This window comes from Acinetobacter sp. TTH0-4, assembly GCF_015602665.1.
Lineage (GTDB): Bacteria > Pseudomonadota > Gammaproteobacteria > Pseudomonadales > Moraxellaceae > Acinetobacter > Acinetobacter albensis.
In genome coordinates, this window is the sequence record NZ_CP059079.1 from 2708986 (window position 1) to 2766656 (window position 57671).

Annotated in this window: 62 protein-coding genes, 2 tRNA genes and 3 pseudogenes (2 of these 67 only partly in view); 27 read left to right on the plus strand and 40 right to left on the minus strand. The window is 38.9% G+C overall.

The features are described 5' to 3' along the window. A protein-coding gene (locus H0S58_RS12620) for an oxygenase MpaB family protein (protein ID WP_195727622.1) crosses the window boundary here: on the plus strand, window positions 1–540 show its end. The gene continues 669 nt to the left of window position 1, outside the view; 540 of the gene's 1209 nt are visible here — the last part of the coding sequence; its start codon lies beyond the left edge, outside the window; it ends in the stop codon at window positions 538–540. 49 nt (window positions 541–589) lie between these two features. Here the strand turns inward: H0S58_RS12620 and H0S58_RS12625 are convergent, their stop codons facing one another. From H0S58_RS12625 to def, 3 genes are all read right to left on the minus strand, one after another. Next, window positions 590–2653: a TonB-dependent copper receptor gene (locus H0S58_RS12625; RefSeq protein ID WP_195726678.1), complete on the minus strand. Its 2064-nt coding sequence runs from the start codon at window positions 2651–2653 to the stop codon at window positions 590–592. Window positions 2654–2742: 89 nt separating this feature from the next. Beyond that, window positions 2743–3168, minus strand: a complete 426-nt coding sequence (locus tag H0S58_RS12630; protein ID WP_195726679.1) for a DUF2946 family protein — start codon at window positions 3166–3168, stop codon at window positions 2743–2745. An 89-nt stretch (window positions 3169–3257) separates the two neighbouring features. Beyond that, the gene (gene def, locus H0S58_RS12635) at window positions 3258–3788 is read right to left on the minus strand and encodes a peptide deformylase (protein WP_053579005.1); all 531 of its coding nucleotides are present in this window, start codon (window positions 3786–3788) and stop codon (window positions 3258–3260) included. Window positions 3789–3907: 119 nt separating this feature from the next. Here def and H0S58_RS12640 point away from each other — a divergent pair, with 119 nt between their 5' ends. From H0S58_RS12640 to H0S58_RS12650, 3 genes are read left to right on the plus strand one after another with little or no spacing between them, the layout of a single operon-like run. After that, window positions 3908–5062, plus strand: a complete 1155-nt coding sequence (locus H0S58_RS12640) for a LysM peptidoglycan-binding domain-containing protein (RefSeq protein WP_195726680.1) — start codon at window positions 3908–3910, stop codon at window positions 5060–5062. A 20-nt stretch (window positions 5063–5082) separates the two neighbouring features. Next, window positions 5083–6294, plus strand: a complete 1212-nt coding sequence (dprA, locus tag H0S58_RS12645) for a DNA-processing protein DprA (protein ID WP_195726681.1) — start codon at window positions 5083–5085, stop codon at window positions 6292–6294. A gap of 42 nt (window positions 6295–6336) precedes the next feature. Next, a complete protein-coding gene (locus H0S58_RS12650; RefSeq protein WP_195726682.1) occupies window positions 6337–6906 on the plus strand; it encodes an L-threonylcarbamoyladenylate synthase in 570 nt (189 codons plus the stop codon). Window positions 6907–7274: 368 nt separating this feature from the next. Here the strand turns inward: H0S58_RS12650 and H0S58_RS12655 are convergent, their stop codons facing one another. After that, window positions 7275–8183, minus strand: coding sequence for a DMT family transporter (locus H0S58_RS12655; RefSeq protein WP_195726683.1), 909 nt, complete (start codon window positions 8181–8183; stop codon window positions 7275–7277). A gap of 149 nt (window positions 8184–8332) precedes the next feature. Between H0S58_RS12655 and H0S58_RS12660 the strand changes: the two are divergent. The 4 genes and pseudogenes from H0S58_RS12660 to H0S58_RS12675 all read left to right on the plus strand — a co-directional run bounded on the left by H0S58_RS12660 (window position 8333) and on the right by H0S58_RS12675 (window position 11303). Next, window positions 8333–9105: pseudogene (locus tag H0S58_RS12660) on the plus strand (AraC family transcriptional regulator). Between the two features lie 171 nt (window positions 9106–9276). Further along, complete coding sequence (locus H0S58_RS12665) at window positions 9277–9810, plus strand: hypothetical protein (RefSeq protein WP_092720210.1); 534 nt, start codon at window positions 9277–9279, stop codon at window positions 9808–9810. Between the two features lie 156 nt (window positions 9811–9966). Beyond that, window positions 9967–10512, plus strand: a complete 546-nt coding sequence (locus H0S58_RS12670; RefSeq protein WP_195726684.1) for a glutathione peroxidase — start codon at window positions 9967–9969, stop codon at window positions 10510–10512. A 191-nt stretch (window positions 10513–10703) separates the two neighbouring features. Beyond that, complete coding sequence (locus tag H0S58_RS12675; protein WP_005401887.1) at window positions 10704–11303, plus strand: hypothetical protein; 600 nt, start codon at window positions 10704–10706, stop codon at window positions 11301–11303. A gap of 114 nt (window positions 11304–11417) precedes the next feature. Here H0S58_RS12675 and adhP read toward each other — a convergent pair whose 3' ends face one another. Both adhP and H0S58_RS12685 read right to left on the minus strand, forming a co-directional pair. After that, complete coding sequence (adhP, locus tag H0S58_RS12680) at window positions 11418–12449, minus strand: alcohol dehydrogenase AdhP (protein ID WP_005401888.1); 1032 nt, start codon at window positions 12447–12449, stop codon at window positions 11418–11420. Window positions 12450–12704: 255 nt separating this feature from the next. Then, entirely contained in the window at window positions 12705–13163 is a 459-nt protein-coding gene (locus H0S58_RS12685) for a hypothetical protein (RefSeq protein ID WP_320108996.1), read from the minus strand. A 116-nt stretch (window positions 13164–13279) separates the two neighbouring features. On the opposite strand from H0S58_RS12685, the gene H0S58_RS12690 reads away from it, so the two are divergent. After that, window positions 13280–13726, plus strand: coding sequence for an AAA family ATPase (locus tag H0S58_RS12690; protein WP_005401889.1), 447 nt, complete (start codon window positions 13280–13282; stop codon window positions 13724–13726). 505 nt (window positions 13727–14231) lie between these two features. On the opposite strand, the gene H0S58_RS12695 is transcribed toward H0S58_RS12690, so the two are convergent. The 10 genes from H0S58_RS12695 to H0S58_RS12740 form a co-directional block, all read right to left on the minus strand. Then, on the minus strand, window positions 14232–14651 hold the full coding sequence (locus H0S58_RS12695; protein WP_195726685.1) for a F0F1 ATP synthase subunit epsilon: 420 nt from the start codon (window positions 14649–14651) through the stop codon (window positions 14232–14234). A gap of 27 nt (window positions 14652–14678) precedes the next feature. Then, complete coding sequence (gene atpD / locus H0S58_RS12700; protein ID WP_053579014.1) at window positions 14679–16073, minus strand: F0F1 ATP synthase subunit beta; 1395 nt, start codon at window positions 16071–16073, stop codon at window positions 14679–14681. A gap of 26 nt (window positions 16074–16099) precedes the next feature. Continuing rightward, window positions 16100–16969 carry a F0F1 ATP synthase subunit gamma gene (gene atpG / locus H0S58_RS12705; RefSeq protein ID WP_053579015.1) on the minus strand — a complete coding sequence of 290 codons (870 nt, stop codon included), beginning with the start codon at window positions 16967–16969 and terminating at the stop codon, window positions 16100–16102. Between the two features lie 88 nt (window positions 16970–17057). Beyond that, on the minus strand, window positions 17058–18602 hold the full coding sequence (gene atpA, locus H0S58_RS12710; protein WP_053579016.1) for a F0F1 ATP synthase subunit alpha: 1545 nt from the start codon (window positions 18600–18602) through the stop codon (window positions 17058–17060). A gap of 48 nt (window positions 18603–18650) precedes the next feature. After that, a complete protein-coding gene (locus H0S58_RS12715) occupies window positions 18651–19187 on the minus strand; it encodes a F0F1 ATP synthase subunit delta (protein ID WP_053579017.1) in 537 nt (178 codons plus the stop codon). A gap of 11 nt (window positions 19188–19198) precedes the next feature. Continuing rightward, entirely contained in the window at window positions 19199–19669 is a 471-nt protein-coding gene (locus H0S58_RS12720; protein WP_053579018.1) for a F0F1 ATP synthase subunit B, read from the minus strand. Between the two features lie 38 nt (window positions 19670–19707). After that, complete coding sequence (atpE, locus tag H0S58_RS12725; protein WP_000424060.1) at window positions 19708–19953, minus strand: F0F1 ATP synthase subunit C; 246 nt, start codon at window positions 19951–19953, stop codon at window positions 19708–19710. A gap of 82 nt (window positions 19954–20035) precedes the next feature. Beyond that, window positions 20036–20911, minus strand: a complete 876-nt coding sequence (gene atpB / locus H0S58_RS12730; protein ID WP_053579019.1) for a F0F1 ATP synthase subunit A — start codon at window positions 20909–20911, stop codon at window positions 20036–20038. 103 nt (window positions 20912–21014) lie between these two features. Next, complete coding sequence (locus H0S58_RS12735) at window positions 21015–21413, minus strand: ATP synthase subunit I (RefSeq protein ID WP_195726686.1); 399 nt, start codon at window positions 21411–21413, stop codon at window positions 21015–21017. 170 nt (window positions 21414–21583) lie between these two features. Further along, entirely contained in the window at window positions 21584–22423 is an 840-nt protein-coding gene (locus tag H0S58_RS12740; protein ID WP_195726687.1) for a metal ABC transporter solute-binding protein, Zn/Mn family, read from the minus strand. Between the two features lie 142 nt (window positions 22424–22565). On the opposite strand from H0S58_RS12740, the gene H0S58_RS12745 reads away from it, so the two are divergent. The 3 genes from H0S58_RS12745 to znuB are packed head-to-tail and all read left to right on the plus strand — an operon-like array spanning window position 22566 to window position 24631. Beyond that, window positions 22566–23060, plus strand: a complete 495-nt coding sequence (locus H0S58_RS12745; protein WP_053579022.1) for a transcriptional repressor — start codon at window positions 22566–22568, stop codon at window positions 23058–23060. Then, the gene (gene znuC, locus H0S58_RS12750) at window positions 23036–23827 is read left to right on the plus strand and encodes a zinc ABC transporter ATP-binding protein ZnuC (protein WP_053579023.1); all 792 of its coding nucleotides are present in this window, start codon (window positions 23036–23038) and stop codon (window positions 23825–23827) included. The genes H0S58_RS12745 and znuC overlap by 25 nt, the downstream gene beginning before the upstream one ends. 3 nt (window positions 23828–23830) lie before the next feature. Next, a complete protein-coding gene (gene znuB, locus H0S58_RS12755; RefSeq protein ID WP_195726688.1) occupies window positions 23831–24631 on the plus strand; it encodes a zinc ABC transporter permease subunit ZnuB in 801 nt (266 codons plus the stop codon). Between the two features lie 124 nt (window positions 24632–24755). Here znuB and H0S58_RS12760 read toward each other — a convergent pair whose 3' ends face one another. After that, the gene (locus H0S58_RS12760; protein WP_195726689.1) at window positions 24756–25364 is read right to left on the minus strand and encodes a LysE family transporter; all 609 of its coding nucleotides are present in this window, start codon (window positions 25362–25364) and stop codon (window positions 24756–24758) included. A gap of 153 nt (window positions 25365–25517) precedes the next feature. On the opposite strand from H0S58_RS12760, the gene H0S58_RS12765 reads away from it, so the two are divergent. The 3 genes from H0S58_RS12765 to H0S58_RS12775 all read left to right on the plus strand — a co-directional run bounded on the left by H0S58_RS12765 (window position 25518) and on the right by H0S58_RS12775 (window position 29271). Continuing rightward, a complete protein-coding gene (locus H0S58_RS12765) occupies window positions 25518–26438 on the plus strand; it encodes a Dyp-type peroxidase (protein WP_195726690.1) in 921 nt (306 codons plus the stop codon). A 187-nt stretch (window positions 26439–26625) separates the two neighbouring features. Next, window positions 26626–27780: a methionine aminotransferase gene (locus H0S58_RS12770; RefSeq protein ID WP_195726691.1), complete on the plus strand. Its 1155-nt coding sequence runs from the start codon at window positions 26626–26628 to the stop codon at window positions 27778–27780. Between the two features lie 123 nt (window positions 27781–27903). After that, window positions 27904–29271 carry an MATE family efflux transporter gene (locus H0S58_RS12775; RefSeq protein ID WP_195726692.1) on the plus strand — a complete coding sequence of 456 codons (1368 nt, stop codon included), beginning with the start codon at window positions 27904–27906 and terminating at the stop codon, window positions 29269–29271. 98 nt (window positions 29272–29369) lie between these two features. Here the strand turns inward: H0S58_RS12775 and H0S58_RS12780 are convergent, their stop codons facing one another. From H0S58_RS12780 to H0S58_RS12820, 9 genes are all read right to left on the minus strand, one after another. Then, a complete protein-coding gene (locus H0S58_RS12780) occupies window positions 29370–30182 on the minus strand; it encodes an ABC transporter ATP-binding protein (protein ID WP_195726693.1) in 813 nt (270 codons plus the stop codon). A 9-nt stretch (window positions 30183–30191) separates the two neighbouring features. Next, window positions 30192–30959, minus strand: coding sequence for an ABC transporter permease (locus H0S58_RS12785; protein ID WP_195726694.1), 768 nt, complete (start codon window positions 30957–30959; stop codon window positions 30192–30194). Window positions 30960–30971: 12 nt separating this feature from the next. Further along, window positions 30972–31817, minus strand: a complete 846-nt coding sequence (locus H0S58_RS12790; RefSeq protein WP_195726695.1) for an ABC transporter permease — start codon at window positions 31815–31817, stop codon at window positions 30972–30974. Window positions 31818–31846: 29 nt separating this feature from the next. Then, complete coding sequence (locus H0S58_RS12795) at window positions 31847–32914, minus strand: ABC transporter substrate-binding protein (RefSeq protein ID WP_092720235.1); 1068 nt, start codon at window positions 32912–32914, stop codon at window positions 31847–31849. Window positions 32915–32948: 34 nt separating this feature from the next. Then, window positions 32949–34427, minus strand: a complete 1479-nt coding sequence (locus H0S58_RS12800; RefSeq protein WP_195726696.1) for a hypothetical protein — start codon at window positions 34425–34427, stop codon at window positions 32949–32951. A gap of 13 nt (window positions 34428–34440) precedes the next feature. After that, window positions 34441–34656 carry a TOBE domain-containing protein gene (locus H0S58_RS12805; RefSeq protein ID WP_092720242.1) on the minus strand — a complete coding sequence of 72 codons (216 nt, stop codon included), beginning with the start codon at window positions 34654–34656 and terminating at the stop codon, window positions 34441–34443. A 110-nt stretch (window positions 34657–34766) separates the two neighbouring features. Beyond that, window positions 34767–35534 carry a Crp/Fnr family transcriptional regulator gene (locus tag H0S58_RS12810; protein WP_227592243.1) on the minus strand — a complete coding sequence of 256 codons (768 nt, stop codon included), beginning with the start codon at window positions 35532–35534 and terminating at the stop codon, window positions 34767–34769. 56 nt (window positions 35535–35590) lie between these two features. Next, window positions 35591–36532 (minus strand): TauD/TfdA dioxygenase family protein, encoded by a 942-nt coding sequence (locus H0S58_RS12815; RefSeq protein ID WP_195726697.1) that lies wholly within the window; start codon window positions 36530–36532, stop codon window positions 35591–35593. A gap of 278 nt (window positions 36533–36810) precedes the next feature. Continuing rightward, entirely contained in the window at window positions 36811–37653 is an 843-nt protein-coding gene (locus H0S58_RS12820) for an SDR family NAD(P)-dependent oxidoreductase (RefSeq protein WP_053579029.1), read from the minus strand. A 224-nt stretch (window positions 37654–37877) separates the two neighbouring features. On the opposite strand from H0S58_RS12820, the gene H0S58_RS12825 reads away from it, so the two are divergent. The 3 genes from H0S58_RS12825 (at window position 37878) to phoR (ending at window position 40912) form a co-directional block, all read left to right on the plus strand. Beyond that, on the plus strand, window positions 37878–38579 hold the full coding sequence (locus H0S58_RS12825) for a TetR/AcrR family transcriptional regulator (RefSeq protein WP_193893101.1): 702 nt from the start codon (window positions 37878–37880) through the stop codon (window positions 38577–38579). A gap of 237 nt (window positions 38580–38816) precedes the next feature. Beyond that, window positions 38817–39527 carry a phosphate regulon transcriptional regulator PhoB gene (gene phoB / locus H0S58_RS12830; RefSeq protein WP_053579031.1) on the plus strand — a complete coding sequence of 237 codons (711 nt, stop codon included), beginning with the start codon at window positions 38817–38819 and terminating at the stop codon, window positions 39525–39527. Window positions 39528–39550: 23 nt separating this feature from the next. Next, the gene (phoR, locus tag H0S58_RS12835) at window positions 39551–40912 is read left to right on the plus strand and encodes a phosphate regulon sensor histidine kinase PhoR (RefSeq protein WP_193893104.1); all 1362 of its coding nucleotides are present in this window, start codon (window positions 39551–39553) and stop codon (window positions 40910–40912) included. 48 nt (window positions 40913–40960) lie between these two features. On the opposite strand, the gene H0S58_RS12840 is transcribed toward phoR, so the two are convergent. Next, window positions 40961–41608, minus strand: a complete 648-nt coding sequence (locus H0S58_RS12840) for a glutathione S-transferase family protein (protein ID WP_092720249.1) — start codon at window positions 41606–41608, stop codon at window positions 40961–40963. A 499-nt stretch (window positions 41609–42107) separates the two neighbouring features. Beyond that, complete coding sequence (locus H0S58_RS12845) at window positions 42108–43055, minus strand: pirin family protein (protein WP_195726698.1); 948 nt, start codon at window positions 43053–43055, stop codon at window positions 42108–42110. A 313-nt stretch (window positions 43056–43368) separates the two neighbouring features. On the opposite strand from H0S58_RS12845, the gene H0S58_RS12850 reads away from it, so the two are divergent. Continuing rightward, complete coding sequence (locus H0S58_RS12850; RefSeq protein ID WP_195726699.1) at window positions 43369–44628, plus strand: GGDEF domain-containing protein; 1260 nt, start codon at window positions 43369–43371, stop codon at window positions 44626–44628. On the opposite strand, the pseudogene H0S58_RS12855 reads toward H0S58_RS12850, so the two are convergent. The 4 genes and pseudogenes from H0S58_RS12855 to H0S58_RS12870 form a co-directional block, all read right to left on the minus strand. Continuing rightward, window positions 44629–45565 (minus strand): annotated as a pseudogene (locus H0S58_RS12855) (restriction endonuclease). A gap of 93 nt (window positions 45566–45658) precedes the next feature. Continuing rightward, entirely contained in the window at window positions 45659–47227 is a 1569-nt protein-coding gene (gene guaA, locus H0S58_RS12860) for a glutamine-hydrolyzing GMP synthase (protein ID WP_053579037.1), read from the minus strand. 143 nt (window positions 47228–47370) lie between these two features. Further along, window positions 47371–47739 (minus strand): NirD/YgiW/YdeI family stress tolerance protein, encoded by a 369-nt coding sequence (locus tag H0S58_RS12865; RefSeq protein WP_053579038.1) that lies wholly within the window; start codon window positions 47737–47739, stop codon window positions 47371–47373. Window positions 47740–47880: 141 nt separating this feature from the next. Continuing rightward, a pseudogene (locus H0S58_RS12870) lies at window positions 47881–48299 on the minus strand (DoxX family protein). 191 nt (window positions 48300–48490) lie between these two features. Here H0S58_RS12870 and H0S58_RS12875 point away from each other — a divergent pair. Continuing rightward, entirely contained in the window at window positions 48491–49123 is a 633-nt protein-coding gene (locus H0S58_RS12875; RefSeq protein WP_195726700.1) for a DedA family protein, read from the plus strand. Between the two features lie 36 nt (window positions 49124–49159). Here H0S58_RS12875 and H0S58_RS12880 read toward each other — a convergent pair whose 3' ends face one another. The 5 genes from H0S58_RS12880 to H0S58_RS12900 all read right to left on the minus strand — a co-directional run bounded on the left by H0S58_RS12880 (window position 49160) and on the right by H0S58_RS12900 (window position 52011). Beyond that, window positions 49160–49750, minus strand: coding sequence for a LysE family translocator (locus tag H0S58_RS12880; RefSeq protein ID WP_053579040.1), 591 nt, complete (start codon window positions 49748–49750; stop codon window positions 49160–49162). A gap of 219 nt (window positions 49751–49969) precedes the next feature. Beyond that, window positions 49970–50356, minus strand: coding sequence for a hypothetical protein (locus H0S58_RS12885; RefSeq protein WP_193893117.1), 387 nt, complete (start codon window positions 50354–50356; stop codon window positions 49970–49972). Window positions 50357–50371: 15 nt separating this feature from the next. After that, window positions 50372–51208 carry a ParA family protein gene (locus H0S58_RS12890; RefSeq protein ID WP_195726701.1) on the minus strand — a complete coding sequence of 279 codons (837 nt, stop codon included), beginning with the start codon at window positions 51206–51208 and terminating at the stop codon, window positions 50372–50374. Window positions 51209–51293: 85 nt separating this feature from the next. Continuing rightward, window positions 51294–51686, minus strand: a complete 393-nt coding sequence (locus tag H0S58_RS12895; RefSeq protein WP_195726702.1) for a SirB2 family protein — start codon at window positions 51684–51686, stop codon at window positions 51294–51296. 13 nt (window positions 51687–51699) lie between these two features. Next, entirely contained in the window at window positions 51700–52011 is a 312-nt protein-coding gene (locus H0S58_RS12900; protein ID WP_195726703.1) for a BolA family protein, read from the minus strand. Window positions 52012–52216: 205 nt separating this feature from the next. Here H0S58_RS12900 and H0S58_RS12905 point away from each other — a divergent pair. Both H0S58_RS12905 and H0S58_RS12910 read left to right on the plus strand, forming a co-directional pair. Then, a tRNA-Gly gene (locus H0S58_RS12905) sits at window positions 52217–52292 on the plus strand. Window positions 52293–52331: 39 nt separating this feature from the next. Further along, window positions 52332–52407, plus strand: a tRNA-Gly gene (locus H0S58_RS12910). A gap of 393 nt (window positions 52408–52800) precedes the next feature. Here H0S58_RS12910 and H0S58_RS12915 read toward each other — a convergent pair. After that, window positions 52801–53019 carry a helix-turn-helix domain-containing protein gene (locus tag H0S58_RS12915; protein ID WP_004668076.1) on the minus strand — a complete coding sequence of 73 codons (219 nt, stop codon included), beginning with the start codon at window positions 53017–53019 and terminating at the stop codon, window positions 52801–52803. 110 nt (window positions 53020–53129) lie between these two features. On the opposite strand from H0S58_RS12915, the gene H0S58_RS12920 reads away from it, so the two are divergent. From H0S58_RS12920 to H0S58_RS12940, 5 genes are all read left to right on the plus strand, one after another. After that, a complete protein-coding gene (locus H0S58_RS12920) occupies window positions 53130–53345 on the plus strand; it encodes a hypothetical protein (RefSeq protein ID WP_001054887.1) in 216 nt (71 codons plus the stop codon). 13 nt (window positions 53346–53358) lie between these two features. Continuing rightward, window positions 53359–54543, plus strand: a complete 1185-nt coding sequence (locus tag H0S58_RS12925; RefSeq protein WP_195726704.1) for a site-specific integrase — start codon at window positions 53359–53361, stop codon at window positions 54541–54543. Then, window positions 54533–54781 carry a hypothetical protein gene (locus H0S58_RS12930; protein WP_195726705.1) on the plus strand — a complete coding sequence of 83 codons (249 nt, stop codon included), beginning with the start codon at window positions 54533–54535 and terminating at the stop codon, window positions 54779–54781. The genes H0S58_RS12925 and H0S58_RS12930 overlap by 11 nt, the downstream gene beginning before the upstream one ends. 68 nt (window positions 54782–54849) lie before the next feature. Then, window positions 54850–55392 carry a DUF1376 domain-containing protein gene (locus H0S58_RS12935; RefSeq protein WP_195726706.1) on the plus strand — a complete coding sequence of 181 codons (543 nt, stop codon included), beginning with the start codon at window positions 54850–54852 and terminating at the stop codon, window positions 55390–55392. A gap of 10 nt (window positions 55393–55402) precedes the next feature. Then, window positions 55403–56146: an ATP-binding protein gene (locus tag H0S58_RS12940; protein WP_195726707.1), complete on the plus strand. Its 744-nt coding sequence runs from the start codon at window positions 55403–55405 to the stop codon at window positions 56144–56146. 253 nt (window positions 56147–56399) lie between these two features. On the opposite strand, the gene H0S58_RS12945 is transcribed toward H0S58_RS12940, so the two are convergent. Both H0S58_RS12945 and H0S58_RS12950 read right to left on the minus strand, forming a co-directional pair. Then, complete coding sequence (locus H0S58_RS12945; protein ID WP_195726708.1) at window positions 56400–57635, minus strand: capsule biosynthesis protein; 1236 nt, start codon at window positions 57633–57635, stop codon at window positions 56400–56402. Between the two features lie 9 nt (window positions 57636–57644). Beyond that, window positions 57645–57671, minus strand: partial view of a capsular polysaccharide biosynthesis protein gene (locus tag H0S58_RS12950; protein WP_195726709.1) — the final stretch only. It continues 1956 nt past the right edge of the window; only the last 27 of its 1983 coding nucleotides appear in the window; the start codon falls outside the window, past its right edge; the stop codon is at window positions 57645–57647.

The following is a 57671-nucleotide window of genomic DNA, read 5'->3' on the forward strand; positions in this document are numbered from 1 at the left end:
AATTTAGCCTTTAGCAGTGTAGTTCTGCTTGGTATTCGAGCTTTAGGCATTTTTCCAAACAAAACTGAGATTGAAAATTTTCTACATTTTTGGCGCTATATTGGTTGGCTTATGGGTGTTGAAGAAAAATGGTTAATCAATCAAGAGTCTGAAGGCTGGAAACTTCTATACTGGATGCAATTCGCTCATCCACAAACGGATGCAAGCAGTACAGCACTCGGCTCAAGTCTTTCAAAAGAGCCTTTCGAGCGTCAATATCGTTATTTTCGTCCTTTGCAGCAGAAACTTGCTTATCAGCAACATTTGCAAGTAACACAGTTCTTTATTGGCAAAAAAAGAATGTCCAACTTAGGGCTAAAACCTCGTTCCGCCGCATGGTTTGCCTATTATTTAATTGCAAGAAACTTAGCGCTTTATACAGGTGCTAAACATTTACCTACACTCGATGAGCGCTTAATTAAACAAGGTCGAAAAATTCAAAAGCTTGGCTTAGCTCTTTATCAGAGTAAAGCCAAACAATTGGCGAGTATGCATCAATAGCCATCTCGCTCTACAAAAAAGCAGAGTGCTTACTCTGCTTTTTTAATGCTTAAAACTTCACACTGACGCGCGCCCAATAATTGCGGCCTGTGTTATTAAATTGCTCAGTAGCAACTAATCCTATACCTACATCGCCCATTTTATTTAAGTGTTCGCTATAGGTTTTATCCAATACGTTATCAATTCCCATCGACACATCAACACCTTTCAAGACATGGTAAGTTCCATTTAAAGATAATGTAGCAAAGCCACTACTCTCCTTCACGTCATAGCCTACGATATTGCCTTGATTCAAACTTACACGGTTCTGACCATTAACCACTCGCCACAGTGCACCTAATGTGTATTTATCTTGCACATAACGCAGATTAACACGTGCCTCTAAAGGTGAAATTTGTGGTAAAGGTTTGTCATCGGTGGTGTTTTTGCCCCATGCATACATGGCACTGACATCTGCCTGAATGGCATCTGTAAACTGATAACCTATGCCCGCTTCCGCACCAGCAATGGTGGCATCCACATTTTTTGCCCCTGCACTAAATGAAGAACCATGTTTATGTCCACCCATACCTGAACTTGGATGGTTATGATAGCTCATCAAAATATAGTCATTAATTAATCCTGCGTAAGCAGAAGTCCATGAATTAAAGGGACCATGTTGATGTTGATAACCCATGTCGAGCTGTAACGTTTTTTCAGTGTTTAAATCATTAAACGTTGGAACAGGGGTACCAGTATTCCCGTGCGCTGTACTAAACAATTCCCAATAATCAGGCACACGCTCCACATAACCAAGACCAATATAGCTTTTAGCCTGATGCTCGGGATGTTGATTTTCTAAACGAATAAATGCGCTAGGTAAAGTTTCAGAACGATCATCATTCAGTTTAAGCGCATCAATTTTGACTTGATCTACACGCCCCCCCGTCACCAACTTATTTTGATCGCTCAATGTATAACTGAGTTCCCCAAAAGCCCCATATGAATTAAATTTCATATCGGTGGTCATGGGCATATTCATGCTATGAGCAATCATATTTCCAGCACGATGATTTTGCTGTAGATCGACGCCGCTAATCAGATTAAATTTATCCCATGCTGATGTAACTGCAATACGACTATTTAAACTACGGCGTGTCACTTGCATGGAAGATTTATTCAAATACATTTTGCCAGTTGCATGATCATGCTTCATTTCTGGCGTACGCAAGCTAAAGTTATCCATAATATGATCATTAAAGCTGTAATTAACTTGAGCTTCAATTTTTTGAATCACTTCACTAATATTTTTCTTTTCAACACGTAGACCCAAACTTTCACGTGCAAATTGCGAACCATCCATTGAACGCCCTGCATAAACCGCTTCACCATCGGCTTTACCACCTGTCAATTCTAGCCATGTATTTTGATCTGGCGTCCAACTCAAAGCGATATCTGCATTCCAACGTTCCCAATCTGAAGGTACTTTATTTCCATCGCCATCTTTATAACTATCCGATACAGAACGATTGGCATTTAAACGTATATATTTACTTTCATCTCCTACAGTTGCCTCGACGTTATGATCTAAACGACCAAATGATCCCATCAATACACTGGCTTGACCCAAATATGGTTTTTCTGTCGTAATTTCAGGTTTTTGTCGCTCAAAAATGACTGTAGCAGCTGAACCTGTATTGGCATACTGAACGGTTTGCGGGCCTTTAATCACCGTAATTTGATCATAACTTTCAGGTGAAATATAAGAAGTGGGTGCATCCATACGAGCCGGACAAGCCCCTAAATTTTCTGCACCGTCAGTCAATATTTTAATTCGGGAACCAAACATTCCACGGAAAGTGACATCACTATTGGTTCCACCACTCTGTATGGCATTAAATCCAACAATACTTTGTAAGTAATCTGCGCCATCTGTTGCAGGAATAGGTTGAATCGGCTGTTTAGGATCGGCATGTACAATTAAACCATTGGCATCGTTGCCTTGGTAAGCTGTTGCAACAATAGGCGCTAAAGTTTGAATGACACTTTGCTGTGCAGCAGAAGCTGAACCTGAATAACATGCAACACAAATCGCAGCCGCAAGTGGCTGTAAAAAGAATTTAGGCTGAGCCATTTTCATCTCTCTGAAATCATAAATAGGAGCTGTGACTAAAACAGCGCAAGCGCTGAAGTCATTAAAGACCTAACAAATTAGGTTTTGATTTATGCAAAGATCGGAGGGGCTCGCCCTTGTGGCAGTAAATATAGTCGTTGTAATACAAACCAAACATGACTAAAGGTTTTTTGGAATGCCAATAAACGAATTTGAATACGAACTAAAACTTCTTTTATATTCAGTTCAGGAGGTAAAACCAAATTGCCATAAACCGTACAGTACTGACATTGATGGTTGGCATCATGATGATGTCCTGCATCTTGGCTATGCAGTTGACTGTCCTGATCAACATTATGATGAGAAGATTGATGATAGGACTGATGAGAAATCGTTGGTTGAAGCAATAATCCACGCGTGATGGTTTCACAGACCGGAGCAACTTGATATTGCTTCGGTAACAAAGGCTGTAAAAAAACAGCAATCTGTAAAAAAACTGCTAGACAAGAAAGCAGCAAACCACCACGTAACAACAAAACGCTAATCCTGCATTTTTTCGCGATCCAATTATAACAAAGCCCAATCAAATTGGGCTAAGTCATTCATCTCTTTTTAAAAACTTTCATTATCGTTTAACAGCCACTTTTTCTTTTTGGCGTTGACGCGATACTTTTTCCAATTTATCCCGTATCCGCTGACGTTTTAATGGTGATAAGTAATCGACGAATAATTTGCCATTTAAGTGATCCATTTCATGTTGAATACACACAGCGAGAAGTTCATCTGCTTCTATCTGAAATGATTGTCCTTCAAGGTTCAGCGCTTCAATTTTTACACGTGACGGACGCTCGACTTTGTCGTATATTTGAGGCACTGATAGACAGCCCTCTTCGTAAGGCATCGTTTCTGCAGTCAATGGGGTAATTTTGGGGTTAATAAAAACCATGGGTTGATCTTTATTTTCAGATAAATCCATGACAATCAGCTGAATATGTTGATCGACCTGTGTGGCAGCCAAACCGATACCTGGGGCTTCATACATCGTTTCAAACATATCTGCTGCAAGCTGACGAATTTCATCAGTGACTTCTTCGACTGGTTTAGCAATGGTACGAAGACGGGGATCCGGGAAACTTAAAATAGGTAATAAGGCCATACGGTGTCCTCACTTATGCCATTGATCAAAAAACAAAATGAAGCAATGCTTCATCAAAAAATTGTGTGTAATATCGTTATTATAACGCAACTACATACATAATTTTAGGAATTATGATAATGAAAAAGGTTTTGAAGGCCGTACCAACTTTTAGTGCCTTGGGGTTTAAAAAACAATTATTGGCACTTGCCGTGTGTGTAAGTGTTGGAGTGGGTATGGTGAGTATGGCTGAAGCAGCGCCTGCTCGAAATATTAATCCTCCCGCATTAAAAGCCGGAGCGCCACAAGTTTATGTGGTAAAAAAAGGCGATACCTTATGGGATATTTCCAAACGATTTTTGAAAAATCCTGTGCGTTGGCCTGAAATTTGGGCCAGCAATAAACATGTTAAAAATCCGCACTGGATTTTTCCTGGTGACCGTTTATTGATGTGTACTTATAATGGTCGTCCCATTATCGGTAAAGATGAAGGTGATGGCTGCGAAGGGATTATCCGTCGCTATACTGGCGGCACCAAGCTCCAACCACAGGTTCGGATTGAATCTTTAAACAATGCTATTCCTGTGATTCCACTCGAATATATTAAACATTGGTTAGAACGCAGCACCATTATTGCGCCTGAATCAATTACCGATACGCCTTATATTTTAGGCACTGCTGATCAGCGCGTTTTAGCGGCTAAAGGTCAAACCGTTTATGCACGTGGCAATGGTTTAGAAGTAGGTCAACGCTATGCCGTATATCGTGAAGCTGAACCGTATATGTTTACCGATGCAAATGGCAAAAAATATAATGCAGGACTTGAGTTGATTCAAGTGGCAGCTGGAACCTCTATTCGCGGTGAAAATGACATTACTACGTTAGAACTTACAGATACCTACAATGGCGAGGTTCGTCGTGGTGACCGTGTCCTACCTGAATACGATCCAATGTTACCGACTCTATTTTATCCTACCCATGCCGAAGATGTTCTTGCAGGTGGAAAAATTGTGCGGGTGATGGGGTCTATTGGCACAGCAGCTAAACACAGTGTAGTCACTATTGACCGCGGTCGTTTGCAAGGGGTTCAGGTTGGACACGTATTTGCTGTCAATCAAACTGGTGAAACAGTGACTGATCCAAAAACCAAAGAAAGAATTCAATTACCAGGTCAACGTATTGGCAATATTATGGTGTTCAAAAGCTTTGACCACCTAAGTTATGCGTATGTATTGGATAGCGAATTACCGATTAAAGTCGGTGCAGCGATTCAACCGCCATTATTGGATGATTAATCAAGTTAAGGTCTTTTTTTATGTTGAACCCTTTATCCGAGACGCAAGTTGCCACAATTACGTTATGGTATTTGGTTCAGCATTCTCTTTCGAGTTTTTATAAATTAGAAAAATATTTTGGTACAGTGTCACAAGCAGTTGATCCAAAAAACTTTTCACAATGGTCGACTCTTGCGCTGCATAAAAATCACTTACAGCGTCTCAGTGAATTTCAAACTGAAGCTGGCCAACAAAATTTTAAACACTTAATTCAAGATATTCAAAAGCATACTGATTTCATTTTAACCTTGAATCAGCCCGACTATCCGACCCAACTGTTGCCCTATACAAACAAACCACCGATTCTTTTTGGTCAAGGCAATGCACAAGCTTTACTACAGCCTCAAATCGCGATTGTCGGCAGTCGTAAACCCAGTACACATGGACGGCAAGTGGCTTATGATTTTGCTTACTACTTAAGTGATCAAGGTTTTTATGTGACGAGTGGTTTAGCCGAAGGTATTGATGAAGCCGCACATCAAGGGGCTTTACGGCATAATCGTACTATTGCTGTAATGGGCACAGGACTGGATCAAACCTACCCAAGTCTACATCAGCAGCTCAGACAGCATATTATTGCCCAATCAGGGACAATTATTACTGAATTTTTACCCGGTACACCTCCATTACAACAACATTTTCCACGGCGCAACAGGATTGTCAGTGCTTTAAGTCTCGGAGTCATTGTTGCAGAAGCCGCACTCAAAAGTGGTTCACTCATCACAGCAAAATGGGCTGCTGAACAAGGTAAATTAATTTTTGCGATTCCGGGTCATATTTATAGCGAACACCACCAAGGCTGCCATCAACTGATTCGTGAAGGTGCTATTTTAGTTGACCATCCTGAACAGGTGGTTGAAGATCTGGCGCTTCCAACCCAATGGCAATGTCAGCAAAGAAATGATCAAACACAAATTGTAAATCAGATTTCACCCAAAGAAAGTCAAGCCGTACAGCAACTCTCAGCGTTACCAAGCGCTGTCCAGCCCTCTCCACTAAACCAAATACACATTCCTCAAAATTTGCTCTCGCTCTATAACCAGCTCGACTGGATTGGACAATCGATTGATGATCTGATTATTAAACTAAATTTAGATATCAGTACGTTAACCAGTCAATTAATGGAGCTAGAATTACTCGGTTTGTGTATGCAACAAGGTGGTTTGTATCTACGTTGTCGTGCAAGCAAATAAGGTTCACAATATCGTTTTTAAAATTTGTACGGATAAAACCTGATGATTAGCACCTGTGTAACCGAAGCGGCTGAATGTTTAAAACAAGGACACGTTTTAGCATACCCCACTGAGGCGGTCTGGGGCTTAGGCTGTGATCCATTCAATGAAACTGCTTTCTCAGCAATTTTAGCATTAAAACAACGTCCGATTGAAAAAGGGGTCATTTTACTGGCATCGCAACTCTCTCAAGTTGAACATTTATTAATCTCTCTACATCCAGACATGCAACAAAAAGTGCTTGATTCATGGCTGTATCAAAAATCAAATGCTAGAGCAACGACTTGGTTATTGCCTGCTGGTGAAGATATTCCCGCTTGGATTAAAGGCAATCATAGTAAAGTTGCAGTTCGCGTCACCACACATCCGCTCTGTGTCGCGTTGTGTAATGCTTTTAACGGTTTTATTGTATCTACCAGCGCCAATCCAGCTGGTGCTCAGCCTGCTCACTCTCTTCAAGAGGCAAGCCAATATTTTTCTCAGCAGGTTGATTATTTAAATGGAGACTTGGGACTAAGCCAAGAACCTAGCCGTATTATTGATGCAGTTACTGGTGAGATAATCCGAGCCTAGTTTACTCATTTTTATAAAAATGAAAGATAAAAAAAAGCTCAACCCTATGAAAAGGGTTGAGCATAAAAAAGGATGTGTAAACCACATCCAGAGGGTCTGAATTAGGTACTAAAAAGCTGAAAAACAACGACAACATTTAGTGTGCGCATATTATCTATCAATTTTTCTTACAACACAAATAGATTATTTATATCAAGATGAACTTAAAAATACTTAATCTAAACCACTTAATTCGAGTGTTTAAATTATCTTGTTCTTTTAGGAAGACATTTGATAAAACTGAGATTTTTTTCAAATGTCTAGCTTTTAGAGTATGGCATTGAAAATTAAATATAATTAAAAAAATTCATTTCGAGTTTTAACTCTCTTTAACTTGAAGCCTTAATGTGGGTTTGAGGTTTTTTCTGTGCCAGTAAAATTCCTAATAAAATAATGGCTCCTCCGATACTGTGATAGACAGTCCAAGCTTCATTTAGCCATATATAAGCAATAATTGCGGTAAAAACAGGCATCAAATTCATAAAAATACTGGTTCGATTCGGCCCAATCATTTGTACCGCCAACATCCAAACCAAAGGTGCAATTAAAGATGGAAATATACCCGCATATAAAACACTGCTAATATTTTGTGGGTTAATTGCTTCTAGGCCCAACCATAGTACAAATGGAAGGTGATAAAGCAAAGCAAAAATAATTTGGATATATAAGCTGATCATCAGTGGAATGTTGAGTTGCCATTTTTTCAAAAAAACGCCGTAAAAGGCATAAAAAAACACAGCTATGACCATCATGACATCACCCAGATGCCCACCAGATTGAATCAAGCCTGCCAAATTTCCTTGCGCCATGACATAGAGTAAGCCCAAAAAAGATAAAATACTGCCGACTATTGCAAAACGATTTGGAATTTCTTTGAGCAAAAACATTGAAACAAAGATGGTAAAAATCGGAATAAAGGCATTAATGATCCCCATATTGGTGGCAGAAGTATAATGCGCGGCGGTATAACCCAAGCCTTGATAAAGCACCATGCCAAAAGCCGCAAGGACTGCCAACTTTTTCCAGTACTGTTGAATTAGCACCCGTTCTCGCCATACTCGTGTCGCCATAAAAGGGGTTAAAACCAAAAATGCGACTAACCAACGATAAAAACTAATACTGACAGGAGAAATATAATCCACGACATAGCGAGTAACGGCAATATTCATCGACCAAATTAAAACTGCGAGCAACGGTAAGGCCAACGCCCACCAGACTGTTTTACTTTGCGTTACCATTTTTTATCCTGTCTTTGAATATTTGATATTCATTTTGACCAAAGTCTGAAATAATTAAAATATCGAATTTCAGACATTTGTATTGCCCTTTGGACATCATCGATGATTTCAGGTTTATTTCAAACGCTGAATCATGAGTTTATAAAGAGATGAAAATGAATGATCCAGATCTCTCCCATTTAGAACAGATTCAATACCGATTAGAAGTAAATGATTTTTTTTATCAAAAAGATGAGGTTGTGGCACCACACAGTTCACTTTGGGGTGACTTCAATTTTAGCTTAAATGGTATTTTAGAGTATAAAATTGTGGAGAAAATCTATTTATCTCCGCCCAATTATGGTTTATGGCTCCCTCCTCAAACAGCTCATACCTCTATCGCGTTAGATGAAAAAGAGACACATTATGTCTGTATTCGAGTAAACCGTCTTTATGCCAACATTTTGCTGCTTGTACTAAAATTTTAAGTATTGGTCCTTTTCTGCGCAATTTAGTCCATGAAATTCTAGCGCACCAGAACAAATACAGTTTGGAATATCAACATTTATTGCTGGTACTTTTGGATCAATTGAAAAATGCCCCTGCGTACGACAATTATTTACCCCAAACCAATCACGTATTACTTAAACCCTTATTGCAACATCTGTCTAATCCTGAATTATTCCACCAAAATTTGCAGCAACTTTTGCATCCTATCCCCTTTAGTGAACGTCACTTACTGCGCTTAAGCCAACAAGAATTACAACTCAGTTTATTAGAATGGCGTAATCGTGCCAAAATTATCTATGCCATTACTCAACTTCGACAAGGCAAGACCATCAAAAAACTGGCTTATGAACTGGGCTATCAACATAGCTCAAGTTTCATCGAATTTTTTAAGCGCTATACGGATCAAACCCCTGCCCAATTTCGGGATATTTAAATTTTTATTACGCTTCTTTGCAAAATGCAGCAGCTTGACAACAAAAACGCTGTATCCAAGGCCAAGATAAATATGCAATTTTAATAACAGCATTTCATTTAGCTTGCGTATTATTTTTAATTTTAAATAAATTTGGGTTTAGTGCTCATACTAAATCGAAGAGGATGAATTATGAAAAAACGATTACTTGCATCACTTTGTGTTGCTGCTGCAGCACTCACTGCGTGTAACCAAAAGCCAAATGAAGCAACCCCTTCGTCAGAAAAAACTGTCGCAACTGCTCAAACTGCAGCTCCAAGCATGAGTACCAACAACAATACTGATATTAAAAATGATTTGAATCAGGTTCAAACTTTGTCAAATAGTCGTGCTCAAGAAGCCATCGACTTTCAAAATAAGGCCACTCAGGCTGCACAAAAGGGAGATAAAGCAACCTTAAACTCCATCGTGACCGAAATGAAAACCTATATTGATAAATTGAATACAGACCTTGATGCCTTAGCACTGAAAAGTACTGAAGTTGCAGCTATACGTGACAAAATGAAAGAGTCGAATAACCTAGGAATTGAATTGTCTGAAGCAAGCATTGTAGATAATCCAGATATGAAAAAAATTACAGAATTACAAAACCGAGCAACGGCATTACAAAAGGAACTGGTTGCTGAAATGCAAACTTTACAAACCAAAGCTAATGCAGCAGCATAATCTATAATATATATTTAAAAACAGGTCATTAGACCTGTTTTTTAAATCTTGTGTTTATCCTAAAATTTAATCCTATTTCAAAATAAATACTTGCCGTCTTGATGAATAAACGTTACAACAAAGCAGTAATCATCTTCAATATTTAAGGACAATTTCATGGGCCATTCCGTATATGACATTCCTGTCAAAACCATTCAAGGCAATGACACCACCTTGAACTCGTATCAAGGCAAAGTTTTACTGATTGTCAATACCGCTTCAAAATGTGGCCTAACGCCTCAGTACGAAGGTTTAGAGAAACTATATACTGAAAAAAAAGAGCAAGGTCTTGAAATTTTAGGCTTTCCTGCGAAAAATTTCCTAGCGCAGGAACCTGGTTCCGATGATGAAATTCAAGCATTTTGCTCGCTTAATTACCAAATCAATTTTCCGCTATTTTCTAAAATTTCCGTTGCGGGTGAAGACAAACATCCACTGTATCAAGCTTTAACCCAAGCCATTCCAGTTCGTACTGGCGAAGGTCCATGGTGGAAAGATTTAGTCGATTATGGCTTAACCCCTAACGAGCCACCCGAAGTATTGTGGAATTTCGAAAAATTTTTAGTCAATAAAAATGGTGAAGTGGTTGCTCGTTTTGCACCAGATATTACTGCAGATGATGCACGAATTGTAGATGCAATTAATGCAGAGCTCCTAAAATAAAATTGCGAGGGATGTAAGTCTATAGCATTTTCTGTAACACAAAATGATAGGCTTACATTCGCTTCGTTGAAAAAACAGACCAAAATCCATGTTTCATTTCATTTTTTTGTTATGACTTTGAAATCATCTATTTTAACTCCACATTTAAGCCCCATATTCTTCATATTGCTGATACAAAGTTAGAAAATGTCATGAAAAAGTTCGTCCAAGGTGCTGTCCTTCCTTTCACCCTTTTTGCTTCTTCCTTATTGATCTTGGGCTGTGATTCCACTGCTCAAAATTCAGCGGAAAAGGACATAAATGAATCTCAAACTGTTAGTGTTTCAAATGATGATTCTGCTTCAGAACAACAAACGGCTAAACCCGAGATTGAATTAAAATCTGGGAATGTTTTCTACATTGCACGTGATGTTGCCGATGTTCAACTCAAAGCAGGTGATTACATTGCACAACTACAGCAATCTCAGGAAAATTTACAACAAGCCCTAGAAGCCAAGGATATTCAACAGCTTGAAACTACAGTTACAGCGCTGAAATCTCAATTAACAGGCTTTAACCAAGCACTTGAGCAACTCAATTTAAAAAGTAGTGAAATCGATGACATTCGTCAAAACATTCAAACTGCAAATGAACAAGCACTTAAATCACCACTAATGAATGGAGAGGTTGATTTCAGTCAGGTTAATTTGCAAAAGATTGAACAACAACTTGGTTCTGTACAAAGTGAAATGTTAAAACTTGCAGCAATGTTGATTCCAACATCAAATAGCGAATCAGACAGTAAAAGTTAATTTTATTGAGCTAAAAAGTGAGCCCCACTCAATCGATGGGGCTAACACTGCCTTTATGAATAGACACTTTATAAATAATCACTGTACGAATATAGTGATAAATAATGAGTCTAATTAAAGTCGCATATCAACCACAATACGCCCATCGATTTTGCCATGCTCCATCCGACTAAAAATATCATTAATATTTTCAATTGGTTCAACACTGATATGTGCTTTAACTTTTCCTTTCGCAGCAATATCTAGGGCTTCTTTTAAGTCTAAACGTGTCCCTACAATCGAACCGCGAACAGTAATGCCATCGAGCACCATATCAAAAATTGACAGATCAAATTTACCTGGTGGTAAACCATTCAGGACCATCGTTCCACCACGTCTAACAATCGCCACAGCTTGCTCAAATGCTTTTGGAGACACTGCTGTAACAAGCACGCCATGACAGCCTTCACCTGTAGCAGCAAGTACAGCTTCTTTTACATCCACTTTTAAGGCATTGATACCAACATCAGCACCCAAACTCTTTGCAAGTTCTAACTTAGAATCATCTACATCAATGGCAACGACATTAAAACCCATAGTTTTCGCATATTGAACTGCAACATGGCCTAAACCACCAATGCCTGAAATAGCAACCCAATTGCCTGTTTTCGCTTCAGTCATCTTCAAGCCTTTGTAAACAGTGACACCTGCACAAAGGATTGGCGCAATTGCCAATAAATCTACGCCTTCTGGAATCACACCAACGTATTCACCATCGGCTAAACAATATTCAGCAAAGCTACCATTCACAGAATAGCCTGAATTTTGTTGCAATTTACACAGTGTTTCCCAGCCTGCATAACAATGATCACAATGTCCACAAGCAGAATATAACCAAGGAATACCAACCACATCACCTACTTTTAAGTGATCAATTCCAGCACCTATTTCTACTACTTCGCCCACGCCTTCATGCCCAGGAATAAAAGGAAGTGTCGGTTTGATTGGCCAATCACCTTGCATTGCATGTAAATCAGTATGACAAATACCTGTTGCAATAATTTTGACCAATACCTTCCCCGCAGTCACTTCTGGGATAGGCATTTCTTTAATTTCTAATGGCTTATTAAATGCTGTGACAACTGCCGCTTTCATCATTTTTGGCATTAAACTAACTCCTTATAGTGTTGGCTGAGCTTTTTTAAGAATCATTCTCAGTAAATTACACAATAAAAGTTATAAGGTTGGTTTTAGGTAGGTTTAAGCCAATCATAATGACAAAAAAGCTTATATTCTTAAAAATACTATTTATAAAACAATGGATTATATTAAAAATATATTTTAAATTTTATTTTTATCATTCTTCCTTTGTAGTATCAGTACTACAAATTGACGATTTTCATTATTATTTTATATTCTAAATTAAGAATGAGCCTGAAGATTACATTGCTTATCATTACCTAGAACTCTTTTTATATCTTGCTTAAAACGCATCTTTGCAAATTTATAATCTTTAGGTAAATATAAGGTAAATCGTGTTTGATTATCACCTATGCTTTCTAGTGTCGCTTTATATAAATACACACCTCCTTTTGAACGAGCAAAAAGCGTTGCCATCGCTAAATTCGGTTCAAACTTGTTATCTGTGTAAACAAAATTCTTTTCACTGGTAAAAGCCATACAGCGACCATAGGCTATTCTCAAATTTTTATATGCATGTTCATAGTGTATGGCTAATTCTGTACTTAATCCATTTTCATAGGAATTAGCAACCAAAGCAGCTTCTGTCGGTTGTACAGGACCAATAACGAATTGTTGCTGGCAAGCAGATAACATAAGGGATGGAACAATAAGAACTATAAATTTCTGCAATAAATTCAAGAGCGCGACCTTTTATTTTTATGATTAAATTTTTCATCTGCCATCTACGATAAGCATTGAGCAGAATTATAGCGCATGTTTAAATGATTCATTCTTTTCAAATCGTATCACCTTTTATGCAATTGATTATTTTCACAGGTGTTCAAGCTTCTGGTAAATCTAGTTTTTATCTTTTAAATTTATACCATAGCCACTTACGTATCAATTTAGATATGCTAAAAACAAGGCATCGTGAAAATATGATTTTTGAAGCCTGTTTAGCCTCCAAAACCAAAACTGTGATTGATAATACCAACCCGACCAAAACAGACCGTGCACGTTATATTCAACGAGCTAAAGATGCTGGCTTTGAAGTGATTTCTTATTATTTTGAAACCGATTTAAACAGTGCTTTAGAACGTAATAGCCATCGCGAAGGCAAAGCCAATATTCCTGAAGTCGGTATTCGTGCGACTTATAAGAAACTTGAAGTGCCAAGTTTGGATGAAGGCTTTGATGAGATATTTAAAGTGAAAATTGTCGGGAATGGGGAGTTTCAAATTCAATCTTCAAATATTGTTTAATGTTTAAAAATATATACATTCAAGCATTTAATACGAGCTTTCTAAAAATTAAAAGCGGGAATAAAATCTTATCTCGAAATTTTAAATTTCCTAAAAAAACGCAATAATGTTTGTAAATTATGCACTTTTAAAAAATATCTAGGGTCTACTATCACTTTATAAGTAAAAAAGAAAAGATGAAAAAATAAAAAAAGGAATTTAAAAGCTTCGAGATTGTTGTTATTTAAATTTTCTGAAAATTGAAAACAACAAAATAAAATACTCATAACTAAAAATATGCATAGCAAAAATTTGCGAAAATTTGTTTTTAAAAGAACTTCATTACGAGCTTTAGTTCTTGTTTTTATTATATTGTCTTTTTCTTTAAGAAAACTAATCATCATCTGTAATTTATAAATTGAAACATTTAACTGATTAAAGCTCAAAAATTAAGTATTTTATATTTTCTTTATGTAAAAATAAAAAAACCACCCTTTCGGGTGGTTTTTCAATCTCGAACCGTGTTTTATTGAGCGCGGTTTTTGATTTTGCGGATCGTTTCCAACTGAGCAACTGTTTCTGCCAATACAGCAAGAGCAGCAGCAGTATCCAACTCGCTTTTTTGATTCGCAAGCAAAGCTTCAGCATTTTTACGTGCCTCAAGAATTGCAGCTTCATCCAAGTTTTCAGCACGAACTGCAGTATCTGCAAGAATCGTGATGACATGCGGTTGAACTTCTAGAACACCACCAGATACATAGATCAACTCTTCTGTACCATTTTCCAACAGAACGCGAATTGCACCCGGTTGAAGCAAAGTTACAAGTGGCGCATGACCAGGCATAATACCTAGCTCACCGCCTGCACCTTTTGCAATTAGCATCGTTACAGTGCCTGAGTACAAAGACTCGTTTACACTTACAACATCACACTGCATAGTCGCCATGAGAATCTCCTAAATTAGAGTCGCTAATTAAAGTTTCTCGGCTTTAGCAATCACTTCGTCAATACCACCCACCATGTAGAACGCTTGTTCTGGGATGTGATCGTATTCACCAGCTAAAAGACCTTTAAAGCCACGAATTGTTTCTTTAAGCGGTACAAGTTTACCAGGAGCACCAGTAAACACTTCAGCTACGTGGAACGGTTGAGAGAAGAAACGTTGGATTTTACGCGCACGGTAAACAACCAATTTATCTTCTTCAGCCAATTCGTCCATACCCAAAATTGCGATGATGTCTTTAAGCTCTTTATAACGTTGCAAGATGTTCTGTACAGAACGTGCAATTTCATAATGCTCAGCACCAACAACTAAAGGATCTAGCTGACGTGACGTTGAATCTAGTGGATCGATCGCTGGGTAAATACCAGAAGACGCGATGTCACGGCTCAATACAACAGTTGCATCTAAGTGAGCAAACGTTGTCGCAGGCGATGGATCTGTTAAGTCATCGGCAGGTACATAAACCGCTTGGATCGACGTGATCGAACCAGACTTAGTTGATGTAATACGCTCTTGAAGAAGACCCATTTCCTCTGCAAGTGTAGGTTGATAACCTACTGCAGATGGCATACGACCTAGAAGTGCAGACACTTCAGTACCAGCCAATGTGTAACGGTAAATGTTGTCAACGAACAACAATACGTCACGGCCTTTACCGTTTTCGTCTTTCTCATCACGGAAATATTCAGCCATGGTCAAACCAGTTAACGCTACGCGTAAACGGTTACCCGGTGGCTCATTCATCTGACCGTAGACCATGGCTACTTTGTCTAGAACGTTAGAATCTTTCATTTCGTGATAGAAGTCATTACCTTCACGAGTACGCTCACCAACACCAGCAAACACAGATAAACCTGAGTGCGCTTTCGCGATGTTGTTGATCAATTCCATCATGTTTACAGTTTTACCAACACCGGCACCACCGAACAAACCAACTTTACCACCTTTAGCAAACGGGCAAAGTAAGTCAATGACTTTAATACCAGTTTCTAAAAGGTCAGTAGAAGCAGCTTGTTCTGCATATGAAGGTGGTTGACGGTGAATCGGCAAACGCACTTCAGTTGCAACTGGACCAGCTTCATCAATTGGACGTCCTAAAACATCCATGATACGACCTAAAGTCGCTGTACCTACAGGTACAGAAATTGGCGCTTCAGTATTGGTCACGGTTAAACCGCGTTTAAGACCTTCAGTAGATCCCATTGCGATGGTACGAACTACGCCATCACCAAGCTGTTGCTGAACTTCTAAAGTAGTTTCAGTACCAACAACTTGTAGAGCGTCATAGATCTTAGGAACGCTATTGCGTTCAAACTCGACGTCGATAACCGCGCCGATGATCTGAATGATACGACCGCTATTCATGGCTGTCTCCTCAATTCAAAATAATGTTAAACGGCAGCGGCACCACCAACGATCTCAGAAATTTCCTGAGTAATCGCGGCTTGACGCAGCTTGTTATAAATAAGTTGTAGGCTCTTGATGATGTCACCTGCATTATCTGTCGCTGCTTTCATAGCGACCATACGTGCAGATTGCTCACATGCGATATTTTCAATCACACCTTGATACACCACAGACTCGATATAGCGAACCAACAAGCCATTTAGAAGCTCTTCAGCTTCAGGCTCATATAAGTAATCCCAACCGTAAGAACGATTCAAATTATCGCCTTCTTTAGCCGCAGCCAAAGGAACGAGTTGCTCAATCTTTTGATTTTGAGTCATGGCATTCACAAAGCCATTCGACACAAGATAAATACGATCTAACTCGCCTTTATCATAAGCATCCAACATCACCTGTACAGAGCCAGATAACTGTTCAAGACTTGGTGTATCGCCGACATTCGTCGTTGCACCTAGTACTTTACCGCCGTAGTTTTTAAAAAACGAAACCGCTTTTTGACCAATTAAAGCAAATTGAACTTCAATTGACTGCTCTTGTTGCTGTTGTACGTGCTTAACAACTTTCTTGAACAAGTTAATGTTCAAGCCGCCTGCCAAACCACGATCTGAAGAAACAATAATATAGCCAACGCGTTTTACAGGGCGTTCAACCATATAACGGTGTTTATATTCAGGATTCGCTTGTACCAAGTGAGCAATTACACGGTGCATATTTTCGGCATACGGACGGCCTTGAGCCATGCGCTCTTGCGCACGACGCATCTTAGAAGCTGCTACCATTTGCATCGCGCGAGTGATCTTTTGCGTGCTCTTGATACTAGCTACTTTGGCGCGAATTTCTTTTAAATTTGCCATACGCTTAACCTAGTATTCGAAGGCTTTTTCAAGCCTCCGAAGGTTGATCCGTGAACCAAACTTAACTAGCTTTTAGCAACTGCTAAAATTAGTAAGTTTGAGTCGCTTTAAAGCTTTCAATACCTGCTTTAATTGCAGCTTCGATGTCTTTGTTATAATCACCAGATTCATCGATTTTTTGCATCAACGCAGCATTTTCTGAACGGAAGTAAGAAATAAGTGCAGCATCAAAATCTACAATTTTCTTCACTTCAACGTCAGTCATATAACCTTCGTTAGATGCATAAATTGAAACAGCTTGGTCAGCAATTGAATATGGAGCATATTGTTTTTGCTTCATTAATTCAGTTACACGTTGACCATGTTCAAGTTGCTTACGCGTTGCTTCATCAAGATCAGAAGCAAACTGAGCAAATGCTGCCAATTCACGGTATTGCGCCAAAGCAGTACGGATACCACCAGACAATTTTTTGATGATCTTGGTTTGCGCAGAACCACCAACACGAGATACAGAGATACCCGCGTTCACAGCAGGACGAATACCTGCGTTGAATAATGATGTTTCTAAGAAGATCTGACCATCAGTAATCGAAATTACGTTGGTTGGTACGAATGCAGATACGTCACCGGCTTGAGTTTCAATAATCGGTAATGCAGTTAATGAACCAGTTTGGCCTTTAACTTCACCGTTAGTAAATTTCTCAACGTAGTCAGCAGATACGCGCGAAGCACGTTCAAGAAGACGCGAGTGAAGATAGAATACGTCACCAGGATATGCTTCACGACCTGGTGGACGGCGTAAAAGCAATGAAATCTGACGGTAAGCAACCGCTTGTTTAGACAAGTCATCATAAATGATAAGTGCGTCTTCACCACGATCACGGAAGTATTCACCCATTGTACAGCCAGAATACGGAGCTAAATACAGCATTGCTGCTGGATCAGATGCACCTGCTGCGACAACAGTGGTATACGCCATAGCGCCAGTTTCTTCTAACTTGCGTACCACGTTAGCGATAGTCGATTGTTTTTGACCAATCGCTACGTATACACACTTAATGCCAGAATGTTTCTGAGCGATGATCGCATCGATCGCCATCGCTGTTTTACCAGTTTGACGGTCACCAATGATCAACTCACGTTGACCACGGCCTACAGGGATCATAGTATCTACTGATTTATAACCAGTTTGTACAGGTTGATCCACTGATTGACGCCAAATTACACCTGGTGCTACTTTTTCAACAGCATCAGTTAATTTAGCATCGATCGGGCCTTTACCATCAATTGGGTTACCCAAAGCATCTACTACACGGCCAAGAAGTTCAGGACCAACCGGAACTTCTAATACACGACCTGTGCAACGCGCTTTTTGACCTTCTTGAAGGCTTAAGTAGTTACCTAAAACAACGACGCCCACTGAATCCTGTTCTAGGTTCAGTGCCATACCAAATAAGCCGCCGTCGAATTCGATCATTTCACCGTACATTGCATCAGCAAGGCCGTGAATACGCACAATACCGTCGGAAACCATAACAATGGTTCCTTCGTTCTTAGCGGTCGCGCTGGTGTCCAGATCGCCGATACGCTGTTTAATGAGCGCACTGATCTCGGATGGATTCAGTTGTTGCATTGCGCTATACCTCAATCTTTTATAAGTTCAGTCTTCTTCTATGCATAATTATGCAAGAAGACGAGTCCGCATTTTTTCAAGCTTGTTAAGCGCAGAGTCATCTATCACTTGGTCGCCTGCACGAATAACAACACCCGCAATTAAAGCTGGGTTAACTTCAACAGTGACATTTACCGTAGCATTAAATTTTTTCTCTAATGCATGTGCCAGTAATTGTTCCTGTACAGAAGTCATTGGGAATGCTGATTCAATCACAACATCCACAGTATTGTTATTCTGTGATTTGAGTAGTTCGTATTCTGCTTCAATTTCAGGTAACAATGCTAAACGCGCATTGTCTGCAAGAAGAGTCAAAAAGTTCGACACTTCCTGTGTTTGATTTTCACCTAAAACTTTTGCGAAAACACTGACCTGCTCAGCAGGAGTAAGCTCAGGGCGATTCAAATAAGCGGAAAATGCTTCATCTTGCACCGCAGCACTGAGCATTTGTAACGCATTCGACCAATTGTCAGTTGCACCTTGCTCAGAAGCGAAAGCAAATGCTGCTTTGGCGTACGGGCGTGCCAACGTCAAGAGTTCAGCCATAATCGCCTCGCTTAAAGTTTAGCAGCCAGCTGAGTAAGCATGGCATTGTGAGCTTCCGCATCAACTTGTTGGCTAAGAATTTTCTCAGCACCAGTTACTGCAAGAGCAGCCACTTGTTGACGCAATTCTTCACGAGCAGCATTGATTTCAGTATCAACAGTTTCTTTCGCCTGTTGACGGATACGCTCACCTTCAGCAGATGCCTGGGTACGCGCTTCTTCGATCAATTGTGCACCGCGACGGTTCGCTTGTTCGATCAATTGAGCCGCTTGTGCTTTTGCTGCATCTAACTCTTGCTTTACTTGTGCTTGCGCATCAGCAAGGTCATCTTTGGCTTTTTCAGCAGCATTTAAGCCATCAGCGATACGACGCTGACGCTCACTAATCGCATTGATTAGTGGTGGCCATACAAATTTCATGCAGAATGCGACAAACATCGCAAATGCAATCGCTTGGCCAATCAATGTGAGGTTGATATTCATTGCTATTCCTCAATAGTTTAATTTAGGAATTAAGCCGATTAACCTACAAATGGATTAGCGAAGATGAAGAACAAGCCAATACCAACACCGATCATAGGCACAGCATCAAGAAGACCCGCGATTAAGAACATACGAGTTTGAAGTTGTGGAGCCAATTCTGGTTGACGTGCAACAGCTTCAAGGAAACGGCCGCCTAACAGACCAAAACCAATCGCAGTACCTAAAGCACCAAAAGCGATCAAGATAGCAGATGCAATTGCAACTAGACCTAAAGTGAGTTCCATGAAAAATTCCTCAGAGGTTAGGTTTTACCCAATTAAATTAAAAATTGTACCTAACCATCTTATGATAGTTAGGCAATTACCATTAATGCTTTTCGCTTGCCATGCTCAAATATACGATAGTCAGCATCATGAAAATAAATGCTTGTAGCGTAATAATTAAGATATGGAAAATAGCCCATGGCACAGACAATGCCCATTGGATCCAGAACGGTAGTAACGCGATCAGGATGAAGATTAACTCACCCGCATACATGTTACCGAACAGTCGCAGAGCCAATGAAATTGGACGTGCAAGGAAAGTTACCAATTCCAAAAGCAAGTTAAATGGAATTAAAAGCGCTTTAGCGATTGGATTCTTTGGATTGAACGGATTCAGCGCCAACTCACCAACAAAACCACTGACACCTTTTTCACGAATACTGTAGAAAATGATGAGAGCAAATACAGATAAAGACATCCCTAAAGTGATGTTTGGATCTGTTGTTGGTACGATTTTGAAATACACGCTGTGTGGATCCATTCCAAATACATTGCTACCAATAATCGTAGCTAAATGAGGAATGAAATCTACAGGCACTAAGTCCATCGCATTCATGAGGAAAATCCACACGAAAATGGTCAGTGCAAGCGGTGCAATCAAACGTGACTTTCCGTGGAAAGTATCACGAACACTTGAGTCAACAAACTCAATGATCATTTCAATTGCTGACTGGAACTTGGTAGGAACACCAGAGTTTGCAGCTTTCGCTACACACCAGAACAACAAACAGAAAATCACACCTAGCGTGATTGACCAACCCATTGAATCCAAGTGAATAGCAGTGAACCCCATCTGTTGAGCTTCTTCAGCAGTCTCAGCCAACTTCCACGAGCCATCCGGCATCTTGCCATAGGTCATATTGGTCAAGTGATGCTTGATATACTCGGTCGAAGTAAGGGCATGTTCTTCAGCAGCCATAAATCACACCTGGTCAATGTCAAATACTAATAGAGTGAACGAACGTCGCGTGCTGCTTGACGTCTCGTCCATCTCCTAAAAACTTTTCAATTTTTTGTTGCGCCTATACTCGTTTTTGTTGCCGTGACACCCAAAAAGGAGCGACCCACGACATGGCTTGAACGAGAATAAAACCACAAAACAACGCTCCCGCTGACAACGGTTTTACATTGCTTAAAATTAAAATGAAACCAACAATCACGATTGCAAACTTACCCATCAGGCCTCTATACATGTTCGAAAGAACCTGTTTTGAAGCACGGGCACCTGCCGCTCGAAACGATTGCCAAGAAAAATAACAACTTGCAAGCCAGCAAACAAAAGCACCAAGTGCTGCGCTTAAAGCTGCTGTTGTATCTTTCAAAAACCACGCTATCAAGGCTGAAACAGGGATCATACCTGCTTGTAAAATGACTAAAGCTTTCGCTAATCGTCGATCAATCATGCGACTAGTTCGGCTCATTATTTATTCACTCACAGCATTTATGCTTGACAAGTTTAGCTGATGATCGTTTTTAATCGATGGCATTATAGAGTTACACCCTTGAACATGCAATCTTTTCCCGATCTAAGTCTATTTTTTTCATTATATAAACAGATTTTAGGGTATGAGAGCATTGTTTATTTTTTGCATCATTTTTGTGCACTTAACACACACTTGTGTGTTTGTGCTGCCAATACTTTCCACGCCTGCACAAAATCCCCTGCCCCATTCATGCGTTCGTCTACAGCCTGAAATGTAATTGGATTAAGTTTTTGATACTGACTTTTACTGGCATGACCTTCTGCCAATAAACACATATTTCGATTTGGTCGACTCTGATTGAGATACTTAATTTGCGCTATGGTCGGTGCGACATGCGGATCATCCGTTAATGCCCCTGCAAATTTCAAATTCAGTGCGCGTTCTAAATATTGATAAGCATCGTGATAGGACCAATAGCTTTTGGCTTGTGTATGGCTATTATACTGTTGCCCTGCCATAAGCATTTCTTGTGCAAAGCGTTTTGCATTCGCCCAATATGCGTCTTTATGTTCGGGGACTTGTTGCGAGCGTAATGCTGCGATAAAAAAACCGATTCTTACGGCATTATTAGGGTCTAACCAGACATGCGTATCGACTGTATTGTTCAATGCCTTACCACGTGTGTTGCGTTGCGGCAGCACTTGTACAATATCCGATGCTAAAATCGAAATGGCTTTGGGGTTATTGGATAATAATTTATCTAACGGTGCTTCATGCGCTTTGCCCAACCAAAGAATAATTGCCGCATCCTGAATAATTTTACGGTGCACTGGTGTTAAAGTCACATCATGTCCAGTTTGATCGGCCAACAATAAAACAGGCTCTTCTATCCCTTGTGTAATTTCTTGAGCAATTAGATAAATAGGGTGTGTAGATACCACTAGACTTTGTGACCAACTTAAAGGACTCAACAAAGCTAAAACCCACAAAGCAAAAAAACGGGACATGAACACGATCACCAAAACACTCAATAGATGTTATAATATAACAAATTTACAAAAATACCTATGTCTAATCAAAACAGGAGTCGCTTCATGTTAAGATTTAATGCTGTTCTGTTTTTATAAAATTCGTACTTGAGGTTAGGTTATGAGCGTATGTTCACACGAACATCACAATGCATTGCATGGTGTACATGACCATCATAATGTCGAAACACGTCTTGCTGAGGCAGAAAGTTTATGTGTAAGTACAGGCGCACGTTTAACGCCGTTACGCAAAGAAGTGCTGGGTTTGATTTTAAATGCAACAGGTCCAATGGGTGCTTACGACTTACTTGCCAAAATAAAAAGTGAATCTGACCGTCCTGCTGCTCCCCCTACTGTTTATAGAACGCTAGATTTTTTATTGGAAAAAGGCTTAATTCATCGTTTGACCTCGATTAATGCCTATATTCCCTGTTGCCATCCACGTGAAGGACATCAAGCTGCTTTTCTGATTTGTACTGAGTGTAAAAATGTCAAAGAGGCTTCGGCACAAGGTTTATTAACTCAATTAGATGCACTTTCTGCATCTGACCAATTTACAGCCCATCAAAGTATTATTGAAATTTCTGGAATATGTCAGCAGTGTCGCAACAAATAAAAAATAACAATGCACTGATTTCACTAGATAAAATCAGTGTACGTCTGAATGAACGTGACATTTTAAAAAATATTGATTTCGCTTTATTTGAGCGAGAAATTGTCACATTAATTGGCCCCAATGGCGCTGGTAAATCCACTTTAATTAAAGTTCTTTTAGGTATTGTGAAAGCCAGTGCAGGCCAAATCCATCAGCAAAAAAAATTAAAATTCTCTTATGTTCCGCAGAAATTTAATCCATCGCACAGTTTGCCTTTGCGGGTTAAAGATTTATTGGCTTTGGAAAAATGTGATTTAGCGCGAAAAAAAGAAATTATCCAAGATACTGGTATTGTTAAGTTACAGGATACTGCTGTTCAACAATTGTCTGGTGGTGAAAGACAGCGAGTATTACTGGCGCGAGCTTTATTGCGTCAACCGGATATTTTGGTACTTGATGAACCGATGCAAGGTTTGGATATTCAATCTGAAGCCGAACTATATGAATATGTTAGAAGTTTACCACTTAAATATAACTGTGCAGTACTGATGGTATCGCATGATTTACAATGGGTAATGCAAGGGACACACCGTGTGGTCTGCCTAAATAAACATATCTGCTGTAGTGGTTCACCTGAAAATGTACAGCAACACCCCGAATATCAAGCGATTTTTGGCACCAACCGAGTATTTTATCAACATCATCATGATCATTGCGCACATGGAGATAGTGCTGTTCCCTGTCAGCATGATACTCGCCCACATATTCACCCCGAACCGGAAGCCTAAGCCATGATGGAATGGTTACAATTGTTGTTACCTGCATGGACCATGGGCACACTCTTGGTTTTTCTAACGGCACCTTTGGGTTGTTTAATGCTGTGGCGACGCATGTCTTTTTTTGCAGATACCATGGCGCATGGAACTTTGCTTGGTGTTGCAATCGCAGGAGCATTGAGTCTTCCACTTTGGTTCGGTGTCTCATTATTAGCATTTTTATTGGTGGCTATTTTATGGATCTTACATGACCCACGCCTACCCAATGATGCCCTCCTCGCCCTCTGTTCTGCGACCTTGCTTTGTTCTGGTTTATTGTTTATTCAACATATTCCCAGTTTAAGACCAGAATTGCTGAGCTATCTCTTTGGCGATCTGCTGCAAATTTCATGGTCAGACTTGCCGATATTTGCTTTGGTGATTGTTGTCGCTTTAATCGTTCTTTATAAAAACTGGCAAGCGCAAATTCAAATTGCGATTGATCCTGATATGGCCATCAGTGAAGGCGTAAATGCAAAATGGCAACGTCTGGTCTTTATGCTTTTGCTGGCATTATTTACCGTATTGGCTTTACGTGCAGTCGGATCTTTACTGATGGGTGCTTTATTGGTCATTCCTGCACTCACTGCGCGTTTACTGGCTCACTCCCCGCGGCAGATGGTAATTTGGGCTTTTGTTCTTGCACAAATCGCGATTACGGTTGGACTTTGGTCCAGTGCAGGTTTAGATATTTCTACGGGTTTGAGTATTGTGCTCACCATGGCTATTTTATTCGCACTCATTTTTATGCTGCAAAAAATGAAGAAGCACCGTTAGACTTCCCTTAACTGCTGTATTTTAAGGATCATATTTATTTTCGAGCTGGTTTGAAAATTGATTTTTCTGTCTAAATATTACGGCTGCTCTTGATTGAGTAAAATCAACCTTTTCTGAGGTTTCATTACTGAGACAGCAGACTTAACAGCAAAGCAGCACAACCAAATAACACCGCAAAAGTTCGATTGATATATTTTTGTTGTTTTGGAGACTTGAGTAATCGCAATACTTTAGCCGCCAGTCCGGTATAGCCTGCCATGACGATCAGATCAATTGTCACCATCGTTACATATTGCAGTCCCTGTGGCTTAGATAAATCTAAAAATTGGGGTAGAACTGCCAATAAAAATACAATCGCCTTCGGATTACTCATATTAATCAGAAAACCATACCCTACCAATTTTGCACGCGATTTGTATTGAATTTCTGGCTGTATTTCTATCGTGTGTACGGGTGCACACCACTGCAAGTAGGCCAAATATAATAAATATCCTACACCAAACCATTTCACCACAAGAAAAGCCCAAGGCGTCGTGGCAAATAAAACACCTACCCCTGCTGCTACAATGCCAATTTGTACCAACAAAGCCAGTTGCAAACCCACTGCATTCCAGTAACCATGTCGGAAGCCATAATTCAAGCCACTCGACATAGAAGCAATTGCTCCCGCTCCCGGTGAAATACTAATCACCCAACACGCTAACATGTAGGCAAGCCAAATTTGGTAAGACATGACAAAATCAGGAAATAAAAAGAGGCATCATTATATGACTTTTCATGTTTTAAAAATTAAATCATCAAATAAAATTTGGACTATTCAGTTAAGCATCGATCAGGCACAATAAAGTCCATTATATATTTCATAAAATGATTTTAGGAGCCATGTATGACCGCCCAATCTGTAATTTTACCGTTACCTTCAGATCATGCTCGGTTTATTGTTTTGCGCCTAAAAGACTTAAGCATTCAACAGTTAAAAGAAAAATTAGAAGATTTATTTAGTACACGTGACCGTTTAATCACTCAACATCCGAATGCACAAATTAAAACTGGCGTGGCTTTTGGTCCCGAATTATGGGCCAAGCTCTATGCTCAAACGCCTGAAGGATTTACCCAATTGACCCCCATTCAAGGGGCATTTCAAATGCCGGTTGTTCCTGCCGATATTATAATTCACGTCGCTTCGCAACGAACCGATATCTGTTTTGCACTCAGCCAATCTTTCTTTGAAGGCATTCAAGATAAAGTTGAAGTTTTAGATGAGCGCGTTTGTTTCCGTTATTTTGATGGTCGTGATATTACAGGTTTTATTGATGGCACAGAAAATCCTCAATTTCCAGATGATCGTGCAGAAACTGCCTTGTTGGGCGAAGATGCAGGTGTTTTTGCCGACGGCTCATTTATTTTTGCTCAGCGTTATTCACACAATCTGGAAAAATGGAAAAAATTAAAAGTAGATGCGCAAGAGCATGTCATGGGTCGTACTAAACTTGAAAGTATTGAATTGGATGACGATGTTAAGCCCGAAAATGCGCATGTTGCCCGCACTGTAATTGAGAATGAACAGGGTGAAGAGCTAGAAATTTTACGTCATTCTTTGCCTTATGGGGATGGTCAGGGGGATCAAGGTTTATTTTTTATTGCCTATACCAAAGATCTCACACGTATTGATCGCATGCTTCTACGTATGTTTGGTACAAGCGGCGATGGAATTCACGATCGGCTTTTACATTTTGTAACTGCTTTGGATGGTGCCTATTATTTCGCGCCGAGTGAAGAATTATTAGCAGAGCTTTTGGAAGATTGAGTAGAAAGGTAGCTGCTGGTACAGCTACCTTTTAGTTTTATGGGTGGATAAATGTGTTTGCCTCTCGAAGAAATCATGCGCTAGATAAAAAACGGGGCTTTATTAAATTTACGCAGTTTTATTCAACCTTTTCCCACTTGCGCCTACAATCAAAAAACATCAAAAAGTCATTAGGTGAGTTCAGATTATGCTCAATATCCATTCCAAGCTCTCTGACCAAGGTGTCACTATTTTTAGCGTTATGAGTGCGATGGCACAGCGTTTGAATGCTTTAAATATGTCTCAAGGCTTTCCAGACTTTCCTGCCCCACCCGCTTTATTAGAGGCCTTAGGTCAAGCAACACAGGATGGATTTAATCAGTATGCAGCAGGTGATGGCTTGCTGATTTTACGTGAACAACTGGCCAAATTATTTTTACAACGCGATCAATTACAGATTGATCCTATCAGTGAAATAACTATTACACCGGGAGCAACCATTGGTATTTTTAGTGCGATTCATGCCGTGGTCAATCCTGGCGATGAAGTCATTATTTTTGACCCAAGCTATGACAGTTATGCCCCGAGTGTGAAATTGGCTGGTGGTGTAGCAGTACATATTCCGTTGCAAACTCCTGATTTTCATGTGGATTGGAATCAAGTACAGCATGCCATAAATGATAAAACCCGTATGATCATTGTAAATACACCTCACAATCCGACAGGGGCCATTTGGGCAAAGCAAGACTGGCTACAACTGATTACACTGATTGAAGATAAAAATATCGTTGTGCTGTCTGATGAGGTCTATGAACATCTCATTTATGATGGAAAAAGACATTATTCAGCGCTGTGCTTCCCAGAACTCCGTGAACGTAGTTTTGTCGTGGGCTCTTTTGGTAAAACCTTTCATGTCACAGGATGGAAAACGGGTTATTGCATTGCAGCACCCGCACTCATGCAAGTATTTCGTCAGATTTATCAATTTACTAATTTCTGCGGGGTCACCCCTGTACAAATGGCTTTGGCTACATTTATGGCCAAACATCCTGAACATATTGCGGAACTTGCAAACTTCTATCAAGCCAAACGCGATATGTTCAATGCAGGTTTAAAAGAATCACGTTTCCAGTTCACACCATCACCAGGCACTTATTTTCAAAATTTAGATTACAGCACCATCCGTCCTGATTTAAATGATGTCGCGATGTGTCAATATTTAGCAGAACAACACGGTATTGTTGCGATTCCCGTTTCTGTTTTTTATCAAAAACCGCCTGAAAATTTGCGCTTAATTCGTTTTTGTTTTGCAAAAAAACAAGCCACGCTCCAGCAAGCAGGACAGATTTTATCCGCGGTATAATGCTATAAATTAAAAAATTAAACTTAAAGCCTGAGTTACTTAAAAGCTCAGGCTTTTTTTATGACAAATATGCTAATGTAAACAACAAAACACCGCCAACAATAAAATATCAAAGGATTGCGTATGCCAGAGCATCAACCGCTCGTCAAACAACAAAAACTATGGAAAACCTTCTTAATTTTTCTACTCCCTTTGATCGCGACCAATATTCTACAAAACCTGTCAGGTACAATTAATACGATCTTTGTTGGGCAAATGCTAGGTGTACATGCCATTGCCGCCGTTGCCGTTTTTTTTCCTATTGTGTTTTGTCTCATGGCCTTTGTGATTGGTTTATCTGCTGGCGCAACCGTGTTGGTCGGACAAGCTTGGGGCGCAAAAAATGTAGAAAAGGTTCGCTGTGTCGTCGGCTCGACTTTATACATGACCCTCATTGGGGGCATACTTATTGCGTTCTTGGGCGTTTTTTTTACCAAATCTATTCTGTTGGCTTTGGGTACAGCACCCGATGTACTGCATTTATCAGTTCCCTATGTCCAGTGGATGTTGGCCGGTAGTCCACTCCTGTTTATCTATATTATTTATACCTCTATTCTGCGTGGGGTCGGCGATAGTACCACTCCATTGATTGCCTCGGCCATGACCATTGGTACAGGATTAATTATTACGCCTGTGCTGATTTTAGGTAAGTTTGGTTTTCCCCAATTGGGCATTATTGCGCCTGCGATTGCCACCACCATTGGTTTCTTGATCGCTCTGATTTTTTTATATATCTATTTAAATAGAACCGATCATCCTTTGCGTCCAGATTTGGCTTTAATGAAACATGTTCGTCATCAGCCCGAACTGAGTAAAATTATTCTGCGCTTAGGCATACCCACAGGTATTCAAATGATGACCACTTCCATTGCAGGTCTAGTCATTGTCGGCTTAGTGAACCGTTATGGAGCTGATGCGACCGCAGCCTATGGGGCAGTAAATCAAGTATTGAATTATATTCAATTCCCCGCCCTCTCTATTTCAATCGCGGCCTCTATTTTTGCGGCTCAAGCGATTGGTGCAGGCAAATCAGAATTACTGAACAAAGTTACCCGTACAGCCTTGGGGATGAATATTGCGATTACTGGTGCTTTAGTGACTTTGGCTTATTTATTTTCTAAGTACTTAATGGCGCTGTTTATTACTGATCCGCAAGTTGTAGTCTTGGGTCAACAACTGCTATTTATTGTGCTGTGGTCTATTTTATTCTTTGGCGCAAGTGCCATTTTCGCTTCTATTATGCGTGCCAGTGGTACGGTTACCGTGCCCATGATCATTAATATTGTGGCTATTTTATTTATTGAAGTCCCTTTTGCTTACTTGTTTAGTGAATGGTGGGGCTTAAAAGGTATTTGGTATGCTTATGCTTTGGCCTTTGTTAGTCTGTGTATTTTACAAGGACTGTATTATCAATTTTTCTGGAAGAAAAAAGCCGTTAAAGCCTTAATCTAATTTGGAATTCATTGTTTTTAATCTTTTGATGGATCAAGTGAAAAATTTAAATAAAAAAAGCCTGCTTATTGCAGGATTTTTTTATAAGAGCTGTCTGTTTACCACGACAATTTATATTGATCCAATTCATGTGGTAGCACATCAATATGCCCTTGGAAGTCTCGTAAAATATCATTTTTAATAGAAGCCAAACGGTAGTCTTCACGTTTACGGGGGCGCTCTAAATGTATAGGCACAATCCGTTTAATCCGTCCTGGGTGCAGTTGCATGACCACCACTCGATCCCCTAAAAGTACTGCTTCTTCTACGTCATGTGTGACCAAAATGGTGGTGATTTTTTCGGACTGCCAAATGCGTTGTAACTCTTGCTGTAAGTTGGCACGGGTTAAAGCATCCAAGGCACCAAACGGCTCATCCAGCAATAAAATTTGTGGACGATTGACCAAGCTACGCGCAATCGCGACACGCTGACTCATCCCACCAGACAATTGACTTGGATAGGCTTTTTTAAATGAGCTGAGTTGTACCAAATTGAGGTGATAATCAATTAATTCCTGTTTTTCAGTTTTAGAAAGTGAACTTTGTTCTAACGCCAAAGCCACGTTTTGCTCTACATTTAACCATGGAAAAAGTCGGTGATCCTGAAAGACAATACCACGTTCTAAACTGGTGCCTTGAATGGGCTTTCCATCAATTAAAATACTGCCTTGAAAGTCTGCATCTAAGCCCACCAATAAGCGCAAAAGTGTTGATTTCCCACAACCACTATTGCCTACAATACTAATAAATTCACCGGGCTGAATATTTAAATTAATCTGTTCCAACACTTGTAAGGCTTCTCCCTCTTGGGGAAAAAATTTATCTAATTTTTGAATCTGAACATGACCTAGAATATTGACTGATTGATTCATGTTATACCCTCAACTTTTTTTATTTACGGCCTGACGCCAACGTAAATTATAATTCTCGAAAAACTGAGCTGCTTTGGAAAATACTAAACCCACCACAGCAATCACCACCATTCCATACAATACAACGTCCATTTGAAACAGATTTTGCCCATCCAAAATCGGGTTAACCACACCTAACGATGATACAAAGAAATATTCTGCTCCCACCGTTGCGACCCAAGAGAACACCAATGCAATATTTAAACCAGCAAAAATACTGGGTGCAGCGGCTGGCAAAATCACTTTAAAAAATGTACTGATAGGACTCAATTGGAAAATCTGTGCCACCTCTCTAATTTTATTCGGCACATTTTTTACGCCATCATAGGTATTAAAAAACACGGGATAGAACACCACCAAGGCAATAAAAATGACTTTAGAGAGTTCACCATGACCAAACCACATGATCATGAGTGGAATCCATGCAAAAACCGCGACATGTTTAATGGCATTCAATGTCGGTGAAAAAAACCGATCTAGCCAGATATTTAAACCCAATAGCAAACCTAAACCTGTCCCAATTAAACCGCCCGCAACAAAACCAGTGCTATTTCTTAACAAACTGGCAATCACATTTTCATACAATTCACCAGACTGAAGACCATTTAAAAATGCCTGCCAAACCTGTTTAGGTGGTGCCAATAGCGCTGGATCGACCCATTGTTTTGCTGTCACCAGTGACCACACTCCAAATAAAATGAGTGGAATGACCCAGCCTCGATAATCAAATTTTTTCATGAGTTCACCTGCTTATATGGCCTTGTCCCAACCACGGAATTTTTTTTGTAAAAGGCTGATCAACACATCAAAAGCAAAACCCACCAAACCAATCACAATCACCGTCGCCATGACCACATCTAGCTGAAAAATTTGCCTGCCATAGACCATGACATAGCCAATCCCTTCACTAGAAGCCAACAATTCCACCGCAACCAAAGCCCCCCATGCACTGGCCAGTGATAAACGTAATCCGCCTATAAAACTCACGAATGCACCAGGCAAAACGAGATTTTTAAACTTTGAACACGTTCTCAATTGGTAAACCTGTGCCACCTCAGTTAAGGGCTGTGGAATATTGCGTACACCCTTAAAGACATTAATGGTCATAGGCACCAAAGCCGCTTTGGCAATTAGAATAATTTTTAAGGCTTCATCAATTCCCACCACTAAGATGAGCAAGGGAATCCAACCTACGACAGGCACTAAATTAATGACTTTAAAGGTCGGCCAAATATAGGTTTCGGCTCGACGTGATAAACCCATGATTAAACCCAAAGCCAAGGCCAGTAATATGCCAGCACTGAACCCATACGCAATACGAATCAAACTTACGCGAAGATTGCTCCACAGTTCACCACTACTGTATAAGTCTTTTAGGGCTATCCAGACCAATTCTGGCGAAGGTAACAACAAAGGATTTACCCAGTTTTTTGCCACAGCAATCTGCCATAGCCAGAGCAATCCAATTGGGAATATGAGACCCATGCTCCACTGCACTGCCCAGTGCTGACTGAGCCATGCCCAGATTTTTTGTGTGTTTTCTGTGCTGGATGGAGTTTCTAATTTTGTTCTGCTCAGTTCAAGTTCTTGTAACATCCACGATGCTCCTTAAGCGGGCCAATGGCTTATTTGCCACTGGCATTTAAAGGCGTCCAGAAATTCTGTAAGTTTTGACTTTTCAACGCATTGTTAACATATTTCGGCTCAATCCAGCGATCGACATCAATATTGCCTCGGATCAATTTCAAATCTTGCCCCGCTTTGAGCTTTTGCTTAATTAAAGTCACATTGTAAGCATCAAAAATGGGCGCGCTATGACGCTTTAAATCCACACCTGCATTGGCTTTGGCAATATTGCTAAACGATAAGCCAGATTTGGACCACGTTTTGAATAAAGCATCTTTATGAGCCGGATCACTTTCCCATGCAGCTTGTTTGACCAGTACATTCACGACACGCTGTACGGTTTCAGGATATTTTTGTTCAAATTTTGAATTCACCAACACATAACCAGAGAGCTTATAGACATCCGGTTCTTTTTTAGTCGTGTAAATAATCTTGGCAATACCACGATCAACCACGGGTAATAAGGCTTGATTACTCCAAATAGCATCAATATCACCACTGGCTAAGGCTGCATAACCGACAGGACCATCCATATTGACAAAACGGAAGTCTTTTTCAGTTAAACCGTATTTCTTAATCACATTAATGATTGATAAATGCAGGTTGGTTCCTTTAAAGAATCCAATACGTTTACCTTTTAAATCTACTATTGATTTTGCACTTGATCCTGTCGGTACAGCCAAATAGGTGTTGTCACTGGTACCACCAATCGCAATCAATTTGGTATCTAAACGGCTGGCCTTACCAATCAAGGCGGGTAAATCACCTAACCAAGTAATATCGACTAAGCCATTGGCATAGGACTCATTAATGGCAGGACCTGCGCCTTTAAAGTTATTCCACTGCACTTTAATCCCATCTTTTTGAAATTCTTTTTCAATCAAACCCAAAGTTTGTGTGGTGGAATAATAGTTGCCATAACCGACTGGACGGTTACCGGTACCGACATAAGGTGATGCAAAACGAATGACACTCGGCTTAGCTTCAGCAGCCATGACCTGAACAGTCGGCACCAACGTGGTTACTGCGAGTACACCTGTAAATAAAATTTTAGTCCACTTGTACATCTCTAGCCTTTCCTCTGAATTCAATTTAAAACATTTAGAAACCGTATTGAAGCTGTGCGACCAGCTCGTTATAACTCTTGTTGGTAATTTCATTATTGATATGGTTTAAATTCACTTGGAATTTGGTGGTTTCTGCAAAGAATGTATTCAGACCCACGCCGTGAATATCAATAGTTTGATTGGATGCATTTTTGTCACGATCAATGCTGTCAAAACGATAAAAACCTTGATAAGACTTTGGCCACCAGTCGTCATAGCGACCTTGGTTGCGGAAACCTTTTACGAATTGTTCCCCAAAGTTCCAGAATAATGTGCCGGTATGAGATTCGCTTTCACGCTGATAGACCGATGCTGTTTGATGGCTATACGTCTGATCTTCACCTTGAACATATTCATAGGTTGCGCCAAAAGGATGATGGTTATAATAAATATCAAAACCTTTACGCAACACATCGCCTTTGCCCGCAAAAGAGGCTGAAGCACCTGAGGTATCAAACAAATTGCTCTTACCCTGATACCACGACACACCAAAACTTAGCTCACGTAGCCATGAGTTATATTCCGCAGGCAAGGTATAACGCAGGCGTCCAATCAAGTTTTTATCATCATTGTCATCCGACTTATTGGCACCATTGCCATTCACCAAACCAAAGGCATAACTGATCATAGGTGAGCGGTAGTTGTAACCATAATCGACCGTAGGTAAAGCATCTCCACGCACAATCAAACCGACTTCACGCAGCGCCAAACCATAGCCATAACCAGGTAAGCTAAACAATGCATTGTTGATGGTTGGTTTTAAATCTTCAGTCGCTTGCACTTCCTGCCCAAAAGGCAATAATTGCTGACCCAAGGTGACAGTCAAACGACCTGTATCTGCACTTAAGGTCGGCAGCACGTTATAAATCAGCTGCGCATCCAATAAATTCAGATAACTATTATTGGTTCCTGTTTGTGGTGATGTACCAAAGCGCAAATTGAAGTCTAGATTTTTACCCTGCTCATAATCTTTAAACAGGTTTCCCGCAAAGCCAACTTGCACTGCCCCCAAATCAAAAGATGAACGACGATTATTCACCGCAGAACCCGTATTTTGACCTTGTGGCTGTGTAACTTGAGCCTCATCGAGATAAGACGCTTTGGCCTGCACCACGCCATTGATCAATAATTGACGGGTTGATAATGCCGTTTTGGTATCACGCTCACGTTGCACTTGATATTTATAGTTTTCAATATCACTCTGTAAGCCTTGCAGTTCTGCTCGGGTGACAAAGCTTTGATCATCTCCACCTTCCGATGTCAGTTCAGCATCAACACCCTCGGTATCTGCTAGTGCTGTTGTCTGGTTCTGCCCCTGTATACGCCCCAATTCTGTTTTTAACTGCTTCAGCGACTGCTCAAGCTGGCTGACTTGCTGCTGTAACTGCGCGACATCGGCATCTGCATGGCTGATGGCAATGCTGGCACTGAGTAAGGTCAATACGCCTGCACTTTTTGTTATATAGTTCTTCATGGAAAACAAATACCTACAGCTTGGCAAGCGATACATCGGTCGATTTAATCAGTACAAGCACTTGGCTGCCAATCTGTAAATCCAACTCTTCCACTGAGCGAGTGGTAATCACTGAAGTAAATACACCCGATGCCGTTACTACATCCACCTCTGAAACAACATCACCTTTTACAATTTCCTGAATTGTGCCTTTAATTTGATTACGTACATTAATAGATTGAATAGTCATTTTTAATTCCTGCTGTTTTCGTTGGAATCACTATGGCCTATTTTTTATATTCCCCAAAATAATATAATTTGATTTTTATATCTTATTTTATAAAATCTAAAAAAGTGATTTTAAATCCAATTTATCTGATATTTTAGATAATCTTGATCTTTAATAATAATATTTTCATATTGCCAAAAAATAACATTCTGTGTTTTTAATTTCTTTATTTCTTTATTAATGGTTTGCCTAGAATAAGATAGTAAATCAGCCAAATCATGCTGTGAGATCTTTAAACCAATTTCAGTACCCAAATGGTGATTAATACCATATTGATGCGAAAAATCGAACAATATTTTACAAATTTTTTGATGTAAACTAGCAACTTGCATAAATTTAAGTTGCTGTAAAAGATCTTGCATACGCAGACTTAAAATATGCAAAGCATCTTGTTTTAATGCATTATTCCTGCTCATTTCTGTTTGAAAAACCAATATAGGAATATGTAATATTTTGACTTGATTAAAGGCATAATAATCATAATCAACAACTTGTTGATTAATGCAGGCCAATAAATTTATTGGGCTCTTTTCTGAAAAATAATTAAAAGCATGAAAACGACCCGATGGGCTTAAATATCCAATTTGGATAATCCCATCGAGTAAAATAAAAACTGATTCTCTACAATTATTTTTATTTAATATTAAATCACCTTTTTGGTATTTTTTAATAAATGAAGATTCTAAAATAGAATAAATATGATCATCAGATAATGTTTTAAAAATATTTCTTAATATCTGATTATTCATTTTTTCATTTAAATTATGAAGCCCCATTATTGATCCATCCAATATTTTCAAAATTAATATTAGATGGATTATTTTAGGCTGACGAATCATTTATTCTTGATTGGTTTTCGCTTTATCTGCAAACCTTGTCAATCAATCAGCTTTTATTATGAAACTTTTTCATAATCGACTTCTGACGCGACATAACGGTAGTCAGACACATCGCGTTTTACTTCTTTACGAATGACTTGACTCAATTGACCATCAACACCGACCGGAATATCCCCTTCTAAAGTGACCCGGCGAACTACACGGTGCTGATCTCCATAGTCATTAATTGCACGGTGTTGTGTTGCACGATTATCCCAAATGGCAATATCACCCGCTTCCCAACGCCAACTGACAATATTTTCCAGTTTTTCTACATAATTTTGGAATATATCAAATAAACGGCGCGAATCAGCTTGGCTATAGCCCACAAATTTTTGAAAGAAATGACCAAGGACTAAGGTTTTTTCAGCTGTTTCTGGATGCACGCGCACCAAGGGATGCTCAGTTTCGTATTCTGTCGAATTAAAGAAATCTTTATACTTTGCCAATACTTCAGCAGGCACACTGGCTTTGGCTGCGTAATCATAATTATTGCTGTGAATGGCTCTTAAGCTTTCTGCCAAGGTTTTGAGTTCTTCTGGCAAATCATTATAGGCCGTTGTGGTATTGGCCCAAACAGTATTTCCACCAACCTCTGGTGCAACAATACTGCGTAAGATGGGTGCTTTTGGATAAGCATCTAAAAAGGTAATATCTGTATGCCAACTGTCTGCCCGTGCGCCACGTGAATCTAACTCTAAAATATGATTTGAACCTTGCTTCACAGGAACAGTCGGATGATTCAAAGGCCTGCCCAAACGCGCAGCAAAAGCCTCTTGCTCAACATCATCCAAATGTGACTGATGTTTAAAAAAAATGACTTTATGTTTGAGTAAGGCCTGATTAATTTCTTGTACCACTGTAGCATCAAGTGATGATGATAATTTTACACCTTCAATCACTGCGCCAATACGCCCATTAATCGCTTTAACTTGAATGTGTTGATATTGAATGCTCATGTTCAATCCCTCATTGATCTATATCTGATAGACAGTGTGTCTGTGGCATCATCATGAAGAATTTACTTATTCATATCTGTCAAAAAATTGACATTCTTATACTGCATTTCAGATATATAAAAATTAAAAGAAGAATTAAAAAGCCAAATCCTATTGCAGGCACTTTCTATAAAAACCTTGCACAATCTTCTAGATCAATCGACTTTCAATAAAGATAAACTGGTTTCTTGGTGATAAAAAAGTCCGCCTCATGCGGACTTTTTCATTTTAGAAAAATTTTATTGCCCTTTTCCTTGGCTCCATTTGGTCGCCAAGGCCGTTACTTTTTGATAGCCTGTCGGTAAAATCCGCTGGATTAAATCTAAAGTCTTTGCATCGTTCCCAATCAATAAACGACGTTTATCTTTTTGTACAGCTTCTAAAATTTGACGTGCTGCTTCTTCAGGCGGACAACGTAATAATTTATTAAAAGTCTGAGCTGATTTTTCAGGATTGAGTCCCAAAGTGCGTAAGCTATCATTCATTTTAGCAGCATTGGCAATATTGGTTCGAATACCACCCGGATGGACACATAGTGCGCTCACACCACAGTTTTCCATGTCCAATTCCTGACGCAATGATTCGGTAAAACCACGTACCGCAAATTTGGTGGCATTATAGGCCGACTGTGTCGGTTGAGCGGTCAAACCAAATAAACTTGAAATGTTTACAATATGTCCTTCACCTGACTTTTTAATCAGTGGCAAGAACTCCTTGGTGCCATAGACCACGCCCCAAAAGTTAATATTTACAATCCATTCCAATTCCTCATAACTCGCACCTTCAACTGTCGAACCGAGCGCCACGCCCGCATTATTAAAAATCATATTGATAGAACCATGATTCTGTACAGTGTCCTGCGCCCAAGTCCGTATTTCTTCCAAATTTGCAACATTCACTTTTTTTGTTGTTACCCGAACGTTGCTGCTTTTGACCAGCTCTGCTGTTTGCGCCAAACCTTGCTCATTCACATCACTTAATGACAAATGACAGCCTTGTTTTGCCAACAGGATTGCCAATTGCTGACCAATACCTGAACCTGCCCCAGTAATTGCGGCCACTTTATTTTTAAAATTTTTCATGATTCATCCTTATTTAATGATCTGCATCATCCATCTCAACCAGTTGCTTCTTTTTCTGCCGTGATGATGTCAGTTGCTTTCATTAATATAATTTTGACAATGTGTATTGTCAATATAATAAATCACCAAACTCAATTGAAAATAGCACTCGCTTTTCATTTCCTGCATAGGTGTAGGCGGAAAATATTGCTAAGATAGCAACATATCTAGATTGAACTTGGCATATGACCTTTATGACTGAACAGCAGACAAATCTTGAAGAAAAAAACAATAAATCTGTAAAAACCAAAGAACGTCAATTTAAAGGTTTATCTTTAACAGAGCGCAAACAGGCACGTCGTGAAAAATTAATTCAGGCAGGCATTGAGGCTTATGGTCGTCAGGGTTTTTTTGCGGTAACGGTGAAAGATATTTGTAATGAAGCCAAGCTAACAGAACGTTATTTTTATGAATCATTTAAGAAAAGTGATGAACTTTTTCAAACCATTTTTTTAACTTTAATTGATCAATTACAACAAAATGTCATGCAAGCTATTATGCAAGCATCACCTGTTCCAGAAAAAATGATTGCATCAGGTTTGACTGCTTTACTCACCACTTTGAAAAATAATCCGGGGATGGCACGTATTATTTATATTGATGCTATGTTGGTTCAAGAGTTACATAACCAAGCCACTATTCATGAAACTATGTCGCGCTTTGAACGCATGATCCATGCATTTGTGATGTTGACGATGCCGCATATTAAACGCTCAGAACGTGAAATTTCTTTAATCGCCACAGGTCTAAATGGATATATTACCCAAATTGCTATTCGATGGGTCATGAGTGGCTTTAAACAGTCCATGGATGAGGTATTGTCCTCATGTAGTATTGTTTTTCTGTCTTTGGTCAATACTTTTGAAGAAAAGGGTAAAAATATTTAAAAAGAAATTTAGAATTGATATTCATCTATATTCTATGCATAAAGTTATGAAATTTATTAATTTTAAATAAAAATTTAGCAAGAAAAGTTGTTTTAACCGTCTTAAAATTGTCACATTTGTTTGCGAAAGTATCATTCATTCCCTTTTCTGCAATCATACTGTCATAATTAATCTTTGTAATAAGCCTGTCATAAATACAAAACGGTTCACCGTTAACATCAAATAGGATATTGCGTTGTGAAAGATGACTATATATTAATCGTCGATGACGAACTTCCCATTCGAGAGATGATTCATACGTCTCTCGATATGGCAGGCTTTCAATGTTTACAAGCCGAAGATGCAAAACAGGCACATCAAATGATTGTCGATCAACGTCCTTCTCTCATTTTACTGGATTGGATGCTTCCTGGTGGAATCAGTGGCGTCGACTTGTGTCGTCGTTTAAAACGTGATGAAAATTTAACTGAAATTCCAGTGATCATGCTCACTGCGCGTGGCGAAGAAGACCATAAAGTTCAAGGTCTGGACGCAGGTGCAGATGACTACATGACCAAACCTTTTTCGACCCGAGAATTGGTATCACGCATTAAAGCGGTATTACGCCGTGCAAATGCATTAAGTGGTGAGAAAACCATTGATGCCAATGGTCTAATCTTAGATCCAGTCAGTCAGCGCGTTAGTTTTGGTCAAAATATTTTAGAGATGGGGCCTACAGAATATCGTTTATTGGCTTTCTTTATGACCCATCCAGAACGTGCCTATACCCGTGCTCAATTGCTTGACCAAGTATGGGGTGGAAATGTTTATATTGAAGACCGCACGATTGATGTCCATATTCGTCGCTTACGTAAAGTGCTAGAACCTTATGGAGCTGATCGTTTTGTACAAACTGTTCGTGGTACGGGTTATCGCTTTTCGACCCGTGCGGATGTCGCTCTAGGTTAATCATTTTAGGTAAATCGTGTTTTATGTATGAACCGTACCCCGTCCCAGAACTTGCACGTGAACATAAAAAATTCCGTTACAGTAGCTTATGGGCTTTTGCCAAACAAGATTTGCGATTACTGGCTTTTTTACTGCTCATTGCAGCATGTGTCGGAATTGGGCTTGGGTATTTTTGGATTTGTATTTTTAGCGCTTTTTTAATATTTTTTACCTTGCAATTACGTTCACTGTATTTGGTTAATGAATGGATTTCCAATCGTCCCTATGATGTTCCTCCCAACCTACATGGGATTTGGGGGGCCTTGCTATTCAATGTTTACCGCGCACAACGTCAGGAACGCATTGTACAAGCAGAAATGGTTGGTCTAATTGATCGAGCGCAATCGTCATTGGTTGCACTGGCTGAAGCAGTGGTGTTAATTGATGAATTACAACAAATTGAATGGTGGAACCCCGCAGCAGAAAAGCTTTTGGGAATTCAAACTTTAGACCGTGGTCGTAATATTTTAACCATTTTACGTCAACCCAGTTTTATTGAATATTTTAACCACATCGATCAAGCACCCGATGGCTTGAAAATGAAATCTTCTGCCTTTGAAGACCATTATGTGCAAGTTAAAATGACCCGTTTTGGCGGCGAAAGTCGCTTACTGGTGGCCTATGATGTAACGCGAATGCATAATCTAGAGCAAATGCGTAAAGACTTTGTCGATAATATTTCGCATGAATTACGCACGCCTCTCACAGTACTCAGTGGTTATATCGAAACCTTTCTCGATCAAGAAGACCTTAATCCACGTTGGAAACGTGCTTTTGACCAGATGCAGGCACAAAATAAACGCATGAATGCCTTGGTGAATGATTTATTGTTATTGTCACGTTTAGAAAGTAATAAACAAATTGCCAAAAATCAAATCATTGAAATGCCCAGTTTAATGAATCAATTGTTTGATGATGCTCAGGCCTATAACGTGGATTATAATCATACTTTAAATTTGGATATTGATAGTCACTGTGACTTGATTGGTTCAGATATGGAACTGGCCAGTGCATTTAGCAACCTCATTACCAATGCAATCAAGTACACACCCAAAGGTGGAACCATCACCATGGGTTGGCATGACGATGGTGAACAGGGCATTTTTACTGTACAAGATACGGGTATTGGTATTGATCCAAAACATTTGCCACGTTTAACTGAACGGTTCTATCGAGTGGATAGCGCCCGTAGTCGTCAAACTGGAGGCACTGGTTTAGGCTTGGCAATTGTCAAACATGTGTTGATGCAACACGGTGCATACTTAGAAATTGAATCTAAAGAAAATCAAGGATCTATTTTTAAAGCGATATTTCCCAAAGAACGTCTGTATCAAATGACAGAATAATCTGCCGAATCAAATTCGGCAAAATATCGCAGTGTGTAGATATATTTATTAACCTAAATTCTGTTCTTTTAAACGTGCCTTTTGATAAGCCGGGCGTTGTTGGATTCTTTTTACATACGCCGCAATATTTGGATAGGTTCCCGATATTCTAGATTGGATTGCTTCTAACGGAAAACCCATTTGAACATCGGCAAAAGAAAAATGACCGGCCAAATAATCATGCTGTGCTAAATAATCTTCTAAAAAAGCAATATGATCTTTTAAACGCGGCTGAATAAAATGGCCTTTCACCCCTGCTGTAATTTTTTTTGCAATTGGTTTGATTAACCAAGGCACATTTTGAGGCACGTTATTCATCACCAATTGCATGACCAAAAGCGGCATCAAAGACCCTTCAGCATAATGCATAAAATAACGATATTGCAGTTGGTCTGCTTTATCCTGTGGTTTAAATTGTTGCTCTACATCATAAGTTTCTTGGAGATACTCTAAAATGACAGCCGATTCAGCAATGGTCTGATCTGCATCAGTCATTACGGGTGCTTTAGCCAAAGGATGAATCTGTTTTAATTCAGGAGGTGCAATAAAACTGGGCAGACGTTTGTAAAACTTAATCTGATAATCCAGTCCCAATTCTTCTAAAGCCCATAAAATACGAAATGAACGTGATTGATCTAAATGGTGTAAGGTAATCATGATTCTGGTCTCTATTTTTATGGATTGACTATACGCTATTGGCCTAAAAAAAAGACAGCCTGCTTTACACAAAAAAGCATAACGCTACAGTCAATTCAACCAGCACCGTTTTCATCTCGCGCTTAATAAGTCTGGTCTGAGTTAAAGCTGTTTGAGCAAGAATCTCTACAACTTTTTTCTTTAATTTTTGCAATCAGGCTTACACAAAATACAGCTGAAATTCAATCGACACTTCAGCTTGTTGATGCTCGTTAAAGTCGCATCTACAAAAAAATGACTTTATAACATTGACTGAAGACCATGAGCGTAGATGCAAGGATAATGATGCTACATTACACATGAGCCGCTAACTGAACCTTTGACCCACCTCAAAATGCTGATCTATCTATCGGTGTTAAATGAAGTATCTCTGCTGCTTTATACTCGACCGCGGCTCAGCCAAATACTGGCCGTTAGAAGTTGCACCCATTATCCTATGTCTATTTCCTGAATTCTGTCTTTATTTTGAAGCCCGCATTCTTTCTGGAAATGTCGGTGCTTCTAAGCGTGGGCCTTCGTAATCGGGAATATGACCAAAACGCTCATCTTGATTAATCCATTGTTCGCGCGCTTGATACAACTCTTCTTGGGTGCGCCCAACAAAATTCCACCACAGTAAAATAGGCGACTCAAAAGGCTCACCACCCAATAACAAAATACGACTCCCGCCATGTAATTCAATGTCTATTTCAAGCAAACCCGGTTCCAATACCACCATATTATCTTCATTTAATTCATGTCCATTGACGACTGCTCCGCCTTCCAACGCCATAAATCCATATTCAAAAGCTGGATTCAGCACAATTCGAGTCGTGGTCGTTTCTTTGGCGGTTAAATCTACGCCCAGCAATGCACTATGTACAACAACAGGAGACTGGGTGTCTAAAAACTCTCCCACTAAAACCGTAAATTCAATTTGATCTTTTTCTACCACGGGCAGTTCTGGATAATGATCAAAACGCGGTTCGATATTCAACTTATCATCTGGTAAGGCAATCCAAAGCTGAGCAGCATGCATGTGGGTTTCAGTTTCTGGAGCAACTTCGGTATGCGAAATACCATGCCCTGCTGTCATCAAATTGACCTGTTTGGGACGAATTAATTGCTGAGTGCCCAAACTGTCGCTATGCATCATGGTGCCTTCAATCATCCAAGTGAATGTTTGCAAACCAATATGTGGATGTGGACCGACATCCAACCCTTCGCCTTGAGGAAAAGTCACTGGACCCGCATGATCCAGAAAACACCATGCGCCAATTAAACGTTTATGTCGACTCGGTAAAGCCCGTTTAATTACAGTGCCTTGTCCAATTTCTGCACTTCGTAGTGGAAATTCTTGAATAAATTGATTGACGTATTTTTCACAATCGTCTGAGTAAGAAAGCTCTGTATAATTGCTATTGGTCATATGATAATCCTCAATTCTATTAATGCGGTGATACTTGCCTATTCTGAATCTTGATTGATGATCCTATAACCATGGACAGATTCAACCTAGCTTTAAATCAATATGCCAAATATTCTGATGAGAACAATATTATTTTTGCAATTTTTAACTATTTTATAGATTATTCAAGCTTTAAGCGCTTATTTATATGAATTTTAAAAATAAAAAGAATTTTGTCACAATTCTTTTTACGCATTTTGCTTGTTATTTTATATACAAAATTTAAGCTTCAGAATATGATCAATCGATAAGAATCCCAATTAGGGGCAGTTTTATGTCGATAGGAAAGATAGGGAATTCTCAGTACAATAATAAAAAAAATTATTATAGTGAAGGGAGTCACACCAATCATGAAACAGCATATATTTTGCCAGAACAATTATGTACGCTTGAAAATCGCAACGCGATAGAGCAGGCACTCATTGACACGAAAACACGTGTTCCCGAATCATTAAAACCCTACTATTTTGACTATCAAAACAAGCATCAGCGCCTTTTTTTAGAGCGTGTCAATCTGATTGGCCAACTGACTTTTTTAAGTTATTTCTTTTTCGACTGGTTCCTTTTACCTGATATTGCGACACTTTCAGGTATTTTGCGTTTAAGCCTCGTACTTTGCACACTTTTAATCAATTCATTAATTTTCCGTTATTGCAAAAATATCAAGATTTTAGACAGTCTGCTTCCAGTTTACGTGACTTTGGCTGCCGCTATATGGGTTGAGCTGTTATATCTATCGAATAGCCCTATTGTTTCAAACTATATCTACGCAGCTGTTATTTTCATTTTATTGGGAAATTTATGTGTACAGGTGTGTTTTCGATATTCCGTCCTTACTTCATTTCTAATTAGCCTCGTGATTCTTCAGGGGGTGTATCGAATATTTGATTATCAAGATGTGATTATCTTCTTATTAACTTATATTCCTGTCCTATTACTGAGCATGTATATTAGTTGGAATAACACTTTAAACTCAAAAAGAAATTTTTTACGTGTTCTCTTAAATGACTGGAATTATTATGCATTAACTGAACTGGCGCATACCGATGAATTAACCCAATTAAATAACCGTCGGCAGTTTATGCAAGTTGCAGACCAAACCATTCGTAAATGGCCAAAATATAATTTAGCTTGTTTACTGATGTTCGATATCGATTTTTTTAAAAAAATTAATGATACATATGGGCATGATGTGGGTGACGAAGTTCTGCGTATACTCTCCGAAATTACCCGTAATGAAATGCGATTTACTGATGTGCTTGCGCGTTTTGGTGGGGAAGAATTTATTGCCTTATTGCCAAACACCACTTTAGATGATGCGGTTATTATTGCAAATCGTTTATGTAAAAAAATAGAAGATCATCAAGTCAATATTCAAAATAAATTCTTTTTTAATTTTACCGTCTCGATTGGTGTCTCTCAGCTACAATCTCAAGAAAATGATTTAACTGTCCTGATTAAAAATGCCGACATTGCACTTTATCAAGCCAAGAAAAATGGACGTAATCAAGTTGCTGTTTATACCTGTGAATAGCTAAAAATTTTCTTCATCAAAGCGATCTTGGTCTATTTTATAGATATGAAAGCTCCTTTCCACTTGTACACCTAAACCGAACTCAATCATTAACGAAGTAAGCTTATCCCCATCTATTAAAACAATCCCAGATTTACCCGCAGACTCTTTAGCTTCTTTGCTAAAAGTTGAGGTAGTAATAAATACCCCCTTCTTAGCCACTTGATCTGCCAATGCACCTTTAAATTGTTGAATATCAGGACGGCCCACCGTATTTTCCCAACGTTTGGCTTGAATATAAATCTTATCTAAACCTAAACGATCTTCGCTAATAATACCATCAATCCCACCATCACTTGTCTTGCCTATCGCTTGGGCAGCATCTTGATGTGAACCGCCATACCCCATAGCAACCAGTAAATCGACGACTAATCTTTCGAAAAATGTAGGGTTATTTTCTTTAACCAATTTCAGTAAATCACTCTTTAGTGATTCTTTTAATAATTCAGTTGTCTCTATGATTATTTCATCAGGCGTTCTTTGATCATCTGACTTCTTTAATAGTGTCCTATCAATATTTTTTTCTTGCTGAATTTCCTGTTTTTCTTTAGATTCCTAATTTATAATTTGAGAAACTTTCGAACTGCATCAAAAACTCATTCGTAATACTTGTCAACTTTACTAAATCTAATTGACGTCCTATTGGGCTTAATTCACAAAATCCACGCTTTGGCTGATTTATCAAACCTGCCTTAGCTAAATAAGTTTTAGCCCAACCAGTACGATCATAAAAAACTGTTTTTGTACCACTTGATAATCTTAAACTCAGTTCTTCTTGACTAAGCCCTGAACTCTCTGCCAAAAGCCTAGCCATTTCACCAAATTTAATGGCCTCTTGTTGCTCTGAAAGTAACTTCAGCAATGGAAGCATCAGTTGATCGTAAGTTGGCAAAGACATTTTATTCTCTAATTAAGATACTAGTTTTCAAACAGTATAAAAAGAAAAGAGCGCCTAAGCGCTCTTTTTTTAAAGATAATTTTCGTTAGAAAATTATTCCCATTCAATAGTAGCAGGTGGCTTAGAAGACACGTCATAAACCACACGAGAAACGTCAACAATTTCATTCATAATACGCGTCGAGATCTTGTCTACTAAATCATATGGAAGATGCGCAAAACGTGCTGTCATGAAGTCAACAGTTTCAACGGCACGAAGTGCAATCACCCATGCATAACGACGACCATCACCCACTACACCAACAGATTTAACTGGTTGGAATACAGCAAATGCTTGCGCAGTTTTGTCATACCAGCCGCTAGCACGAAGCTCTTGCATGAAAATGTCATCTGCTAAACGTAAAATGTCAGCATATTCTTTTTTCACTTCACCCAAAATACGCACGCCCAAACCCGGACCTGGGAATGGATGACGGTAAAGCATTTCGAACGGAAGACCTAAAGTTGTACCTAAACGGCGAACTTCGTCTTTAAACAAATCACGGATTGGCTCAACCAATTCAAAGGCCAAATCTTCTGGTAAACCGCCCACGTTGTGGTGCGATTTAATCACATGCGCTTTACCATTTTTAGTTGCCGCAGATTCGATTACGTCTGGATAAATGGTGCCTTGTGCAAGGAAGTTTACGCCATCAAGTTTACGTGCTTCTTCTGCAAATACACCAATGAACTCACGACCAATGATCTTACGTTTTTTCTCAGGATCCACTTCACCTTTCAGCGCAGTTAAGAAACGCTCTTCAGCATCAGCACGAATCACACGGATACCCATGTTTTTCGCAAACATATCCATCACTTGTTCGCCTTCGTTTAAACGAAGTAAACCGTTATCTACGAATACACAAGTGAGTTGGTCGCCAATGGCACGATGTAAAAGTGCAGCCACCACAGATGAATCGACACCACCTGAAAGACCTAACAATACTTTTTGATCACCAATTTGTGCACGTAATTGCTCAACACGTAAGTCAATGATGTTTTCAGAATTCCATAGGTTACGGCAACCACAGATACCGTGAACGAAGTTAGAGAGTAATTCCGCACCTTGAGTAGTGTGGGTAACTTCTGGATGGAATTGAATACCGTAGAAACGACGCTCTTCATCAGAAACCATTGCAAATGGGCAACTTGGTGTGCTGGCAGTCACTTGGAAACCCGTTGGAATACGCGTTACTTTGTCACCATGGCTCATCCAAACTTTAAGTTGATCTTTGGTATCTTCAAGATCACCAATCAGTTTGTCACGAACCTGAATATTCACTTCAGCATAGCCAAACTCATGTACAGTTCCTGGCTCTACTTTACCGCCAAGTTGTTCTGACATGGTTTGTAAACCATAGCAAATACCTAGAACAGGTACGCCTAAGTTGAATACAACTTCTGGTGCACGTGGACTACCTTCTTCATGAACACTTTCTGGACCACCTGAAAGGATAATCCCGTTTGGGTTAAATGCACGAATGTCTTCTTCAGACATATCAAATGCGTACATTTCTGAATAAACACCAGCCTCACGTACACGACGTGCAATCAGCTGGCTATATTGAGAACCGAAATCCAAAATTAGGATACGATCTTCAGTAATTTGGGTATTGGTAGTCATGGCAAACAACTATGCAGGCAACGAATATAAGCGCGATATTCTAACATTTTTCCAAGCAATACGCATACTATTCGCTCAAGCGCTGTATGCTTTTGATTATGTAATATTTCGGACAGAAAAAAGCACCTTTACAGGTGCATTTTTTATTCAGTGACTTTCTCTATTTTAACCACTTCAATATCGGTCGGTTTATAACGATGCGTATCGACTTCTCCTATTGCAGTGACTTTATCCCCTGCTTTTAACCCTGCTGCTTTCCAGAGGTCATCATCTATTTCAAGTAAGATCAGTCCTGTACCATCATTAAATTCATAATGTTCCTGATTTAGATGTTTCAACAATGTTCCTGTCAAAGTCACCGCAGTTGCATCTGGCAGTTTTTTAGCCTCAGCCACTGTTACAACTTTTTGTGCTGCCTCAGCTAAAATCACGTGATCATCTTTCCCTGCCCAAACGCTTGTTGTAGCCAAAAGCGAACCTGTTAGACACAATGTCATCCACATTTTATTCATGAATTATTTCTCTTGTTATCAGGATCAAGCTTTTAATTTAAACAAAAATAGGCATGCTGTACGCTGATCTTTTGTCACCAAGCGAATGCATCACAATATGCAAAATTGGCTGAAAAATTCAACCAACTACTATGATTTAATTCAATGCTTTTCTATTTGACTATCTAGACTGAATTTACCTGCACCATGCAACATCAAAAACAACAGACCGCCTGTCATTGCAAAGTTTTTCATAAAATCAATGCTATCTTCTGCACCACCATGAAATAAAAATGCAGTGATCAAACTAAATATGGCTAAACCAAATGCTGCAAAGCGCGCTTGAAAACCAAATAACAAGGCTAAACCACCACCGAACTCAATCAGAATCGTTAACGGCAGCATGGCACCAGGCACACCCATATTTTCCATATAACCCACTGTTGCACTATACGCAGTTATTTTGCTCCAACCTGCCACAATAAAAATATACGCCATCAGGATCCGTGCATCAGACTCACCCAAGCATCGGCATGGGTATTTTGAACGAAATTTTTTACCACAACATTAGGATTTAACATAAGACCATGACCTGAATATTTTGTTTGGATGAATCGATATTAGGCGGTTTGTATTGAATAATAAAGCATCTATTTGCAGATACATCGTTGCAAAAATAGAATGATTATACTGGAATTTATTTCCTGATTTATACTGACTTTCAAGGCTTAGACTGCTAGGATTTCAGCACATTTTCCCTACCTGTGATCCCATGGAACTGCTTGATTTTATATTACATGTCGATGAACACTTGCTTGAGTTTATAAACAATTATGGTGTCTGGATTTATGCCATTTTATTTCTCATTATTTTTGTAGAGACAGGTTTGGTGGTCATGCCGTTTCTCCCTGGCGATAGTTTATTGTTTGCAGCTGGTGCATTGGCTGCATCCACGGGAGCAATGGATCCTTGGGTACTCATGGGACTACTCTTTATTGCTGCCGTGTTAGGCGATACTTTAAATTATCATATTGGTAAATTTATTGGGCCACGTGTATTTGAAATAGAATCCCGTTTTATCAACAAACAACACTTGGCGTATACCCAAAAGTTTTTTGAAAAGCATGGCGGCAAAACCATTATTTTTGCTCGATTTGTTCCTTTTGCCCGTACGTTTGCACCTTTTGTTGCAGGGGCAGGCAGCATGAATTATAAATATTTTCTGTCCTATAATGTCATTGGTGCTTTTTGCTGGATTAGCTCTTTTATTACTTTGGGTTATTTATTTGGAAATATGCCCATTGTCAAAGATAATTTCACCCATTTAATTTTTGGCATTATTATTATTAGTGTTCTTCCGGGCATTATTGGTTTTATTCGTCAGAAGATGAAAAAGAACAACTAATTTTTCTGTATAAAAAACGATCTTGAAAGATAAAAATTAAAAGAACCGAATCACCACGGGTAACATACACATTAGCAGCAACATGGCCGATCCTTTATATAAAAGATCGGTTTTTATTTGCTTAAATTGACCCGCCAAAATAGCACGGCCGAAAGACATCCAAAACAGAACACTTGGCAATAACACCAACCCAAAAATTGCAAAAACCACAATAAAATTGGTCGGGTTAGACCATGTTTCTGGTGGAAAAACGCCCGCTGCGAATAAGAGTGCCTTCGGATTCTTTAATGTGGAAAAAAATAGCTGACGCGGTGTAATGGCAACATAGCGTTGATTATGCTGCTGTAAATGTGCTGAACGCCATAAATGGAACGCCAGCCACAGTACATAAGCTGCACTTAAAAGATGTAAAATATGGGTGAGATGTGGCCAAATGGGATGACATAAATGCAGAAAAATTGCCCATAAATTAATGGCATAGAAATAGCCAAATAATTCTGCGGGAATAAATAGACTGGTTTTTTTAAGTCCTTGTTGATGTGCTGAACTTGCAAGTAATGCGTTGGTTGGGCCTGGAATCATCAGTACCGCAATCATTGCCAATACAAAAAGCCAACTTTCAATCATAAAGACCTACATCACCATTAAACAGGAACACACCTTATACGAAACTCATAAAAAGTGACATATTTTTTAATGCGAAAATATAGTCTCTATGGTTTTAATTTAGCTCTTTAAAACCATAAACAATTATTTTAATTCATTTTTTTATGAAACATTTTGCTAACATTTTGTCAAAATAGCCCACTTTTTAACTCAACAACTGTATGGCTATTTTTGTGAAATTCATGCTTTATTACGAAGAATGATGGGGCAGTTTTTAAATTGAGCTGCTTGAACCAGTGCTTCTTGCTCACCTAAAAGCCGTGCTAATTCGGTATTTTTTGTGTTAGAGGATTGACCCATATTGACTGAAACACTCGGCCCTATTCCCCAACCTCCACGACTTCCCCAACCACCGCCAAGACCGAGACCAACGCCCACACCTGTTCGCTTAGGCGCTTGCACGCCATTGTCAACATAGTGCTGAATACGATTATATTCACTTTGTAACTGTGAACAATTCAGGGCTTGATATTGCGTTGGTGAAACGTAGCTGGGTTTCACCGTTGTTGCACACGCACCAAGTAAAAAAGTACTGCTGATCAATAAACCGAGATAAAGCGTTTTCATAGTTAATCTCAAATCTTATTTTTGCTCAATTTCATTGAACAATAATTGATAGGCCTGCGTCAACTTATGTTCAGCAGCCAAATGAATGAGAGGCTGATTTTTTACATGCGATTCTTTCATCAAAATGGAAGGTGGCAACATATTGTCTAAAACTGGCATCCCTTCAGCTTTAAGTTGTTGTACCACTTCACGCGGTAATTTTGCCTGTGCTTGAAACTGATTCACCACAATACCTTCAATCTCTAAACGATCATTATGGTCATCCTGAGTTTCAATGATATTTTCAATTAACGTGTTTAAAGCTCGTTTTGAAAATACATCGCAGTCAAACGGAATGAGCACTCGATCTGCGGCAATCAAAGCCGATAAAGTAAAGAAATTAAACGCAGGCGGTGTATCAATATAAACACGTTCATATTGTTCTGCCAGTTGTTGCAAGGCATCGCGCAATTTATAAATTTTGTGTTTCGATTCTAGAGCATGAGCCAAATTGCCCAATGTGGGACTGGCTGGAATCACGTCTAGATTTTTAAAGGGAGATTGATGTACATAGCTTTCTAAACCTTTGCTACGGTTTTTTAAAATGGAGCCAATCGCATTGCTTAAAAGTCCTTTGCTTTGCGGATTACCCAATACTTCTTCAAAATAATTTTCAATATTGGGTTCAAGCGCGGGTTTATCTGCAGAATAAGTGGCATCATCCCCCAACAAATATTGACTGGAATTGGCTTGCGGATCGAGGTCAATCAATAAGGTTTTAAAACCTTGATGAGCACTGATTGCTGCTAAATTGACGGTAATACTTGATTTACCGACGCCACCCTTTTGATTAAAAACCACACGTGTCCGCATTCCAGTCCTCGATTATTTTGTATTTATATATTCATGAAGTAGTTTAACCTACTGATTTTTTATTCAGAATAATTATGTCCAACAATTAACCAAAATTTGGTTTCATCATCACCAAAGCTAAAATTGCAATTAAGGCAACAATAGCAATCGCTAAACCTGCGCGACGCTGAATTAACAAAATTTGATCATCTTTTTTATAGGCTTTGATTAATGATGAAAATAACACCAAAAATAAAACCACTTTGGCATAGAACCAAGATTGTACCTCGAAGTTTTTAATGACTAAAGAGACAACGCCTGTCAGTACAATACAGGTCATCATCAAGTGTTGTAGTGCCACAAAAAATTTACGTGCGACAGGATTGGGCTGGTTGCCTTGCACACCTATAAATAAAGTAAAGGCGCGTGCAATGATCACTCCGATGAGCAAAGTTATGCTGATCATGTGAATTATTTTTACCGTTAGCTGCATATCCATAAATTAAGCGTCCTTAGTCGGATTTTGGTGCATGTGCACAATCAGGACTTGTCGTGGCTTGTCCTGTCCATTCTGAAGGAAGGAAAGTATGAATCGCTAAAGCATGAATCGCACTTGGACTCAACAAATCTCCAGCAGCTGCATAAATTTTTTGATGACGTTGTACTAAGCGCAAGCCTTCAAATGCGTCACTGACCACAATCACTTTAAAATGGGATTCTTTTCCAGGAAAATATCCACCATGACCTGAAGATTCATTCACCACTTCTAAATGTATCGGAGATAAATCGTTTAATCGTTGAATCAGTTGTTGTTCTAAATGCATTCTCAGTACTCCAAAATCACTTTGCTTGCAGTATAGCCTGTTCTTATAAAATGTTGAGTAGAGACGCAATAAATCATTTCTCTTGGTCAAATTTGAGTATTTTAGAAACAATACGCAGGAAAAATGGTTTTATTTTATGCAATTGATACAAGTTTTTTCACAAAATGATTGACCACATTTTCACATAATGTATTATACACGGCATGCGGGAATAGCTCAGTTGGTAGAGCATAACCTTGCCAAGGTTGGGGTCGAGAGTTCGAGTCTCTTTTCCCGCTCCAAATTTTTTAGTGTAAGTTTTAGAAAAAACTGCTCAATAAGCGGGAATAGCTCAGTTGGTAGAGCATAACCTTGCCAAGGTTGGGGTCGGGAGTTCGAGTCTCCTTTCCCGCTCCAGATTCAAAAAAAGCCCTCATCGAAAGATGGGGGCTTTTTCTTGTTGATTTTTAAGATTATTTTCTCATAAAAATTAAAATTTCTAGCTTTATAAAAGTACTCAATATTTTAGATAAATGTTTTCATAAGTTGACTGCGTGACCAAAAGTGACCAAAACGTGCCCTAGCCCATCATATACAGATCTATAGATTCATTATTTTGATTTTATTTTATTAGTTTGATTATCAATATAATCAGGATAGTAAACTTCAAGAAAACTGAATTCCTTTCTTTTTCTCTATTTTAGTATTTTTAACTTCATCTATTCCCAAGGTGACCAAATTTGGTCACCAAAAAATATTAAATAAAACAAATATTTAACCTATGTAATTATAATTCAGACTTCATTTTTCTTAAAAATCTTGTTCATCATTTTGCTTAATTTTTAATAAATCCCCCACTTCAACATTCAGTAATACGCATAACTTTTCTATGGTTTCAAAATCTATTCGAGTTGATTGACCATTATATAACTTATGTAGTGTGGTCTTACTCATCCCTGTCTCTCTAGCAACATCTGCTACTTTCATTCTTCGTTCTGCCAAAAGAACTGGCAAGTTACAAACTATCATTAATTACCACCATTGTGTAATAAAGTACTTGCATGATGTATTAAATGCATTTATTATCGCATTGTGGTCTTAAATAACATCATTGTGATACTTCATAAAAGGATACAAATATGAATCTTACTTATATTACTACAAAAGAATTGGCTGAACGAATCCATTATAACGAACGTACCATCCGTAATCAGTTAAAGGATAGCGTTTTAATTGAAGGTATTCATTACATTCGCCCTTTTGGTGGTCGCAAAATTTTATATGTATGGGAACGCATTGAAGAAGATATGACTAAAACCACTTTAGGCTCGCTACACAGCCTACAACTTCAGTAAGGGGAACATTATTATGGCTGCTATTCGTACTAGATACGGTAAATTATGTGTCGATTTTCGATACTTAAACATCCGTTGCCGTGAAACAACAGCTCTTGAAGACAATGCTCAAAATCGCAAAAAGCTTGAAAAAGCGATTGAACGAATGGAGGCAGAAATCTTATTGGGTATTTTTGACTATGCTAAATACTTTCCAAAAAGTTCTCGTTTGAAAGAAATCAAAAACGCAGAAAACAGAGTAAATGAAATCAGCTCAAAAACACCTCTATTTTCTAAGTTCTGTGAAATTTGGTTCACTGATAAAGAAATAGAGTGGCGTACAAGCTACAAGGAAAAAATTCAAATTGTGATCAAAAAGTACTTAATCCCTTTTTTTGGTACAATTCCGGTTATTACTATCAAAAAGTCAGACATTCTTGGATTCCGTTCATCCCTCGCCAAAGTGACTCACGGGAAAAACCAAGAATGCCTTTCACCATCAAGAATCAACCAGATTATGATAGCACTTCGTATGATACTGGATAGTGCTGCCGAACGATATGATTTTGACAGCCCTTACAAGAATATCAAGAACTTAAAGCAAGGAAAAATTGAAGTCACGCCTTTTTCATTAAAGGAAGTACATGCAATTTTGGCCACAGTTCGTGATGATTTTAAACCTTATTACACTGTTCGATTTTTCACGGGTATGCGCACCAGTGAGATCGATGGATTGCAATGGAAAAATGTGGACTTGCAACGTCGGGAAATCCATATTCGTGAAGCCTTGGTGAATGGGGAGCTGGGTGGAACCAAAACCTATGGTTCTGACCGCACAATCCAGATGAGTGACCGGGTTTATCAAGCCTTTCTGCAACAGAAAAGCTTAAATAATGGTAAATCAGAGTTTGTATTCTGTAATCGTGACGGTGGACCTCTCGATTACCGTTTGGTGAATAAACGTGTCTGGCATCCGATCTTACGGTTATTAGGATTAAAGCCTAGAAGAGCTTATCAAACACGTCATACAGCAGCAACGCTTTGGCTGTCGGCAGGAGAAAATCCTGAATGGATCGCACGCCAGCTGGGACATTCCACCACTGAAATGCTATTCCGTGTCTATAGCCGCTACATTCCAAATGTTACCCGTCGTGATGGCAGTGCTTTTGAAGCCATGCTGGAGAGACTAAATACAGAGGAGCTTGCACATGAACAATAAAGCTTTCCTTGGAGGTGTGGTAGTCAGCCATGAAGCAGATAGGGTCGCACGTGAATTAATTCATGAGTTACATATTCCCAAACTGCACAATCTGGCGTTTTTGCTGGAGATCAACAAATGCTTCGATGATCACCAGGCTTTGAGACTGTGGCTACAACGACTGCTGGATGATGGACAAGCCCATTACGATGATTTAGCCCGACAGGCCCGCCTCCGGTTAATGAGCCTAATTCCCTGATCAAACAAATATACAAGGTCATCTAATTGATGACCTTAGCCCTTCTATACCTATAAAAAGGTGAAAATATGCATAAAAATATTTCAATTTGGATGCCACTCTATATTGGCGACTTACAGGCAAAATTCGCAAGAATGACCGCAGAACAAATCGGTGCAGCACTGCTGTTAATGATGGATTTCTGGAAAAATGGGGCTATTCCTCATGATCTAGCAACGGTCTGCAGCATCACGAAATTACCGCAGCAGAGCAAGGCTAAAACTTTGTTGAATACGCTGATGGCATTGGAATTATTTGAAGTCGAATCTGAACAGATTCATTCAACTTTTTTAACCAATTTAAAAAGCCAGGCATTACAAAACCAGCAGATGAAATCTGATAAAGCTAAAAATGCAGCTCAAGCACGTTGGGGGAAATCCGCAAGTAATGCTCAAGCATCAACCAAGCAACGAAAAGTAAATGCTCAAGCAGCTCTTGAGAAGAGCCCGAGTATTACTCAAGTCATGCTTGAACCATGCCCTTCATCTTCATCTTCATCTTCATCTTCATCTTCATCTTCAAATTTTGAAGAAAAAAATGAGGATTTTTTAGAAAATTCCAAATGGATTTAGGAAAATGATCATGAATACTATGCTTAAAACACTCCAGTTTCGCGCAGAAACAACGGAAACACTTTGCCCTACCCATCATATACCCCTAATGGAAATTGCCGGTCACAGGCTCTGTAAATTGTGTGCGAAAGAAACCGTCCATCACTCACATGCAGCCTATGCTGATGAGCTGCAACAGCGATTGCTACAACAGAAAATCAAAAATTCAGGACTTAATAAACGCTACCTGGACTGTGGCTTCAAGAATTATGTGATTGCATGTCCTGCACAAGACAATGCAATCAAGCTATGTCAGGCCTTTGCACAACAGATTATTTCCGACCTTCATCCGAACCTGCTGCTCATCGGTACACCGGGTACAGGAAAGACCCATCTGAGTGCATCAATCATTCGCAACATTCTGCATAACAGTACAAAAACTGCACGCTACTATACCAGTGCAGAAATTGCACAAAAAATGATGGACACCTGGTCAGATGCTTCACGCTCTGAAAAAGAATTAATCGACCATTTTTCCAGTTTTGATTTATTGGTGATTGATGAATATGGCCTGCATGACCGGCATGAGAAACGCCTAGAGATGGTACATAAGGTTTTATATAGCCGTTATGACAATATGAAGTCGACGCTGCTTATTTCCAATTTTACACTGCAGACCATGCAGCAGGATTTAGGGGTTCGATTATGGTCACGGTTACATGAAAACAATTTGATTGTAGTACCGTGTTACTGGAGTGATCAAAGATTTTCTTAATACCATCAAGAGCTTCATTAAGAGGCTCTTTTTTATTTAGAGTCAGCTGAGACACATGAGTTGCCAAATTATTTCTAGACTTACTGAAAACGTTATAATACTTCAACCATCAAGTACCGTAGAGCTTAGGTTTATTCATGCCAAAAACATGCAAAACCTTAATTACTATGAGATTTATACAGTAATACCTTCCAGTAAAATACTAAATTTAAAAAAATTAAAAATACAGATTTTTAAGTCATTGTATTTTTTTTTAACTTTTTTCGATCACTTTCAGATTCTTTTTAATATAAACCTCCTGCCAAGGAGAAATACCATAAAATGATCCATTCAATTGAGAATATGAGATGAGCTCTTTTCGGAAATAAGAAAAATAATTAGTATCAACTTCATCTGGATTTTTCCAAAACTCGGATAAAGCGTATTGATTCGTAAGCTTTGGCAGGTTATACAAAGCGTGACCAAGCACTTTTACAGGAACATTATGATAGAGGGCTTGAATTCCTGTTGTACTATTGACTGTTACCAATCCTAAACTGTGTTTGAGCAAGGTAGGGAAATGAACATCACAAAAATAATGAACTCTTCCTTCAATTTTGAATTGCTTAGCATATTTATTAATTAATTTACTATAATTTCGATAACCACGATCCATCGGATGATGTTTCAATACTAGATGCATTGAAGGATCCGAATGAAAGCTAAAACTCTCTAATACTAATACAATATATTTTTCTACACTTTTTAAATCACTGTGAATAGTAATTTGAGAATCATTATGGACTTGTAATGCAAAAATAAAGTATTTTTTAGAATACTGCTGCAAGAAACGATTAAATTTATTTTTTTCAAATAATTTATTCTGAATACTCCTAAAACCCGATAATATCCAATACCCTAATTCTTTTATGGGTCTAATATTACGATGATGCTGATAGCCAGAATATTGAAAAGAAAAGAAAACCCAGAAAATATAATAAGTTATAGCACTGTTTACCATTTTTAAATAACTATTCTTTACATCATTGATATCAGTGACTAAATCATTACCTTTTTCTGAAATATCGCTTTTATTATAGTAATTTAGAAAATTAGAAAAAAAATTAACCCCATCTTGCTCAAACGTAATGTAATTTGGACGAATATACCCCTCTTCAAAAACGAAAAAATTAATATTATTTTTTTTTGCGATTATTTTTGCAAACTTATGATACTTTCTACAATCACCAAAACAAACGATAGAGTCAATATCATGCTCTATCAAAAATGCCTCTATCCATACTGAATAATCATCTAAACGTCCTTTATAATCATAAACATTTGTTTCAGATTTATAAAAAAAACGATCACCACCATTAAAGTTAATTTTATAACATTCAATATTTTTACTATTTAGCCATTTCGACAAACGATAAAAGAAATCCCCCATTGGTCCCTGTAAAAGTAGAACTTTATTAGATAATAACAATTTATCGACATGTTTTGACACGAATGAATCTTACCTATTTTTTACATTTCTAAATTT

Bases quoted from the DNA above. Each gene is read 5' to 3' on its own strand.
- H0S58_RS12625 (WP_195726678.1), bottom strand. From the start codon at position 2,653: ATGGCTCAGCCTAAATTCTTTTTACAGCCACTTGCGGCTGCGATTTGT.
- H0S58_RS12800 (WP_195726696.1), bottom strand. From the start codon at position 34,427: ATGAAGAACTATATAACAAAAAGTGCAGGCGTATTGACCTTACTCAGT.
- H0S58_RS12890 (WP_195726701.1), bottom strand. From the start codon at position 51,208: ATGCGGACACGTGTGGTTTTTAATCAAAAGGGTGGCGTCGGTAAATCA.
- atpA (WP_053579016.1), bottom strand. From the start codon at position 18,602: ATGCAACAACTGAATCCATCCGAGATCAGTGCGCTCATTAAACAGCGT.
- H0S58_RS12850 (WP_195726699.1), top strand. From the start codon at position 43,369: ATGTCGATAGGAAAGATAGGGAATTCTCAGTACAATAATAAAAAAAAT.
- H0S58_RS12785 (WP_195726694.1), bottom strand. From the start codon at position 30,959: ATGAAAAAATTTGATTATCGAGGCTGGGTCATTCCACTCATTTTATTT.
- H0S58_RS12885 (WP_193893117.1), bottom strand. From the start codon at position 50,356: ATGAAAACGCTTTATCTCGGTTTATTGATCAGCAGTACTTTTTTACTT.
- H0S58_RS12655 (WP_195726683.1), bottom strand. From the start codon at position 8,183: ATGGTAACGCAAAGTAAAACAGTCTGGTGGGCGTTGGCCTTACCGTTG.
- H0S58_RS12675 (WP_005401887.1), top strand. From the start codon at position 10,704: ATGAAAAAGTTCGTCCAAGGTGCTGTCCTTCCTTTCACCCTTTTTGCT.
- H0S58_RS12940 (WP_195726707.1), top strand. From the start codon at position 55,403: ATGAATACTATGCTTAAAACACTCCAGTTTCGCGCAGAAACAACGGAA.
- H0S58_RS12900 (WP_195726703.1), bottom strand. From the start codon at position 52,011: ATGCATTTAGAACAACAACTGATTCAACGATTAAACGATTTATCTCCG.
- H0S58_RS12740 (WP_195726687.1), bottom strand. From the start codon at position 22,423: ATGTCCCGTTTTTTTGCTTTGTGGGTTTTAGCTTTGTTGAGTCCTTTA.
- H0S58_RS12815 (WP_195726697.1), bottom strand. From the start codon at position 36,532: ATGAGCATTCAATATCAACACATTCAAGTTAAAGCGATTAATGGGCGT.
- H0S58_RS12650 (WP_195726682.1), top strand. From the start codon at position 6,337: ATGATTAGCACCTGTGTAACCGAAGCGGCTGAATGTTTAAAACAAGGA.
- znuC (WP_053579023.1), top strand. From the start codon at position 23,036: ATGTCAGCAGTGTCGCAACAAATAAAAAATAACAATGCACTGATTTCA.
- H0S58_RS12715 (WP_053579017.1), bottom strand. From the start codon at position 19,187: ATGGCTGAACTCTTGACGTTGGCACGCCCGTACGCCAAAGCAGCATTT.
- dprA (WP_195726681.1), top strand. From the start codon at position 5,083: ATGTTGAACCCTTTATCCGAGACGCAAGTTGCCACAATTACGTTATGG.
- H0S58_RS12780 (WP_195726693.1), bottom strand. From the start codon at position 30,182: ATGAATCAATCAGTCAATATTCTAGGTCATGTTCAGATTCAAAAATTA.
- H0S58_RS12765 (WP_195726690.1), top strand. From the start codon at position 25,518: ATGACCGCCCAATCTGTAATTTTACCGTTACCTTCAGATCATGCTCGG.
- H0S58_RS12865 (WP_053579038.1), bottom strand. From the start codon at position 47,739: ATGAATAAAATGTGGATGACATTGTGTCTAACAGGTTCGCTTTTGGCT.
- def (WP_053579005.1), bottom strand. From the start codon at position 3,788: ATGGCCTTATTACCTATTTTAAGTTTCCCGGATCCCCGTCTTCGTACC.
- atpB (WP_053579019.1), bottom strand. From the start codon at position 20,911: ATGGCTGCTGAAGAACATGCCCTTACTTCGACCGAGTATATCAAGCAT.
- H0S58_RS12810 (WP_227592243.1), bottom strand. From the start codon at position 35,534: ATGATTCGTCAGCCTAAAATAATCCATCTAATATTAATTTTGAAAATA.
- atpG (WP_053579015.1), bottom strand. From the start codon at position 16,969: ATGGCAAATTTAAAAGAAATTCGCGCCAAAGTAGCTAGTATCAAGAGC.
- H0S58_RS12880 (WP_053579040.1), bottom strand. From the start codon at position 49,750: ATGATTGAAAGTTGGCTTTTTGTATTGGCAATGATTGCGGTACTGATG.
- H0S58_RS12845 (WP_195726698.1), bottom strand. From the start codon at position 43,055: ATGACCAATAGCAATTATACAGAGCTTTCTTACTCAGACGATTGTGAA.
- H0S58_RS12875 (WP_195726700.1), top strand. From the start codon at position 48,491: ATGGAACTGCTTGATTTTATATTACATGTCGATGAACACTTGCTTGAG.
- phoR (WP_193893104.1), top strand. From the start codon at position 39,551: ATGTATGAACCGTACCCCGTCCCAGAACTTGCACGTGAACATAAAAAA.
- H0S58_RS12915 (WP_004668076.1), bottom strand. From the start codon at position 53,019: ATGATAGTTTGTAACTTGCCAGTTCTTTTGGCAGAACGAAGAATGAAA.
- H0S58_RS12935 (WP_195726706.1), top strand. From the start codon at position 54,850: ATGCATAAAAATATTTCAATTTGGATGCCACTCTATATTGGCGACTTA.
- atpE (WP_000424060.1), bottom strand. From the start codon at position 19,953: ATGGAACTCACTTTAGGTCTAGTTGCAATTGCATCTGCTATCTTGATC.
- H0S58_RS12695 (WP_195726685.1), bottom strand. From the start codon at position 14,651: ATGGCGACTATGCAGTGTGATGTTGTAAGTGTAAACGAGTCTTTGTAC.
- znuB (WP_195726688.1), top strand. From the start codon at position 23,831: ATGATGGAATGGTTACAATTGTTGTTACCTGCATGGACCATGGGCACA.
- atpD (WP_053579014.1), bottom strand. From the start codon at position 16,073: ATGAATAGCGGTCGTATCATTCAGATCATCGGCGCGGTTATCGACGTC.
- H0S58_RS12930 (WP_195726705.1), top strand. From the start codon at position 54,533: ATGAACAATAAAGCTTTCCTTGGAGGTGTGGTAGTCAGCCATGAAGCA.
- H0S58_RS12920 (WP_001054887.1), top strand. From the start codon at position 53,130: ATGAATCTTACTTATATTACTACAAAAGAATTGGCTGAACGAATCCAT.
- H0S58_RS12805 (WP_092720242.1), bottom strand. From the start codon at position 34,656: ATGACTATTCAATCTATTAATGTACGTAATCAAATTAAAGGCACAATT.
- H0S58_RS12670 (WP_195726684.1), top strand. From the start codon at position 9,967: ATGGGCCATTCCGTATATGACATTCCTGTCAAAACCATTCAAGGCAAT.
- H0S58_RS12790 (WP_195726695.1), bottom strand. From the start codon at position 31,817: ATGTTACAAGAACTTGAACTGAGCAGAACAAAATTAGAAACTCCATCC.
- H0S58_RS12760 (WP_195726689.1), bottom strand. From the start codon at position 25,364: ATGTCTTACCAAATTTGGCTTGCCTACATGTTAGCGTGTTGGGTGATT.
- H0S58_RS12840 (WP_092720249.1), bottom strand. From the start codon at position 41,608: ATGATTACCTTACACCATTTAGATCAATCACGTTCATTTCGTATTTTA.
- H0S58_RS12795 (WP_092720235.1), bottom strand. From the start codon at position 32,914: ATGTACAAGTGGACTAAAATTTTATTTACAGGTGTACTCGCAGTAACC.
- H0S58_RS12775 (WP_195726692.1), top strand. From the start codon at position 27,904: ATGCCAGAGCATCAACCGCTCGTCAAACAACAAAAACTATGGAAAACC.
- H0S58_RS12665 (WP_092720210.1), top strand. From the start codon at position 9,277: ATGAAAAAACGATTACTTGCATCACTTTGTGTTGCTGCTGCAGCACTC.
- H0S58_RS12735 (WP_195726686.1), bottom strand. From the start codon at position 21,413: ATGAGCCGAACTAGTCGCATGATTGATCGACGATTAGCGAAAGCTTTA.
- H0S58_RS12825 (WP_193893101.1), top strand. From the start codon at position 37,878: ATGACCTTTATGACTGAACAGCAGACAAATCTTGAAGAAAAAAACAAT.
- H0S58_RS12690 (WP_005401889.1), top strand. From the start codon at position 13,280: ATGCAATTGATTATTTTCACAGGTGTTCAAGCTTCTGGTAAATCTAGT.
- H0S58_RS12745 (WP_053579022.1), top strand. From the start codon at position 22,566: ATGAGCGTATGTTCACACGAACATCACAATGCATTGCATGGTGTACAT.
- H0S58_RS12720 (WP_053579018.1), bottom strand. From the start codon at position 19,669: ATGAATATCAACCTCACATTGATTGGCCAAGCGATTGCATTTGCGATG.
- H0S58_RS12820 (WP_053579029.1), bottom strand. From the start codon at position 37,653: ATGAAAAATTTTAAAAATAAAGTGGCCGCAATTACTGGGGCAGGTTCA.
- guaA (WP_053579037.1), bottom strand. From the start codon at position 47,227: ATGACTACCAATACCCAAATTACTGAAGATCGTATCCTAATTTTGGAT.
- H0S58_RS12925 (WP_195726704.1), top strand. From the start codon at position 53,359: ATGGCTGCTATTCGTACTAGATACGGTAAATTATGTGTCGATTTTCGA.
- H0S58_RS12640 (WP_195726680.1), top strand. From the start codon at position 3,908: ATGAAAAAGGTTTTGAAGGCCGTACCAACTTTTAGTGCCTTGGGGTTT.
- H0S58_RS12770 (WP_195726691.1), top strand. From the start codon at position 26,626: ATGCTCAATATCCATTCCAAGCTCTCTGACCAAGGTGTCACTATTTTT.
- H0S58_RS12895 (WP_195726702.1), bottom strand. From the start codon at position 51,686: ATGGATATGCAGCTAACGGTAAAAATAATTCACATGATCAGCATAACT.
- adhP (WP_005401888.1), bottom strand. From the start codon at position 12,449: ATGCCAAAAATGATGAAAGCGGCAGTTGTCACAGCATTTAATAAGCCA.